Annotated in this window: 50 protein-coding genes (1 of these 50 running past the window's edge); 28 read left to right on the forward strand and 22 right to left on the reverse strand. The window is 67.8% G+C overall.

Annotated elements, in window-relative coordinates; all coding sequences use genetic code 11:
* Positions 1 to 186: 186 nt before the first annotated feature.
* Positions 187 to 804 carry an FMN-dependent NADH-azoreductase gene (locus ACFW16_RS21425; RefSeq protein WP_380308746.1) on the reverse strand — a complete coding sequence of 206 codons (618 nt, stop codon included), beginning with the start codon at positions 802 to 804 and terminating at the stop codon, positions 187 to 189.
* Positions 805 to 921: 117 nt separating this feature from the next.
* Here ACFW16_RS21425 and ACFW16_RS21430 point away from each other — a divergent pair, with 117 nt between their 5' ends.
* Positions 922 to 1821: a LysR family transcriptional regulator gene (locus tag ACFW16_RS21430; RefSeq protein ID WP_380308748.1), complete on the forward strand. Its 900-nt coding sequence runs from the start codon at positions 922 to 924 to the stop codon at positions 1819 to 1821.
* Between the two features lie 308 nt (positions 1822 to 2129).
* On the opposite strand, the gene ACFW16_RS21435 is transcribed toward ACFW16_RS21430, so the two are convergent.
* Positions 2130 to 3017 (reverse strand): NmrA/HSCARG family protein, encoded by an 888-nt coding sequence (locus ACFW16_RS21435; RefSeq protein ID WP_380308750.1) that lies wholly within the window; start codon positions 3015 to 3017, stop codon positions 2130 to 2132.
* A 98-nt stretch (positions 3018 to 3115) separates the two neighbouring features.
* On the opposite strand from ACFW16_RS21435, the gene ACFW16_RS21440 reads away from it, so the two are divergent.
* The 9 genes from ACFW16_RS21440 (at position 3116) to ACFW16_RS21480 (ending at position 12246) form a co-directional block, all read left to right on the forward strand.
* On the forward strand, positions 3116 to 3520 hold the full coding sequence (locus ACFW16_RS21440) for a winged helix-turn-helix transcriptional regulator (RefSeq protein ID WP_380308752.1): 405 nt from the start codon (positions 3116 to 3118) through the stop codon (positions 3518 to 3520).
* Between the two features lie 463 nt (positions 3521 to 3983).
* Positions 3984 to 4709, forward strand: coding sequence for a hypothetical protein (locus tag ACFW16_RS21445; protein ID WP_380308754.1), 726 nt, complete (start codon positions 3984 to 3986; stop codon positions 4707 to 4709).
* Positions 4710 to 4909: 200 nt separating this feature from the next.
* Positions 4910 to 5809: a dihydrodipicolinate synthase family protein gene (locus ACFW16_RS21450; RefSeq protein WP_380308756.1), complete on the forward strand. Its 900-nt coding sequence runs from the start codon at positions 4910 to 4912 to the stop codon at positions 5807 to 5809.
* Positions 5806 to 6462, forward strand: a complete 657-nt coding sequence (locus ACFW16_RS21455; protein WP_380308758.1) for a GntR family transcriptional regulator — start codon at positions 5806 to 5808, stop codon at positions 6460 to 6462. Before ACFW16_RS21450 ends, ACFW16_RS21455 begins: the two co-directional genes overlap by 4 nt.
* Positions 6463 to 6512: 50 nt before the next feature.
* Positions 6513 to 7844, forward strand: coding sequence for an ABC transporter substrate-binding protein (locus ACFW16_RS21460; RefSeq protein WP_380308760.1), 1332 nt, complete (start codon positions 6513 to 6515; stop codon positions 7842 to 7844).
* A gap of 1 nt (position 7845) precedes the next feature.
* Positions 7846 to 8775, forward strand: a complete 930-nt coding sequence (locus ACFW16_RS21465; RefSeq protein ID WP_380308762.1) for a carbohydrate ABC transporter permease — start codon at positions 7846 to 7848, stop codon at positions 8773 to 8775.
* Between the two features lie 14 nt (positions 8776 to 8789).
* Positions 8790 to 9620, forward strand: coding sequence for a carbohydrate ABC transporter permease (locus ACFW16_RS21470; protein ID WP_380308764.1), 831 nt, complete (start codon positions 8790 to 8792; stop codon positions 9618 to 9620).
* A gap of 123 nt (positions 9621 to 9743) precedes the next feature.
* A complete protein-coding gene (locus ACFW16_RS21475; RefSeq protein WP_380308766.1) occupies positions 9744 to 10157 on the forward strand; it encodes a hypothetical protein in 414 nt (137 codons plus the stop codon).
* Between the two features lie 106 nt (positions 10158 to 10263).
* Positions 10264 to 12246: a hydantoinase/oxoprolinase N-terminal domain-containing protein gene (locus tag ACFW16_RS21480; RefSeq protein WP_380308768.1), complete on the forward strand. Its 1983-nt coding sequence runs from the start codon at positions 10264 to 10266 to the stop codon at positions 12244 to 12246.
* A 6-nt stretch (positions 12247 to 12252) separates the two neighbouring features.
* Here ACFW16_RS21480 and ACFW16_RS21485 read toward each other — a convergent pair whose 3' ends face one another.
* The gene (locus tag ACFW16_RS21485; RefSeq protein WP_380308770.1) at positions 12253 to 13635 is read right to left on the reverse strand and encodes an NCS2 family permease; all 1383 of its coding nucleotides are present in this window, start codon (positions 13633 to 13635) and stop codon (positions 12253 to 12255) included.
* A gap of 54 nt (positions 13636 to 13689) precedes the next feature.
* Positions 13690 to 15558 (reverse strand): adenine deaminase, encoded by a 1869-nt coding sequence (locus ACFW16_RS21490; protein ID WP_380308772.1) that lies wholly within the window; start codon positions 15556 to 15558, stop codon positions 13690 to 13692.
* A gap of 386 nt (positions 15559 to 15944) precedes the next feature.
* Between ACFW16_RS21490 and ACFW16_RS21495 the strand changes: the two genes are divergently transcribed.
* A complete protein-coding gene (locus ACFW16_RS21495) occupies positions 15945 to 17510 on the forward strand; it encodes an alkaline phosphatase PhoX (protein ID WP_380308774.1) in 1566 nt (521 codons plus the stop codon).
* A gap of 94 nt (positions 17511 to 17604) precedes the next feature.
* On the opposite strand, the gene ACFW16_RS21500 is transcribed toward ACFW16_RS21495, so the two are convergent.
* The 5 genes from ACFW16_RS21500 to ACFW16_RS21520 form a co-directional block, all read right to left on the reverse strand.
* Positions 17605 to 18144 (reverse strand): GNAT family N-acetyltransferase, encoded by a 540-nt coding sequence (locus tag ACFW16_RS21500; RefSeq protein WP_380308776.1) that lies wholly within the window; start codon positions 18142 to 18144, stop codon positions 17605 to 17607.
* 8 nt (positions 18145 to 18152) lie between these two features.
* Positions 18153 to 18734 carry a helix-turn-helix domain-containing protein gene (locus ACFW16_RS21505; protein ID WP_380308778.1) on the reverse strand — a complete coding sequence of 194 codons (582 nt, stop codon included), beginning with the start codon at positions 18732 to 18734 and terminating at the stop codon, positions 18153 to 18155.
* Positions 18735 to 18774: 40 nt separating this feature from the next.
* Positions 18775 to 19635 carry a hypothetical protein gene (locus ACFW16_RS21510; RefSeq protein WP_380308780.1) on the reverse strand — a complete coding sequence of 287 codons (861 nt, stop codon included), beginning with the start codon at positions 19633 to 19635 and terminating at the stop codon, positions 18775 to 18777.
* Between the two features lie 293 nt (positions 19636 to 19928).
* A complete protein-coding gene (locus ACFW16_RS21515; RefSeq protein ID WP_380308782.1) occupies positions 19929 to 20336 on the reverse strand; it encodes a hypothetical protein in 408 nt (135 codons plus the stop codon).
* Between the two features lie 13 nt (positions 20337 to 20349).
* Positions 20350 to 21441: a hypothetical protein gene (locus ACFW16_RS21520; RefSeq protein ID WP_380308784.1), complete on the reverse strand. Its 1092-nt coding sequence runs from the start codon at positions 21439 to 21441 to the stop codon at positions 20350 to 20352.
* Positions 21442 to 21587: 146 nt separating this feature from the next.
* Between ACFW16_RS21520 and ACFW16_RS21525 the strand changes: the two genes are divergently transcribed.
* The gene (locus tag ACFW16_RS21525) at positions 21588 to 22427 is read left to right on the forward strand and encodes a hypothetical protein (protein ID WP_380308786.1); all 840 of its coding nucleotides are present in this window, start codon (positions 21588 to 21590) and stop codon (positions 22425 to 22427) included.
* A gap of 5 nt (positions 22428 to 22432) precedes the next feature.
* Here the strand turns inward: ACFW16_RS21525 and pseH are convergent, their stop codons facing one another.
* Positions 22433 to 22987, reverse strand: coding sequence for a UDP-4-amino-4,6-dideoxy-N-acetyl-beta-L-altrosamine N-acetyltransferase (gene pseH / locus ACFW16_RS21530; protein WP_380308788.1), 555 nt, complete (start codon positions 22985 to 22987; stop codon positions 22433 to 22435).
* Between the two features lie 98 nt (positions 22988 to 23085).
* On the reverse strand, positions 23086 to 25122 hold the full coding sequence (locus ACFW16_RS21535; RefSeq protein ID WP_380308790.1) for an elongation factor G: 2037 nt from the start codon (positions 25120 to 25122) through the stop codon (positions 23086 to 23088).
* Positions 25123 to 25303: 181 nt separating this feature from the next.
* Here ACFW16_RS21535 and ACFW16_RS21540 point away from each other — a divergent pair, with 181 nt between their 5' ends.
* The gene (locus tag ACFW16_RS21540) at positions 25304 to 25552 is read left to right on the forward strand and encodes a hypothetical protein (RefSeq protein ID WP_380308792.1); all 249 of its coding nucleotides are present in this window, start codon (positions 25304 to 25306) and stop codon (positions 25550 to 25552) included.
* Between the two features lie 19 nt (positions 25553 to 25571).
* On the opposite strand, the gene ACFW16_RS21545 is transcribed toward ACFW16_RS21540, so the two are convergent.
* On the reverse strand, positions 25572 to 26858 hold the full coding sequence (locus ACFW16_RS21545; RefSeq protein ID WP_380308794.1) for an amidohydrolase family protein: 1287 nt from the start codon (positions 26856 to 26858) through the stop codon (positions 25572 to 25574).
* 89 nt (positions 26859 to 26947) lie between these two features.
* On the opposite strand from ACFW16_RS21545, the gene ACFW16_RS21550 reads away from it, so the two are divergent.
* On the forward strand, positions 26948 to 27418 hold the full coding sequence (locus ACFW16_RS21550) for a GNAT family N-acetyltransferase (RefSeq protein WP_380308796.1): 471 nt from the start codon (positions 26948 to 26950) through the stop codon (positions 27416 to 27418).
* A gap of 18 nt (positions 27419 to 27436) precedes the next feature.
* Here the strand turns inward: ACFW16_RS21550 and ACFW16_RS21555 are convergent, their stop codons facing one another.
* Both ACFW16_RS21555 and ACFW16_RS21560 read right to left on the reverse strand, forming a co-directional pair.
* The gene (locus ACFW16_RS21555) at positions 27437 to 30046 is read right to left on the reverse strand and encodes a beta strand repeat-containing protein (protein WP_380308798.1); all 2610 of its coding nucleotides are present in this window, start codon (positions 30044 to 30046) and stop codon (positions 27437 to 27439) included.
* A gap of 120 nt (positions 30047 to 30166) precedes the next feature.
* Positions 30167 to 30982 carry a LuxR C-terminal-related transcriptional regulator gene (locus tag ACFW16_RS21560; RefSeq protein WP_380308800.1) on the reverse strand — a complete coding sequence of 272 codons (816 nt, stop codon included), beginning with the start codon at positions 30980 to 30982 and terminating at the stop codon, positions 30167 to 30169.
* Between the two features lie 322 nt (positions 30983 to 31304).
* Here ACFW16_RS21560 and ACFW16_RS21565 point away from each other — a divergent pair, with 322 nt between their 5' ends.
* The 5 genes from ACFW16_RS21565 to ACFW16_RS21585 all read left to right on the forward strand — a co-directional run bounded on the left by ACFW16_RS21565 (position 31305) and on the right by ACFW16_RS21585 (position 37536).
* Complete coding sequence (locus ACFW16_RS21565; protein ID WP_380308878.1) at positions 31305 to 31739, forward strand: GNAT family N-acetyltransferase; 435 nt, start codon at positions 31305 to 31307, stop codon at positions 31737 to 31739.
* 42 nt (positions 31740 to 31781) lie between these two features.
* A complete protein-coding gene (locus ACFW16_RS21570; RefSeq protein ID WP_380308802.1) occupies positions 31782 to 32216 on the forward strand; it encodes a bleomycin resistance protein in 435 nt (144 codons plus the stop codon).
* The gene (locus ACFW16_RS21575; RefSeq protein WP_380308804.1) at positions 32216 to 32818 is read left to right on the forward strand and encodes a hypothetical protein; all 603 of its coding nucleotides are present in this window, start codon (positions 32216 to 32218) and stop codon (positions 32816 to 32818) included. The genes ACFW16_RS21570 and ACFW16_RS21575 overlap by 1 nt, the downstream gene beginning before the upstream one ends.
* A 73-nt stretch (positions 32819 to 32891) precedes the next feature.
* Complete coding sequence (locus tag ACFW16_RS21580; protein WP_380308806.1) at positions 32892 to 33362, forward strand: GNAT family N-acetyltransferase; 471 nt, start codon at positions 32892 to 32894, stop codon at positions 33360 to 33362.
* A gap of 463 nt (positions 33363 to 33825) precedes the next feature.
* Positions 33826 to 37536 (forward strand): vitamin B12-dependent ribonucleotide reductase, encoded by a 3711-nt coding sequence (locus tag ACFW16_RS21585; protein WP_380308808.1) that lies wholly within the window; start codon positions 33826 to 33828, stop codon positions 37534 to 37536.
* A 240-nt stretch (positions 37537 to 37776) separates the two neighbouring features.
* Here ACFW16_RS21585 and ACFW16_RS21590 read toward each other — a convergent pair whose 3' ends face one another.
* The 3 genes from ACFW16_RS21590 to ACFW16_RS21600 all read right to left on the reverse strand — a co-directional run bounded on the left by ACFW16_RS21590 (position 37777) and on the right by ACFW16_RS21600 (position 40321).
* Positions 37777 to 38058: an LLM class flavin-dependent oxidoreductase gene (locus ACFW16_RS21590; protein WP_380308810.1), complete on the reverse strand. Its 282-nt coding sequence runs from the start codon at positions 38056 to 38058 to the stop codon at positions 37777 to 37779.
* A gap of 52 nt (positions 38059 to 38110) precedes the next feature.
* Positions 38111 to 39469: an alginate export family protein gene (locus ACFW16_RS21595; protein ID WP_380308812.1), complete on the reverse strand. Its 1359-nt coding sequence runs from the start codon at positions 39467 to 39469 to the stop codon at positions 38111 to 38113.
* Positions 39470 to 39670: 201 nt separating this feature from the next.
* Positions 39671 to 40321, reverse strand: coding sequence for a hydrolase (locus ACFW16_RS21600; RefSeq protein WP_380308815.1), 651 nt, complete (start codon positions 40319 to 40321; stop codon positions 39671 to 39673).
* A 316-nt stretch (positions 40322 to 40637) separates the two neighbouring features.
* On the opposite strand from ACFW16_RS21600, the gene ACFW16_RS21605 reads away from it, so the two are divergent.
* Positions 40638 to 41375: an SDR family NAD(P)-dependent oxidoreductase gene (locus tag ACFW16_RS21605; protein WP_380308817.1), complete on the forward strand. Its 738-nt coding sequence runs from the start codon at positions 40638 to 40640 to the stop codon at positions 41373 to 41375.
* Positions 41376 to 41525: 150 nt separating this feature from the next.
* On the opposite strand, the gene ACFW16_RS21610 is transcribed toward ACFW16_RS21605, so the two are convergent.
* From ACFW16_RS21610 to ACFW16_RS21620, 3 genes are all read right to left on the reverse strand, one after another.
* Positions 41526 to 41876: a hypothetical protein gene (locus tag ACFW16_RS21610; protein WP_380308819.1), complete on the reverse strand. Its 351-nt coding sequence runs from the start codon at positions 41874 to 41876 to the stop codon at positions 41526 to 41528.
* A gap of 45 nt (positions 41877 to 41921) precedes the next feature.
* Positions 41922 to 42857 carry a pirin family protein gene (locus ACFW16_RS21615; protein WP_380308821.1) on the reverse strand — a complete coding sequence of 312 codons (936 nt, stop codon included), beginning with the start codon at positions 42855 to 42857 and terminating at the stop codon, positions 41922 to 41924.
* A 211-nt stretch (positions 42858 to 43068) separates the two neighbouring features.
* Entirely contained in the window at positions 43069 to 43962 is an 894-nt protein-coding gene (locus tag ACFW16_RS21620) for a LysR family transcriptional regulator (RefSeq protein WP_380308823.1), read from the reverse strand.
* A gap of 165 nt (positions 43963 to 44127) precedes the next feature.
* Here ACFW16_RS21620 and ACFW16_RS21625 point away from each other — a divergent pair, with 165 nt between their 5' ends.
* From ACFW16_RS21625 to ACFW16_RS21660, 8 genes are all read left to right on the forward strand, one after another.
* Complete coding sequence (locus tag ACFW16_RS21625; protein ID WP_380308825.1) at positions 44128 to 45096, forward strand: zinc-binding alcohol dehydrogenase family protein; 969 nt, start codon at positions 44128 to 44130, stop codon at positions 45094 to 45096.
* 658 nt (positions 45097 to 45754) lie between these two features.
* A complete protein-coding gene (locus ACFW16_RS21630) occupies positions 45755 to 46912 on the forward strand; it encodes a PqqD family peptide modification chaperone (RefSeq protein ID WP_380308827.1) in 1158 nt (385 codons plus the stop codon).
* A 41-nt stretch (positions 46913 to 46953) separates the two neighbouring features.
* Entirely contained in the window at positions 46954 to 47955 is a 1002-nt protein-coding gene (locus ACFW16_RS21635; protein ID WP_380308880.1) for a nucleotidyltransferase family protein, read from the forward strand.
* A 263-nt stretch (positions 47956 to 48218) separates the two neighbouring features.
* Positions 48219 to 48986 carry a Crp/Fnr family transcriptional regulator gene (locus tag ACFW16_RS21640; RefSeq protein ID WP_380308829.1) on the forward strand — a complete coding sequence of 256 codons (768 nt, stop codon included), beginning with the start codon at positions 48219 to 48221 and terminating at the stop codon, positions 48984 to 48986.
* A 72-nt stretch (positions 48987 to 49058) separates the two neighbouring features.
* Positions 49059 to 50090 (forward strand): UDP-glucose 4-epimerase GalE, encoded by a 1032-nt coding sequence (galE, locus tag ACFW16_RS21645; RefSeq protein ID WP_380308831.1) that lies wholly within the window; start codon positions 49059 to 49061, stop codon positions 50088 to 50090.
* Between the two features lie 470 nt (positions 50091 to 50560).
* Positions 50561 to 51337, forward strand: a complete 777-nt coding sequence (locus tag ACFW16_RS21650) for a LuxR C-terminal-related transcriptional regulator (RefSeq protein WP_380308833.1) — start codon at positions 50561 to 50563, stop codon at positions 51335 to 51337.
* 119 nt (positions 51338 to 51456) lie between these two features.
* Positions 51457 to 53661, forward strand: coding sequence for a GumC family protein (locus tag ACFW16_RS21655; protein ID WP_380308835.1), 2205 nt, complete (start codon positions 51457 to 51459; stop codon positions 53659 to 53661).
* A gap of 83 nt (positions 53662 to 53744) precedes the next feature.
* On the forward strand, positions 53745 to 54956 hold the full coding sequence (locus ACFW16_RS21660) for a polysaccharide biosynthesis/export family protein (RefSeq protein ID WP_380308837.1): 1212 nt from the start codon (positions 53745 to 53747) through the stop codon (positions 54954 to 54956).
* 94 nt (positions 54957 to 55050) lie between these two features.
* Here ACFW16_RS21660 and ACFW16_RS21665 read toward each other — a convergent pair whose 3' ends face one another.
* Together ACFW16_RS21665 and gmd are read right to left on the reverse strand one after the other, a co-directional pair.
* Entirely contained in the window at positions 55051 to 56052 is a 1002-nt protein-coding gene (locus tag ACFW16_RS21665; RefSeq protein WP_380308839.1) for a GDP-L-fucose synthase family protein, read from the reverse strand.
* A protein-coding gene (gene gmd / locus ACFW16_RS21670) for a GDP-mannose 4,6-dehydratase (RefSeq protein ID WP_380308841.1) crosses the window boundary here: on the reverse strand, positions 56036 to 57074 show its 3' portion. It continues 32 nt past the right edge of the window; 1039 of the gene's 1071 nt are visible here — the last part of the coding sequence; its start codon lies off the right edge, out of view; its stop codon occupies positions 56036 to 56038. Before gmd ends, ACFW16_RS21665 begins: the two co-directional genes overlap by 17 nt.

Below are 57074 nucleotides of genomic sequence, written 5' to 3' on the forward strand. Positions count from 1 at the left end.
CTCCACTCCACCATGGTGTCCACCAACGCTGATGGTGGACACCATCCTGGAGCCTCCTCTCCTCCGACGGCAGGCGGCCTCCACATCACGCGTACAACAGTTGGGGTGGGCAGCGACGATCTTGCGGCACGCCTGAACTCGGTGGAAGCAAGCGGCTCCATCGGGGGGCCGCATACTCCCGATCAATCAGGCTGCCGCAGGGCTATTGAGTTTCGGAATGACGGCGTCGATGAACGTGTCCATCGTTGCCTCACCCATATCCACGGCCTTGGCACCTTCGCCATGGATAATCCTCACGTCGGTGATGCCGAGGACGTGGAGAATGGCCTTGAGGTATCGCGGGGCAAAATTGAGATGGTCGATGGGCGAGGCCTCGCCATAGATGCCGCCGGACGCCAGCACCACGGTGGCTTTCTTGCCTGTCAGCAGTCCCTTGCCGTCGAAGCCAAGCGTTACGCCCTTGCGCACGATGTGATCGATCCAGGCTTTGAGGCTGGCCGGGATATTATAGTTGTAGACCGGCGTGGCGATGACAAGCTCGTCGGCTGCCAGCAATTCGGCAACCAGCGCGTCCGAGAGGCGCAGTTGCTCGGCCGTGTCCGAGGTATGGGCATGCGGGGGCGTGAAATAGGCCGATAACCACGGCATGGTCACGTGCGGCAGCGCATCCACGGCCAGGTCGCGCCGCACGACCGCGCCATCCGGGTGCACCTCGAGCCAATTGGCGACAAGGCGTTTGGTCAGCTGACGGGAAATCGAAGCCTCGCCGCGCGCGCTGGTTTCGACAACGAGAAGGTTGGGCATGGCGTCCTCAAGGTTTTGGGCCAAACAGCCGGAACAGATGCGGACGATATAGGGCTTTCAATCTAGCGTCGGGAGCGATAATAAAGCGATCATCTCTATCGGTTAATATGATGGATCATGATCGGCAGTCTCAGCCTCGACCAGTTGCGCGTCCTGGTGACCATTGCTGATGCCGGCAGCTTTTCGGCGGCCGGGCGGCAATTGCGCCGCGCGCAATCGGCAATCAGCCAGTCGGTGGCGACATTGGAAGCCGCGCAGGGCGTCCAGCTCTTTGACCGCAGCACCCATCGCCCCCGCCTGACGGAAACGGGCCGGGTTCTGGTCGATCAGGCCCGGCTGGTGCTTTCGAGCGCGGCCCGCTTCGAAGCCGTCGCGACTGGCGCGCGAGGCGGGGTCGAGCCCGAGCTTGCCCTGGCCATAGATCCGCTGGTGCCCACCGCCCCGCTCATCGAAAGCCTGCGCGCGTTGCACCACGTCTATCCGCATCTTCCCGTCAGCTTCTCGACCGAGGGCCTGGGCGGGGCGCTGCGTCGTTTGCGCAGCGGCGACGTCGCACTGGCCTTCTGCCTGCTGCTGCCGGTGGTGCCCGAGGACGTCGTGGCTTCGCCGCTGCTGCGCGTGGCGCTGACGCCCGTGGTCAGCGCCGAGCACCCATTGGCAGCGCTTGGCCGTCCGGCAACCCGCGACGACCTGGAGCGCCATATCCAGCTCGTCCTGTCCGATCCGGTCGATCGGGAAGCGAACAATTACGGCCTGGCCAGCGCCACGCGGTGGCGCTTTGTCGACCTCGGCCGCAGACTGGATTTCCTACTGGCCGGCTTCGGCTGGTGCCGGATGCCGGAACATCTGATTGCCGATCATCTCGCAGCCAGCGATCTGGTTCGGCTCGAGCTGGCCGAAGATGCCCGTGACCCGGCAGACGCCCTGACCATCTACGCCGCCCGCATGGCGGACCATGAACCCGGCCCGGCCGGCCGGTGGCTCCTTGACGACCTGCAGGTCCGGCTGTCGCTCTGATCCGGTCAAACACTTGTCGTCAGTATCGCCTAATCCCTGAGAGAGACCGGAAGAGCCGCGATGAACGCGGTCAAAGTCGGCTCTTCGGTATTAGTCGCACTGCCGCCGACGTACGCAATCGGCGGCGAAATCGCCATAGGGGGCAATCAGCGGCTAATGGCGGGCCGAAGCCGACGAAGCCGAGAACTACGTCTACGCTATATCCTCCACAGCCCTCATAAATAGAACTGCAACCGAATGGCTCGAATGGGGTGGTTTCCTGCCAGTCCACTATGAAACGCTATTACCCTAGAGAGGACGAAGGCGGGTCAGTAGGATGATGCTCGCAAGGCTTCATCAAGCGACCTGCGCCCATTGCCAGTAAGCCAGGACGCGAAAGTCAGCAGGTCGGGATTGATTTCACGCATGAGTTTCAGATCGACCTGCTCGGCAAGCGGCCCGTCTTCCAGGCTCTTTGCCATATGCGCGAGATCAGCGTTTGCAGCGAGAACGTCGTCGGGAAAACGTTCATAGGTTATCGGGCAACCGGCTACTTCGCTGAAGGCTGCCTCAAGCTCGCGCCCGGTCAGGCGGTCGCTCGCGATCTTAAGCGTCCTGCCGCCGAAACGGGGCCTGTCGGCGAACACTGCAGCAACAAACCTGCCGATGTCTTCCACGGCGGTAAGCTGAATGGAATGCTCCGGTCGAATCAGGGACACCAACCGACCCTCATCCAGACCGAAGCCGGGTCGCACCAGCATTTCCATGAAAATCATCGGCCGGATTATGGTCGTAGTCATGGCCAGTTCCCGAACATGTGCTTCGATACGAGGCTTGGCGTCGAAACGCGGAACACCTGTCAGTTCATTCCCCACGCTGGCGCCCGACGAGTAGACAAAATGGTTGATGCCGGTTTCACCAGCGATATCTGCAATCGAAATGCCATGACGGACTTCGTCCTCGGCGGCCAGGTTGGCTGGCAGTACGCTAAAGACACCGTAAGCGTCTTTCATCGCTGTGCGGATTACATTGGTCTCTTCAAATGAACCCTGCACAAGCTCGACGCCTGCATTCCGCAATTGCAGCGATGCAGCTTTGGTGGAATCCAGAACGAGTGCGCGAACAGGCCATCCCGCCTTCAACAAGGCTTTGGCGACTGATCCTCCCTGCCTTCCGGTAGCGCCGAAAACCAGAATGGGGTGCTTGCTATTGGTCACTTGAAACCCTCGCGTTAAACAAGGGTCATCCATATATACGAATAATGCTCCGTCGGAAGACGGCACATTTTTCAGCATCAGGCACAAGGATGATACTCTTGGACAAAGAGATCGATGCCGGCACATTGCGCGGATCGGAGAACGACAGACACTTCAGACCCATCCCGTCAAACGGGGTCTGCAGCCTGCTGAGTGACAAATGGACTCTGCCGGTTCTTTGGCGTCTTTCGCTCGCGAAGGATCATCGGCTCCGATTTTCAGCTTTGAGAAAAGAGGTCGGCGAAGTCACCCAGCGGATGCTGACGCTCACGCTGCGCAATCTCGAGCGCGAAGGATTTGTCGTACGTCACTATTTCCCCGAAGTGCCGCCGCGTGTCGAGTACGAGCTGACAGAGATCGGCCACGGAGCTTTGCGCGCCCTTGAGGGATTTAATTTCTGGGTCCACGACAATCTGGACTCCATCAAGGCGCGCCGGCGCGCTTACGACCAGGCGGAGTTATAAATCCAAATCCCCCAAATTGGCTGAGAAGCTCAGATATCGGTCCAGGTTAGCAACGCTCGGCTACGCCCGCTTTCAGCATCGTCGATCGTTGCCCTGGACGGCCGACTTGGGGTCGACAGTTGCCGTTGTGGCCTCAAGATATATCGGGCTGTAGCGTAGAATCGGCGGTTCACCATGCCACTTGGTGGCGATGCGGGAACCGGCGGCGATATCGCGCCATAGAGGGCAATCGGCGGTGTTTGGCGGGCCGCGAGGGATTCGAACTGCTATGTCCAGGCAATTCCGCCGCATCAACTTCCGCTGACGACCATTCCGGACCATCGGCGCTCTGCCAAAGCCCGCGCCCGGCTATATTCCACTGATGACTCGAACCGGTCCGGATTGATGCCGCTGACGATCGTCTCGCGTGGCGGACAGAATGTTCCGGTTGCATTGGTTTGCGATTTTGTTCATGATATGTTCCATGAGCATGGCGCAGACCGATCGCGACGCGAACGAGGCCCGGCCGGCCGATCCCGACCTGAACTGGACGGGATGGGCGCTGGAGAAGCTGCGCGATGTGGTCGACATCGACATCCGGTCCAAGCGGATGACCCTGCAGCAGCAGTCGGTGATGCCGGCGGGGCGGGAGGCGGCGCCGGATTTCGCGCTGATGCAGTCGCGCCTGTCCCGCTCGATCCGCCTGTCGATCGCCATGGCCGAGCGGGTCCGCGGCAAACACCTGCACCGCCGGGCCGAAGCCGAGAAGTCGGGAGCGCTGGAGCGCCGCCGCCGGCGGCGGGAGCAGGCGGTGCAGGCGGTGGTCGAGGCAGTCACGGCCGCCGAGGCGGCGGACCTCGCCGGGGTCGGCGGGACCGTCGATCCCGAGGCGACCGAACGCCTGCGGGCCGATGTGTGGGAGAGGCTGACCGAGGACGAGGTCCTGGACGTCCGCATCGACACGCTGCCGCCCGACGAATTCGTGCGCGAGATCTGCCGCTGGCTCGGCCGCCGGCTGGACCCGAGCCGGCTGCCGCAGGGCTGGGACGATGTCCTCGAGGCCGATGACGATGCCTCCGGCAGCCCGCCCGATGCGGGCACCGACGTCACTGCTGTGAATCCCGACACCGGAGACGACTGGCCTGAACAGCCGGACGAGTTCGACGACGGCCGCCCGCCATCCGTGCCTGCGAAGCCGGACAGCAGCTGAGCGCCGCTTCCGGCGTTCCCTCCTGGTCATGAGCCGGATTGTCCTGCCTTTCCCGCGTGGCGGAAGAGGTGATTTGCCCTGCCCTCTTCGATCTTTTGTTCGACATGTTGACGCCTGCGGACAGGCGCGCTACGACTGACATGTCAGATTGACATCACTGGCCGCATGCAACCGACGCGGCAGACGACAGGGAGATGGACGTGCCCCAGCCAGGCGAGCGTTTCGGCCTTTCCGCGGCATTGACCGTCCCCTTCCGGCCCGACGGCGGCGTCGATTTCCCGCGCTTCGTCGCGCATGTGCGCTGGTGCCTGGCGCAGGGCTGCCGCACCGTCACCGCCTTCGGCACCACCGGCGAAGGCGCCGCCTTCTCCCTGTCCGAGCGCGAGCAGGTGCTGGGCGCCTTGGCCGGCGCCGGCATCGAGGGGCGCCAGCTGGTCGGCGGCATCGCCGCCTCCGCGGCCGAGGACGCCGTGGCGCAGGCACGCATGGCGCTCGACTTCGGGGCCGACGCGCTGCTGCTGCCGCCGCCCTTCTACTTCAAGGGCGTCGGCGACGACGGGCTGTTCGCTTGGTTCGCCCGGGTGTTCGAGCAGCTCGGCGCCGCCGCCCGCGGCGTGATCCTCTATCACATCCCCAGCGTCACCCAGGTGCCGCTGTCGGTCGAGCTGATCGGCCGGCTGCGCGCCGCCTTCCCCGAGGTGGTCCGCGGCGTCAAGGACTCCTCCGGCAGCTGGGACTATGCCCAGGCCCTGCTGGCCCAGCATCGCGACCTGGCGATCCTGATCGGCGACGAGCGCTGTCTCGCCGCCGCGGTCCGGCTCGGCGGCCAGGGCGCCATTTCCGGCATCGCCAACATCTACCCGGAGGCGATGCTGCCGCTGGTGCAGGAGGGGCGTGAGGACGACCGCATCCACCGCCTGGTCGCGGCGCTGCTGGACTATCCGGTGATCCCGGCGGTCAAGGCGCTGGTGGCCCACCGGACGGGCGACCGCACCTGGCTCGCCACCCGGGCGCCGCTGCAGCCGCTGTCGCCGGCCGAGGCGGCCCGGCTCGGCGCCGCGGCGGACGGCCTGTTCACGGCGATGGCGGCGACCGGATGAGCGACGGCGAGCCGCTGAAGCTGCGCGAGAAGGCGTACGACAGCTTCACCCAGCACCTCCTGGCCAACAACCTGCACGCCGGGCAGTTCATCTCCCAGCGCGAGCTGGTGGCGCTGACCCAGATGCCGCTCGGCGCCATCCGCGAGCTGGTGCCGCGGCTGGAGGCCGAGGGGCTGATCAAGACCGTGCCGCAGCGCGGCATGCAGATCATGCACATCGACCTGACCATGATCCGCGACGCCTACCAGTTCCGGCTGTTCCTGGAGAAGGAGGCGACCGCCGCCTTCGCCCGCTCGGTGACCGACGGCGGCCTGGCGGTGCTGCGGGCGCAGCACGAGGAGATCATCGCCCGGGTCGAGCGCGAGGGTCCCACGCCGCAGGTGGTCGACGACGCCCAGGCCACCGACTGGGGCCTGCACGACATCATCATCGACGCGCTGGGCAACGAGATCATCTCCAAGGCCTATCGCGTCAACTCGATCAAGATCCGGCTGATCCGGCGCGAGCTGACCGGCATCGCCGGCCTCGTCGTGCCGGTGATGCAGGAGCATCTCGGCATCATCGACGCGATCGCGAGCCGGGACCCGGTCCGCGCCGCCGAGGCGATGACGGCGCATATCGCCAACGCCCGCAACCGCGCCCTCGGGCTATAACGCAAGCCGGCCGGGCCAAGCCCGGCTCAACCAATCAAGGGAGGAACATCATGGCATCCATACTGACTCTGAGCCGCCGGTCGCTGCTGGCCGGCACCGCGGCGGCGGCCGCGGCCGGCGCCCTGCCCCGGATCCGTCCGGCCTGGGCCGCGCCGGACTGGAAGAAATATGCCGGCACCCATATCGAGGTGAACCTGGTCAAGAGCCCGCGCAGCGAGACCATCGCCCGGAACCTGAAGGAATTCACCGACCTGACCGGCATCGATGTCGGGCTGGAGCAGACGCCGGAGCAGCAGCAGCGGCAGAAGGCGGTGGTCGAGTTCAACAGCGGCGCGCCGAGCTTCGACGTCATCCATCTCAGCTATCACGTGCAGAAGCGGATGTTCGAGAAGGGCGGCTGGCTGGCCGACCTGCGGCCGTTCCTGGCCGACCCCGCCCTCGCCGACCCGGCGGTCAGCCTGAACGACTTCTCCGGCGCCGGCCTGGCCTATGCCACCGCGGCCGACGGCGCGATCGGCAGCCTGCCGCTCAGCGTCGACTACTGGATCGTCTACTGGAACAAGGAGCTGTTCGCGGCCAAGGGGCTGAAATACCCGACCAGCTTCGAGGAGCTGGTGTCCGCCGCCGAGGCGCTGACCGACCCGGCCGCCGGTACCTACGGCTTCGTCGCCCGCGGCATGAAGAACGCCAACGTCCCGGTCTGGACCTCCTTCATGCTCGGCAACGGCGTCGCTCCGCTGGCCGACGATCGCAGCCTGGCCACCACCTCCGACGGCGCGGTCGAGGCGGCGAAGCTGTACCAGCGCCTGCTGACCAAGGCCGCCCCTCCGGGCGTCGCCGGCTTCAACTGGAACGAATGCCAGTCGGCCTTCCTGCAGGGCAAGATCGGCATGTGGCTGGACGGTGTCGGCTTCGCCAAGCCGCTGGAGGATCCGAAGCTGTCCCGCGTGGTCGGCAAGACCGGCTACGGCGTCATGCCGAAGGGCCCGAAGGCCCAGGCCTCCGCCACCTTCGGCGACGGCATCGGCGTGGCCGAGGGCAGCGAGAACAAGGAGGCCGCCTTCCTGTTCTGCCAATGGGCGGTGTCGCGCACGGTACAGGCCGACCTGCTGCAGAGCGGCTCGGGCGTGCCGTTCCGCAGCTCGATCCTGGAGGATGCCGAGGTGCGCAAGGGCGTGACCCTGCCGGCCGACTGGATCGACGCCGTCGTCGGCTCGTCCAAGGTCAGCAAGCTCGGCCTGCCGGTGATCGTGCCGGTGACCGAGTTCCGCGACATCTTCGGCATCGCCCTGACCAACATCGCCGGCGGGGCCGACCCGGCGGCCGAGCTGGCCAAGGCGACCGAGCAGTTCAAGCCGATCCTGGACAAGAGCGAGGCCTGAGGTGATCGAAGCCGCGGACGCCGGGGCAAGACGACGGGTGCGGGCGCGGCGGCCGAATGCCGTCGCGCCGAGCCTGCGCACCTACCTGCCCTTCATCCTGCCGGCGGTGCTGGTGGTCGGGGCGGTGATCGTCTTCCCCTGGGCCTTCACCGGCTGGGTCAGCCTGCACGACTGGCAGGCCACCGGCGCCGGCGGCTTCATCGGCCTCGACAACTACGTCCGGCTGTTCGCCGACGCCCGCTTCGGCGAGGCGGTGTGGCACACGCTGGTCTACACCGTCCTCTCCGTGCTGCTGCCGCTGGTCCTCGGCCTGGCGGCGGCGCTGGTGTTCAACGAACGCTTCCCGCTGCGCGGCCTGGCCCGCGGCATCGTGATCATGCCGATGATGGCGACCCCGGTCGCCATCGCCCTGGTCTGGACCATGATGTTCCACCCGCAGCTCGGCGTGCTGAACTACCTGCTCAGCCTGGTCGGGCTGCCGCCCTCGCTCTGGGTGTTCGACCAGGGCACGGTGATCCCGTCGCTGGTGCTGGTCGAGACTTGGCAGTGGACGCCGCTGGTCATGCTGATCGTGCTCGGCGGCCTGTCCGCCCTGCCGGCCGAGCCCTATGAGAGCGCCCAGATCGACGGCGCCAGCTGGCTGCAGCAGTTCCGCTACCTGACCCTGCCGATGATCTCGCCCTTCCTGATGGTGGCGGTGATCATCCGCTCGATCGACGCGCTGAAGAGCTTCGACATCATCTACGCCATCACCCAGGGCGGCCCGGGCACGGCGTCGGAGACGATCAACATCTACCTCTACACCCAGGCCTTCACCTTCTACGACATCGGCTACGGCTCGGCGATCGCGGTGGTGTTCTTCGGCATCGTCGTCGCCATGTCCCTGGCGCTCTTGTGGCTGCGCCAGCGCGCCAAGCTCGCGGCCACCTGAGGAGGCTCCAGATCATGTCCCGCCCCCTCTCGAAAATTCTGCGCCGCGCCGCGCTGTATTTCGCCGTGCTGGTGATCGTGTCGCCGGCGCTGCTGTTCTTCCTGTGGATGCTGTCGCTGTCGCTGAAGCCCGAGGTCGACAACATCAGCTACCCGCCGGTCCTGATCCCGACCACCCTGGCCTGGAGCAACTACGCCCAGGTCTTCGCCGAGAACTCCTTCGGCCGTTACTTCATCAACAGCCTGATCGTCACCGGCGCCGCCACGCTGATCGGCCTGGTGATCGGTGCGCCGGCCGCCTATGGCATCGCCCGGGCCAGGGCGACCAAGCTGTCCGTGGTCGTCATGATCGCGCGGATGACGCCGGGCCTCAGCTACCTGATCCCGCTGTTCCTGATGTTCCGCTGGCTCGGGCTGATGGGCACGCTGTGGCCGCAGATCATCACCCATCTGGTGATCACCCTGCCGATCGTGATCTGGGTCCTGATCTCCTACTTCGAGGCCCTGCCGATCGAGCTGGAGGAGGCCGGGCGGATCGACGGCGCCAACCGTTGGCAGGTGTTCCGCCACGTCGTGCTGCCGCTGACCCGACCCGGCATCACCGTGGCGCTGCTGCTGTCCTTCATCTTCTCCTGGAACAACTTCGTGTTCGGCATCGTGCTGGCCGGGCGCACCACCCGCACCCTGCCGGTCGCGGTCTACAACTCGCTGACCTTCGAGCAGGTCAGCTGGGGGCCGCTCTCGGCCGCGGCGCTGGTGGTGGTGGTGCCGGTGCTGGTGCTGACCGTGGTCGCCCAGAAGCAGATCGTGGCGGGCCTGACCTCGGGTGCGGTCAAGGGCGGCTGACCGACCGCCCTCGCGCGATCGGCGGACCACCCCAATTGGATCACTTGCAAATTAGATAAAATGCCGTAATTTGTAGGTATATAGTCATGCTCATTTGAAGCCAATGGCTCGGGGGATGGTGTCATGTCCGTCATTCAGATCGCCGACGATCGGGCCCTGCCGGCAACGGCGCCCGCGGCCTCCATCCGGACCGCCCTGGCCAGCCGCCAGGACGAGATCCTGTCCCTGCGGCAGAACGCGTCCGAGATCCTGTACCGGCTGCGGGCTGTCCGCGAGACCTGGTCCGACACCGACCTGCCGCCGGCCCAGGAACGCTGGGTGCTGCAGCAGGTCATCGAGTGCCTGACGGTCAGCTGCGAGCCGCCGACCGGGGACGAGTTCGACCGGATCGCGGTGGCCGGCCAGGCGTTGGCCATGCTGTTCGACATGTCGGATGAGGACTTCGAAGCCGCCGCTCTGGACGGCGACACCTACGACCTGGTCGATTTCGACGCCGATCTCGACGATGCGGAGGATCTGGCGGCCGCGAACGCGTAGGACCGGCGTCGGCCGCTGCCGGGCCTGTCCCCGTCGCATGCCGAAAAGCTTTGCCGCGCGAGAGGCCTTGTCCTAATCCGAGAAAACACTTTCGGTGCGGTCCATCTTGTCCCTCTCCCTCGGCATCGACACCGGCGGCACCTTCACCGACGCGGTCCTGTTCGACCCGGACCACGGCGTCGTCGCCGCCGCCAAGCGGCTGACCACCAAGCACGACCTGGCGCTGGGCATCGGCGCCGCGATCGACGCGGTGCTGGAGCAGCACCCGGCCGAGATCGCCTTCGTCGGCCTGTCCACCACCCTCGCCACCAACGCCGTGGTCGAGGGCCAGGGCAACCCGGCCTGCCTGATCCTGATCGGCTACCCTGAGGCCGCGCTGGACCGCGCCGGGCTGCGCGCGGCGATCGGCGGCGACCCGGTGGCGGCCGTGGCCGGAGGGCACCGGTCGACCGGCGAGGAGCAGGCGCCGCTCGACCTCGAGGCCGTCCGCGCCGCCATCCTGCAGCACGCCCCGGCGGTCACCGCCTTCGCCGTCGCCGGCTATTTCGCCGTGCGCAACCCGGCGCATGAGCTGGCGGTGCGCGACCTGGTGCGCGACCTGACCGGCAGGCCGGTGACCTGCGGCCACGAGCTGACCTCCGGCCTCGACGCGCCGCGGCGGGCCCTGACCGCCCTGCTGAACGCCCGGCTGATCCCGCTGACCGCCTCGCTGATCCGGGCCGTGCGCGGCCGGCTGGACGCCCGCGGCATCGCGGCGCCGCTGATGGTGGTGAAGGGCGACGGGTCGCTGATCGCCGACCGCTTCGCCCTGGCCCGGCCGGTCGAGACCGTGCTGTCCGGCCCGGCCGCCAGCGTGGTCGGCGCGCGCTGGCTGACCGGCCGCGACGACTGCTTCGTCTCGGATATCGGCGGCACCACCACCGACATCGCCATCCTGAAGGACGGCCGCCCCCTCCTGAACCGCGAGGGCGCCCAGGTCGGCGGCTGGCGCACCATGGTCGAGGCGGTGGAGATCCGCACCTTCGGCCTCGGCGGCGACAGCGAGGTGCGGATCGAGCCCGGCATCGGCCTCGCCGTCGGCCCGCGCCGGTCGGTGCCGCTGAGCCTGCTGGCGCACCAGCATCCGGAGATGCTGGCGGCGCTGCGCCGCCAGGCCGAGCGGCCCGAGGGCCTAAGCCTGGATGGCCGCTTCGCCCTGCGCCTGCGCGCGTTCGACGCCGAGACGCTGTCGCCGCAGGAGCAGCGGATCTGGCAGGTGCTGGCCGACGGGCCGCAGCCGCTGGAGACGGTGCTGACCAGCCATCTGCTGGACCGGCCGCTGGAGCGGCTGGTGGCGCGCGGGCTGGTGATCCTGTCCGGCTTCACCCCGACCGACGCCGCCCATGTGCTGGGTCTGCACGGCGGCTGGTCGCGCGACGCGGCGCTGCTGGGCGCAACCCTGTGGGCCCGCCGTCCGGCCGAGCCGGGCTGGACTCCGCCGGCAGACGCCGAAGCCTTCGCCCGGTCGGTGCTGGAACGGCTGACCGCCGACAGCGCGCTCGCCCTGGTCGAGGCCGCGCTGGCCCGCGACGGGGTGGCCGACCCGGCCCGGGAGGCGCGCGGCCTGCTGCCGCGCCGGGCCGTGGCGGGCGACGCCCCGGCCCCTGCCCTGCTGCGCCCTGCCCTGACCCTCGGCCTGCCGCTGGTCGGCATCGGCGCCTCGGCCGCGACCTACTATCCGGAGATCGCCCGGCGCCTGGGCACCGAGAGCGTGGTGCCGCAGCATGCCGGCGTCACCAACGCCATCGGCGCGGTGGCCAGCGGCGTGCTGCAGCGCGCCGTCGTCACCATTACCGCGCCGGAGGAAGGCCGCTTCCGCGTCCACGCCCCGGCCGGCATCCGCACCTTCGGCAGCCTGGAAGAAGCTGCGGCTTACGCCGAGGCGGAGGCGCACGGCCGGGCCGAGGCCCTGGCGCGCGAGGCCGGCGGGCAGGAGGTGGCGGTCACCGTCACCCGCGCCGACCGCGTGGTGTCGATGGCCGGCGGCCTCGACCTGTTCGTCGAGAGCACCGTGACCGCCACCGCTGCAGGCCGGCCGCGGATGGGGTGAGCCGGCCTACATCAGTCGGCTCGTCACGACGAAGAACAGCACGAAGATCACGCCCAAGCCCCAGACCACCGGGGTGACGCCGGAGCGGCGGCCGAGGGCCAGGCACAGCAGGATGTAGGCGAAGGTGCCGATCGCCATGCCGTTGATCAGGTTGTTGCTGAGCACCGTCACCAGCAGCATCAGCACCACCGGCACGGCGTTGGCGAGGTCCGACATGTCGACTCGCGCCAGCCCCTGCAGCATGAAGATGCCGACCACCACCAGCGCCGGCGCTGTGGCCTGGGGCGGGATGATGACGAAGACCGGCCAGATGAACAGCGCCAGCACGAAGCCGATCGCGACCACCACCGAGGTCAGCCCGGTGCGGCCGCCGGCCTGGACGCCGGCGACGGATTCGATGAAGGCCGTCACCACCGAGGTGCCGAGCAGCGGCCCGACGATGGTCGCGGTGGCGTCGGTCGAGAAGGCGGCGGTGGCGTTCGGGATCGACCCGTCCGGCTTGCGCAGATTGGCCGCGCCGGTGACGCCGATCAGCGTCGCCAGGGTGCTGAAGAACTCACCGCACAGGAAGTAGAACATCAGCGGCAGGGCCACCACGAAGTGCGAGACCAGGTAGCTGAAGTCGAGCGCCAGGAAGGTGCTCTCCGGCCATTTCGGCAGGGCGAAGACCGCGGCCGGCAGCGACGTCACCATGGTGCCGTCGTCCTTCAGCGGCACGAAGAAGCCGATCACGGTGAGGGCGGCGATCGACAGGATCAGCGCCCCCGGCACGCCGCGGGCGACCAGCACGGGCGTGACCAGGATGCCGGCCAGCGTCAGCAGCACCGGCGGGCTGGCCAGCGACCCCATCGCCACATAGGTGTTCGGGTTGGCGACGATGAAGCCGGCGCCGCGCAGGCCGATGAACACGATCAGCGTGCCGACCGCGGCCTGGATGCCGATCTTCAGCGCGTCCGGCACCTCCTTCGCCACCTTCTCGCGCAGCTTCGACAGGCTGAGGCCCAGGAAGATCACGCCGGTGACGGCGACCATGGCCAGCGCCCCCTGCCAGGGGATGCCCATCTGCTTCACCATCACATAGGCGAAGACGATGTTGGACCCCATCGCCGGGGCCACGGCCAGCGGCAGGTTGGCGGTCAGCCCCATCATCAGGCTGCCGAAGATCGCGGCGAGCGCCGTGGCGATCACCAGGTCGCCGCGGTCCATGCCGGCGGCGGACATGATCGCCGGGTTGACGGCGACAATATAGGCCATCGCCGCGAAGGTGGTGATGCCGGCGATCACCTCCTGCGGCAGCGAGCTGCCGCGCTCGGACAGCTTGAAGCGGCGGTCGAGCCAGCCCCCCGTGCCCCCCTCCGTAGACGACGCCCGCACATTGGAAACGGTCATGAGCCCCCCTCGCCCGGGTCTGCGCCGGGTCGGATCGATCGGAACGGCGTCCCCCTACCAGACGACGGGGTGGGTCTCCCCGCTCTGCACATTGACGAAGCCCTGCGGTGCCTGCTCGCAGGGCGCCACCAGGACCCAGCGCCAGGGCGCGCAGGTCAGGGTGGCGAAGATCAGCCGCTCCGGGAATCCCGGGAACCAGCGCGGATGGAAGGTCGGCTCGTACATCCAGTCGATGCCCTCGGCCGCGGCGTAGAGCGCCTGCATCTCGGCGTCGAGCTCCTCCGGCGGCCGGCAGCTCATCAGCCCACCGATCTCGTAGCGCACCGTCGCCAGCACCTCGCCATCGCGCACCAGGGCCCAGCCGCCCTGCTGCGCGGTCAGCATGTTGACCGCCAGCGCCATGGCAGCGTCGGAGGAGCCGACGGCCCAGATGTTGTGCTTGTCATGCGCGACCGAGCAGGCCAGCGCCGTCTCCGCCGTGCGCGGGCCGCAGCCGAGCCAGAACATCTTCGCCACCCGCCCGTCGCCGGAGAAGCGGTCGACGATGGCGAATTTCGTGATGTTCCGCTCGGGATCGCGCTGCACCGCGCCGTCGCGCACCGGCAGCTCGGCGATGATGAAGCCGTCGTCCCAGTGGAACGGCCGCAGCAGCGCCGCCTGCATCGTGTCGCGCCCCGGCACGGCCGGCAGGGCGAAATCCGCCGCCGTCAGGGATCGCTTGATGTTGACGGTCTGCCGCGCCCAGCCCGGCCAGTCGATCGCCGGCACCGGGCCGGTGTAGCGCTTGCCCTCCGACACCGGCTGACCGTCCGACCAGACCTCGGCGATCTCCAGGCTCGCCACATCCGACAGCAGCACCACATCGGCGTAGCGCCCCGGCGCCAGGCTGCCGACCCAGGGAGTCAGCCGCATATGCCGCGCCGGATTCAGGGTGACGCACTGGATCGCGGTCTCCGGCGCCAGCCCGTGCCGGATCGCCAGCCGGGCGTTGTGGTCGGTGGCGCCGAGCTTGAAGGTGTCGGAGACGCTGCGGTCGTCGGTGGTGAAGGCGACCTGCGACCAGTCGGCCAGGCCCCTCTCGATCAGCCAGGGGATCACCTCCGGCATCGAATAGGGCCGCAGCTCGACGAAGATGCCGTGGGCCAGCTTCTCCCACACCTCCTCCGGCGTCCACGCCTCGTGGTCGGAGGCCAGGCCGGCGGCGGCGAAGGCGCTGATCGCGGTGGTGTCGCGCAGGCCCGCGCCGTGGCCCTCGACCACGCCGCGCTGCTCGAAGGTGGCCCGGATCATGCCCCAGAGCCGCGGATAGGACGGGTTCTCCGGGTTCCAGACCGCCGGCCAGTCCATCACCTCGTCCAGCCCGGCGACCATCAGGCTGTCCTTCAGGAAGCCCTTCTGCTCGTCATAGCCGTACCAGCCGCCGCCCCATTCATAGGCGGTCGGCGGCACCGCCGAGCCGGGCAGCGGGAAGATCTTCAAGGGCGAGCCGCGGCGCCGGGCCTCGAACCAGAAGGCCAGGTTGTTCGGGCCGTCGACATTGGAGAATTCGTGGCTGGCCTCGCAGGTCCAGGTGTTGCCGCGCGGCAGCACCAGCGCCGCCTCCCATTCCGGTGTCAGATGCGTGCTCTCGATGTGCTTGTGCACCTCGCCGAAGCCGGGCACAGCCGCCAGCCCCGGCTTCTCCACCCGCCGCATCGCGGTGCCGGGATAGCTCCCGGCCGGGCCGGTCCAGGCGATGCGCCGGCCCTTGATCGCGATCTCCTGGTCGTCGCGCCAGCTGCGGGTGTGGACATCGAGCAGCCGGCCCACCCGCAGCAGCGTGTCGGCCGGTCGCTTGCCCAGCGCGGTCAGCACCAGGTCCTGGCGAATCGCCACCTCGTCCTCGGCGCCGATCAACAGGTCGTCGGGCAAGGAGGTCGCCATGGCCGGTCTCCGAAATGCGTATGTCCGACCTTTACCCCTCCCCGGGAAGGCTCGCCAGTCCCTTTTCCGCGGATCGCTGGTGAAATTCCCGGGACCGGCACCGGCCAAGGGATGGCTGGGCCCCTTTGCCTTTGCGCCCCAGGGCCAGCTCGAAATCAAGGAGGGCGGGACAATCCGAGATTCGAAATGCAGTAAAAAAGAAACAAATATGAAACACAATCCCGACTTTGACTTTATTTGCTCTGCAAAATCAAGTCACCTTAACAAAAGTTTATCGAACCTCGGATATAGCTCGCCTGTCAGTGATTCCCTTGACTTGAGGCAGCCGTCTTTCGCCGCAGGCGTTCGCAGGGCCCAGGTCGACGGACAGCCAGCAGGAGACGATCATGTCCATCCCCACCTCCCGACGCCTCGTCCTCCAGGGCGGCGGCGCCGCCCTCGCCCTGGGCGCGATCGGCAGCCTGGGCGCGCTGTCGCAGCGCCAGGCGCAGGCCGCCGCTACCGGCGAGAACTGGACCGCCCCGGTCCGCAGCCCCTACGGCCCCCTCGCCCCGGCCGCCGACGAGAGCACCGGCCTGCCGCTGCTGCTGCTGCCGCCGGGCTTCCGCTACAGCTCCTTCTCCTGGACCGGCGACCGGCTGGCCGACGGCCAGCCGGTGCCGCGGGCGCATGACGGCATGGCAGTGATGCACGGCAAGGGCGGCCGCTGGTTCGATTTCGGCTTCGGCCACGGCCATGGGCATGGCCGCGAGGACGAGCTGATCCTGGTCCGCAACCACGAGATCAGCGCCGCCCCCACCTCGATGACCGCGCCGGGCACCTACGACACCGGCACGATCGACACCAGCGGCTCGCGCGCCGGCGGCGGCACCACCACGCTGCGCTTCCGCAACGGCCGCTGGGTGTCGGCGGAAGCCAGCCTGGCCGGCACCACGCAGAACTGCGCCGGCGGCCGCACGCCCTGGGGCACCTGGCTCAGCTGCGAGGAGGTCAAGACCAACGCCAAATCGACCGCCGGCCGCCGCCACGGCTATGTGTTCGAGGTGCATCCGGAGGCCGAGCGCACCACCGGCCGCCCGCTGACGGCGATGGGCCGCTTCAGCCATGAGGCGGTGGCGATCGATCCGCGCACCGGCATCATCTATCTGACCGAGGACGACCGCAACAAGTCGGGCCTCTACCGCTTCATCCCCAATGACCGGTCGGGCCGGTACGGCGCGCTGGAGCATGGCGGCCGGCTGCAGGCGGCGCGCGTCCGCCGCAAGCCCAACGCCGATCTGGTGGTCGCCCATGTCGGCGACGACTACCAGCTGGAGTGGATCGACATCGAGCAGCCGGACATGGACGCGGTCACCGCGCCGATCGGCTTTCCCGACATCGGCACCGGCGAGACGCTGAGCGGCCCGTTCGCCCAGAGCTGGGCCGAGGGCGGCCTGCGGATGAGCCGCGGCGAGGGCATCTTCTACGCCGACGGCCGCATGTTCATCGTCGACACCAGCACGGGCAAGGAGCCGAGCGGCCGGCTCGGGCGCGGCTACGGCGCGGTCTGGGTGCTGGACCTGTTCACCCAGCGGCTGCGGGCGCTGTTCGTCAGCGACAGCCAGATCGCGGCGCACAACCCGGACAACGTCACGGTCAGCCCGCGCGGCGGCGTGGTGCTGTGCGAGGACCCGGACGCGGCGCCGGCCGGCAGCCCGGACAATTATGGCCCGGGTACGCGGCTGGTCGCGCTGACTCGCCAGGGCGCGCCGTTCTACCTTCTGAAGAACAATGTCGAGCTGACCGCCGGCCAGATCGCCGATGCCGGCAAGACCATCGCCGAGGGCGACTACCGCAGCAGCGAGTTCGCCGGCGCATGCTGGAGCCCGGAGGGCCGGACCCTGTTCGTCAACATCCAGACGCCGGGCATCACCTTCGCCATCACCGGCCCGTGGGAGCGCGGCCCGCTCTGATCCGTCACGTCGGGCGACGTAGGTTGGGTTCGCGTCGGCGAACCCAACATTTCAACGCCGGCGCACCAGTTGGGTTCGCTCACGCGAACCCAACCTACGTCAGCTGTTTCAACATGTAGCTGGTGTCCTCCAGCACGCCGGCGGGCGAGCAGGCGTGGCCGGGGACGATGCCGAAGAGGCGGAAGCCGAGGCTCTCATACAGCGCCTCGGCGCTGTCGCCGCGCCGGGTATCGAGCAGCAGCAGGGTGCGCCCATGCCGGCGCGCCAGGTCCTCGGCCGCCAGCATCAGCCTGCGGGCGATGCCGCGGCGTCGGGCAGATGGATGCACCAGCAGCTTCGCGATCTCGGCCCTGTGGCAGCCGTTGGCCGGCATGCCGAGCACCAGCTGCACCGTGCCGACCGTGCGCCCGTCCAGCCGCGCCACGATCAGCCGCCGGGCGCCGCTGCGGAAGGCCGGCTCCAGCCCCAGCCAGAACTCCCGCGCCGCTTCGACCGCGAAGGGCAGCACGAAGCCGACGCTGGCGCCGTCCAGCACGCAGTCCTGCAGCACCCGGGCGAGGTCGTCGAGATGCGCGGCGAGGCCGTCGGGCGCGACCTCCGCCAGGGTGACCGGGGACAGGGCGGTGTCGGGCATGGCGGCGCTCACGGCTTGCACAGGGCGATGACGTAACGGGCCGGCTGCGGGCCGGGGCAGTGGAAGCGGGTCGGGCCGAACAGGCGATAGCGCAGGCAGTCGCCCGGGCCGAGCCGGTGGACCACGCCGTCGACCAGCAGCTCCAGCTCCCCCTCCAGCATCCAGACATGCTGCTCGATGCCGTGGATCGGCGGCGTGTCGTAGCTGACCATCGCGCCGGCCGGCAGCATGCCCTCGACCAGCTCGCCGCGGAAGCCGGCGGCGGGCGGCGAGACGCTGCGGCGGCGGAAGCCGGTCTCGGGATCGGTCCAGCCCGGCTGCTCGGCCCGGCGCAGCAGCTGCGGCGGATCGGTCTCGACCTCGGCGATCAGGCCGGACATGGTGCGGCCATAGACGGTGCAGAGCCGGCCGAGCAGCGAGGCGGTCGGGCTGGTCTCCCCGCGCTCCAGCCGCGACAGCGTCGCCCGGCTGATGCCGCTGCGCTCGGCCAGCACGTCCAGCGACCAGCCCTGCTCCGCCCGCAACGCCGCGAGGCGCGCGGCCAGGCGGGCGTCCACCGGCTCCAGCTCGTTGGCGAGATCGTTTCTCATGATCGGGAAGTTATCCCGATGATGAGAATTGAGCAAGCGATTACGGCGTCGGCGGCGGCGCGAAACGCGGGTCGCGCGGCGCATCGGCCGGGAACGGCCGGGGCGAGACGGCGACGACCTCGTTGGCCGGGTCGTCGAGCGTGAACAGCGCGACGCCGATGACGCCGATGTTGCGCGGGTCGCCCTGTGGCGTGTTGGCGGCGTAGGCCTGGTCCGGCGCGGAGAAGCGGAACGCCGCCACCTCGTCCTCGCTCTTGCGGAAGCCCTCGATCACCAGCCGCTCGCCCGGGCTGACCACATAGCCGCGATTGGCGATGGTGCCGGGCCGGCCGTTGAGCACGTCGAGCCCGTCCACCGTCGCCACGATCTCCACCGTCCGCCGGCCCTGGTTGGTGAAGGCCAGCCGGTAGAGATCGCCGGACCGGCCCTGGAGGCGCAGGTCTCCGCCGCTCGTGGGCGTGAGTTGCATCGGCCTGCCCCCGGCGCCGAGCACCGAGAACTCGACGATACCGTCCGCGACCGCAAGCCGGCGGACGGTGCTGACTGGCCCCATCGCCGCGCTGCGCCGGCCGTCATATCGGATCGTCACCCGGACCTCCGGCCGGTCCGGCCGGAGGCGTGCGAGGCTGACGAAGCGGATCGGCGACCGGATCTCCTCGCCCCAGCGCGTGCCCAGCCACTCCTGCTCCACGACCTCGGGCCGGACGGGTTCGCCCGGCCGGTGCGGAGGGACCGTCGCGGAGGGTTGCGGCACGAGCCCGTCGGCGGCATCCGGCGAGAGGGCATAGGCAGGCGTCAACTCCTGATGCCGCGTCACCTCCTGCACCGCCGGCGGCGACGAGACACAGGCAGCCAGGGCCAGCAGCAGCCCGGCCGCCAGGAACTTCGACAAAACGCGCATGATCTCTCCCCCGAGACATCCAGCGCCGCATCATCGGTCCCGATCTGCGGCGAAGCCGTGGCCGGGCGGCGGTGAATCGAAGGCCGGGCAATCCCCGGTGCAGCGGCACGCCCGGCTCCGGCGACATCAACGGCGACGCGTCTCCGATTTCCATGTCAGCCTCACCGGCAGCGTGACCTCTCCAAGCCGAATTCCAGCGCCAGGCCGCCTATGCCCTGCGCCACGGCATCACCCTGATCAGGCCACCCGCCCCGGCACGGCGCCGGGGGGTGCCCGGGCGCGCGGCCGCGGAGTCAGGGAGATGCCTGCGAGCGGTAGAAGGCGGCCGCCTCGGCCGTGAAGGTGCTGCGGGAAGAGGCGTCGAAATAGAACATGTGCCCGCCCTTGTAGAGCCGGAGCCGCACCCGCCCCTCGCGCCCCAGCGGCGGCAGGTGGTCGATCAGGTAGCGGCTGACCGAATAGGGCGTGACGATGTCGCTGCGCCCATGGGCCATCAGCACGTCGAGATCGGGGTTGAGCGCCAGCAGCTCCCGCAGGTCCCGCTCGATGCTGGCCTGGCCGATGCCGCGCGCCTCCCACTTCCATTGCCGCGCGACCTCGCGGTTGAGCAGGTTGAAGGTCAGCACGGTCCGAAAGCCGAGGGCGTCGCGCGCATGGCCGACGAACAGCCCGCCGAGGGCCTGGGTATAGCCGTCGAGCACCGGGTCGAGGCCGTCATCCGCCGGAGAGTCCGGGAAACGGGTCGGACGAGAGGAAGGCGGCGTCGTAGGCGCTGGCGATCTCGGTTCCGTCCTCGCCGGCCCGGTCGAGATAGGCGTCGCCGATGAAGCCGCGCGAACGGGCGACGGTCTCGGGCGACACTCCGGTGAGACCGGCCACGCGGGTATGGAAGGCGTCGGCCGCATCGCCCTCGGGCGGCCGCCCGGCCAGGGTCGTCAGGTAGTCGGTCAGGGCGAAGCGCTCGGCCGCGGCCAGCGCGTCCGGCGTGAAGGCGTCGCGGCGGTCGAGCTCGGCGGCGGCGAGCGAGGGCAGCCGCAGCGCGGCCACCAGCGCGAAGCGGTCGGCGCCGAATGTCAGGCGGCCTTCCGTGAAGGGCGAGACCATGACGATGCCGTTGACCAGGATTCCCTGCTCCCGCTGCAGGGCCCGCGCCACCTTCACGCTGCGGTAGCCGCCATAGCTTTCCCCCAGGATGAACTTCGGCGAGGCGCCGCGGCCGTTCTGCGCCAGATACAGCGCGATCACCTTCGCCAGCGATTGGGCGTCGGCGCGCTCGCTCCAGAAATCCGCCGCCTTGTCGGGCTTGGCGGCCCGGCTCCAGCCGGCGCCGACCGGGTCGATGAAGACCAGGTCGGTGAAGGCCAGCCAGGTGTCGGGGTTGTCCTGCAGCCGCGCCCGGGCCGGGTCCCGCGCGAAATCGGGCCCGACCGCCCGCGGCCCGGCCAGGCCGAGCTGCAGATAGGCCGAGGCGGCGCCGGGCCCGCCGTTGAACACGAAGGTGACCGGGCGGGTCGCGGCGGGCGCGTCGTCCAGGACATAGGCGGTGGTGAAGATCGCGGCCGAGCGATCGCCGCCCTGGTCGTACAGGGGCATGGTCCCGGCGGTGGCGGTGTAGGCCAGCGTCCGGCCGTCGATCGCCAGCGTGTGGCGGGTGACCGCATCCGCCGACAGCAGCGCCAGCACGCCGCCGGCCTGGGCGGCGCGGCCCGCATCACCGCCGTCCGGCTGCTGCGCCGGGGCGGCGACGGCCATCACCAGAACCAGCAGCCCGGCGAGGCACGATCGAAGCGGAATCCGGCGCAGCATGGTCACCCGCCGGGCTGAACTTTCGTCCTGCTTTACCACCCCCAATATCCCGCTGAAATTCCACATGATCGATGTTATAAAGGATCAAGCGGAACAAAGATAATCGGACGCTTCTAGTTCTCTGCCATTGCGATTGTGCAGATCCGATGTCCGCGCGTTTCCTGCTTGCCGCCGCCCTGTCGCTCCTGATCGCGGGATGCGATCGGGCGCCGTCCCCCAGTTCAGCGATGCCCGGAACGGCGACCGCCGGCCCGTCCGCCGATATCGGCGGCGAGGTCACCCGTCTGCAGGCCGCACTGGCGCGGGACGTGCCCGGCCGGATCACCGACGCGCCCGACGGCGAGCGGCGATGGGCGGCCCTGGCGCAGGCGGAGATCACAGCCGGCGGCCGCGCCATCCGCCGGCCGCAGCTGATGGTGGTGGTGGACCGGAACCCCGCCGTGCAGGAGATGCGCATCCTGCTGGCCCAACCCTCCGGCGGCTGGCAGAGCCTCGGCGGCACCAAGGTCTCGACCGGGCAGGAAGGCCGGAACGGCTATTTCATCACGCCGACCGGCGTGTTCCTGCACACCGACGAGATCCTCGACTGGCGCGCCGAGGGCACCTTCAACGCGAACGGCATCCGCGGCCTCGGCCTCGCGGGCATGCGGGTGTGGGATTTCGGCTGGCAGACCGCCGAGCGGGGCTGGGAGGCGGAGGGTCGCGAGTCGACCATTCGCCTACTGCTGCATGCCACCGATCCTGAGTATCTCGAGCAGCGCCTCGGCCGGCCGGCCTCGAAGGGATGCATCCGCGTGCCGGGCCCGATGAACGTCTTCATCGACCGCAACGGCATCCTCGACGTCGACTACGAGGCGGCGGCGAAGGCCGATCCCCGCTACGACGCGGTGCTGCGCCCCGACCGCACCCCGTCGCCGCTGGCCGGGAACATGCTGGTGATCGTGGATTCCGCCGAAAGCCCTGCGGCCACGGCGCAGGCCCGATAGGCGGCCTACTCGGTCTGCACCCCGCGCTCGCGCAGCATCGTCACCAGGGCGTCGCGCTGCGCCAGGTACTCGTCGCGCAGCAGACCCAGCACATGGGCGTCGAGGAACCGGCCTCCCTTGTGCACATGCTGGCGCAGCAGCCCCTCCTCCTGGAAGCCGAAGCGCTTGTGCATCCGCACCACGCCCGGATTGCTGGTCAGCACCTCGCAGCACAGCTTGTTCAGCTTCAGCTCGAGGAAGACATGATCCAGCACCTTGAGCTCGACCCAGCTGCCAATCCCCTTGCCGCGCAGCTCGCCGGCGCCGAGATAGAAGGCCCAGGAGCACTTGCTGTTCTGCTGGTCGATGTCGACCAGGTTGGCGAGGCCGATCGGCTCGCCGCCGTCCTGTATGATCCAGTAGACCCGGCGCGGGTCGGCCAGGGCGCGGCTGAACCAGGCATCGTGCTCCGGCCGCGTGATGACATGGTCGGTGTATTGGTGGACCGCGACATGCGGCAGGTTCCGCCAGGTGAACAGCCGGTCGGAATCCCCCGGCTCCACCCGCCTCAGGCTCAGCATTCCCGCGACCCCCCGATCATCGTCATCCGTGCTGTGATAGGACGGGCCGCCCGCCGCTGCCAAGGGCCGCGGCGGGCGATCGGGCGGATCCTGTCGGCCTATGCCGCCAGGGCGCGCCGGCGCTCCTCCACCACCTGCTCGGCGATCCGGCCCATCAGCTCCTGCAGATGGTCGAAGCGGGCGGTGAAGCTGCCGACGCCGAGCGTGACCGAGCGCAGCTCGACCGCGAGGCCATGCATCTCCGCCTCCGGCAGCTGGCAATCGATCAGATCCCAGCCGGTCCAGCCCTCGCGCGCGGTCATACCCAGGATCTGGCCGCGCCGGCTGGAGACGATGGCGTGCACCTTGGCGGTGTATTCCGCCGGCACCGCGATCGTGACCGCCTGGATCGGCTCCAGCAGCACCGGGTCGCAATTCGCCAGCCCCTCGGCCATCGCCATCTGCGCCACCGTGCGGAAGGCTTGGTCCGAGCTGTCGACCGAATGGTGCTGGCCGTCGGTCAGCGCCACCGCGATGTCGACCACCGGAAAGCCCAGCGGGCCGCGGCTCATCGCCTCGCGCGACCCCGCCTCCACCGCCGGGATGTAGTTCTTCGGCACGGCGCCGCCGACCACCTTGTTCTCGAACGCGAAGCCGCTGCCGCGCGGCATCGGCCGGATCTCGACCTGGATGTCGGCGAACTGGCCGTGGCCGCCGGTCTGGCGCTTGAAGCGGGAATGCTGCCTGGTCGGCCGCCGGATCGTCTCGCGATAGGCGGTGCGGGTCGGCACCGTGGTCACGGCGACGTTGAACCGGCTTTTCAGCCGCTCGACCGCGATCTGCAGCTGGATGTCGCCCTGCCCGGCCAGGGTCAGCTCGCCGGTCGCCTCGACATGATGGACCGACAGGGCCGTGTCCTCCTCGCACAGCTTGGCCAGCGAGGTGGTCAGCTTGACGTCGTCCTTGCGGTCGGACAGCGACAGGGCCACGGCGTGCACCGGCTCCGCCGGCTTCGGCCAGTTCCAGGTCGCCTCGGCCATGCCGTCGGCGCGCAGCGTCTGGCCGGTGGCGAGGTCGTCCAGCCGGGCGATGCCGACGATCTCGCCGGGGCCGGCCTCGGCCAGCTTCTGGTTCTCGCCGCCCTTCAGCCGGTACAGGCCGGAGATGCGGCGGCTGCCGAGATTGCTGTTGTCGGCCAGCCGGCCGCTCCACAGCCGCGCCAGGCTCAGCTTGCCGGTGTGCGGCTGGTGCTGGGTCTTGAACACGGTGGCGGCGAAGCCGCCCTGGGCGTCGTAGCCCAACCGCATCGCCGCCGCCTCATGCGACGGCGCCTCGTGGCGCAACGCCTTCCACAGCCGGATGACGCCGTTGCCGTGCTCGGCCGAGCCGAAGAACACCGGCACGATCAGGTCCTGCTGCAGGTCGCGGGTCAGCTGGGTGTAGATCTCCTTGGGCGCCGGGATCTTGTCCTCCAGCAGCTGCTCCAGCAGCGCGTCGTCGAAATCGGCCAGGGATTCGAGCAGGGTCTGGCGCGCCTCGTCCTGGCGCGGCTTGATGTCGCCGGGCGCCTCGATCAGGTCGGAGGACTGGTTCTCGCGCCATTTGTAGGCGCGGCCGCTGACCAGGTCGACATAGCCGGAAACGCTGTCGCCGTCGCGGATCGGAACTTCACGGAGCAGCAATGGTCGGGTCGAGACCTGCTGCAGGGCGGCCAGCAGGTCGCGCATGCGGATGCCGGACCGGTCCATCTTGTTGATGAACAGGATGTGCGGGATCTCGTGCTCGTCGAGAAAGCGCAGCAGCGGCGCCAGGATCACGGCGCGGTCCGGATCGGCCTCGGCCACCACCACGGCGATGTCGGTGACCATCAGCGCGGCCAGCGCGTCCTGCGCCAGCTCGACCGAGCCGGAGCAGTCGATCAGGGTCCAGTCCTCGTCGAGATAGCGGCAGGAGGCCAGATTCGGCTCGATCGTCATCTGCCGGGCGCGGGATTCGGGCGAGGCGTCGCCCACGGTGTTGCCCTGGGCCACGCTGCCCTTGCGCGGGATCGCGCCGGCGCTGTGCAGCAGCGCCTCCATCAGTGTGGTCTTGCCGCTCGAATACGGCCCGACCAGGGCCGCACTGCGATATCTGGGGGCAGGGCGTTCCTGCGGCATGCGCATCCTCCCTTCTGCACGGGCCCGCCGTGCCGACCGGGCGATGGCCCGATCACGCGGGCGCCTTTGGAGGGCCAGGATGTCACTTTCGCGACGATCGGCACAGCCCCGATCTGACGAACGGTTGGAGGATCGGCCGGCGTGGAATAGCCTCGTTCCACACCACGGATGCGGAGCCCGCATGAAGCACGCCGGCCCTGCGGCTCTCGAGGCCCTCGGCGACCTCGTCACCGCCCTTCGCGCCCTGCCCGGCCTCAAGGAGCCCCGGCCCGGCGTCTTTTACCGCAAGGGCAAGGCCTGGCTGCATTTCCACGAGGATGCGGCCGGCCTGTTCGCCGACCTCCGCGCCGGCCCGGACTGGGAGCGCAGCCGCGTGTCGGAGCCGGACGAGCGCACGCGGTTTCTGGCCCGCGTCAGGGACAGCCTGTGATTCTCGTCCGCGGATCCCGCTACGAGATCGACCCGGGCGTGAAGGTCGGGACGACGGTGGCCGGGCGGCCCGGCAGGTCCAGCGCCGTCGCCCGCTCCGGCGTCCGGGCCACCACGCGGCCGGCGCGCAGCACCAGCAGGCGGGTCGCCTTCAGACGCACCGCCTCGAACGGGTCGGCCGCCTGCAGCACCACCATATCGGCCCGGCAGCCGGGCGCCAGGCCGTAGCCGTCCAGCCCGAGGATCTTCGCCGCTTCGGTCGTCACCGCGGCGAAGCAGCGGCCGATGGCATCGAGCGCGGTCATCTGCCCGACATGGACCGCCATATGCGCCACCTCCAGCATGTCGGCCGAGCCCATCGCGTACCAGGGGTCCATGACGCAGTCCTGGCCGAGGGCGACGGTGATGCCGGCTGCCATCAGCTCCGGCACCCGGGTCATGCCGCGGCGCTTCGGATAGCTGTCGTGCCGACCCTGCAGGGTGATGTTGATCAGCGGGTTGGCGATCGCCGCCACCCCGGCCTCGCGCATCAGCGGGATCAGCTTCGAGACATAGTAATTGTCCATCGAATGCATCGAGGTCAGGTGCGACCCCGTCACCCGTCCGCCGAGGCCGAGGCGGTGGGTCTCCGCCGCCAGCGTCTCGATGTGGCGGGACAGCGGGTCGTCGCTCTCGTCGCAATGCAGGTCGACCGGCAGCCCCCGCTCCGCCGCGATCTCGCACAGCCGGCGCACCGAGGCCGCGCCGTCGGCCATGGTCCGCTCGAAATGCGGGATGCCGCCGACCACGTCGGCGCCGAGGTCGAGCGCGCGCAGCAGGTTTCGCTCGGCGGTGGCGGAGCGGAACAGCCCGTCCTGCGGGAAGGCGACGAGCTGCAGGTCGAGATAGGGGGCGACCCGGCGCTTGACCTCGAGCAGCGCCTCGACCGCGAGCAGCCGGTCGTCGCAGACATCGACATGGCTGCGGATCGCCAGGAGGCCCTGCGCCACCGCCAGGTCGCAATAGGTCAGCGCCCGGGCGATCACCGCCTCCTGCGTCAGCCGCGGCTTCAGCTCACCCCACAGGGCGATGCCTTCCAGCAGCGTGCCGGATCGGTTCAGCCGCGGCAGGCCGAGCGACAGCGTGGCATCGAGATGGAAATGGGAGTCGACGAAGGGCGGCGCCGCCAGCCGGCCGGTGACGTCGATCTCCTGCCCCGCCTCCGCCGCCAGCCGCGGCTCGACCGCAACGATGCGGCCACCTTCGATGCCGATATCGATGCCGGTGCGGCCGTCGGGCAGGTTGGCGTGGCGCAGGATCAGATCCATGGCGGGGCTGGCTTTCGGGAATTTCACTGAGCGAACGGCGCCGCCGACGATAGCATGCGGCCGATGAAGCGAAAGACGGGAGAGCGCCCATGATCAGCATGGCATGGGGCGAGATCCGCCGGGCCCGGCCCGACGAGGCGGAGGCGATCCGGACCCTGGTCCGCCGCGCCTATGCGAAATGGATCATCAGCGTCGGCATCGAGCCGAAGCCGATGCGGGCCGACTATGTCCGCGCCCTGGCCGAGCACGAGATCTGGGCGATCGACGGCATGCGGGGCTGCATCGCGCTGATCGAGCTGAAGGTCGAGCCCGACCATCTGCTGATCGTCAACGTCGCCGTCGATCCCGACCATCAGGGCCACGGCCTTGGCCGCCGCCTGCTGGATTTCGCGGAGCGCGAGGCGCGGCGCCTCGGCCTGGACGAGATCCGGCTCTACACCAACATCCGGATGTCGGAGAACCGCGCCCTCTACACCGCCCGCGGCTATCGCGAGACGCATCAGGAGCAGCGGGGCGAGTACCTCATCGTGCACATGGCGAAAGCCATCCCCGCCGCCTGATATCGCGGAGCGCCGCCGCTACAGCACGAAGTCGCCGGCCACGAGGGCGATGCTGCCGGTCAGGGTGACGTGGAAGTCGGTGACCTTGTCGCCATCGACGTCGCCGCCGATGGTGGTGACGCCGTCCCTCACGACGTAGCGCAGCTGCCCGGCGATGCCGGTATAGGCGCCGGTGCCGATGAAGCTGAAGGCCTGGTCGCCGGCGACACCGGTGTTGGCGTCGATCAGGTGCAGGTCGATCTTGTCCGCCTGGGCGTGGCTGAAATCGGTGATCCGGTCGGCATTGGCCCCGACCACGCTGTCGCCGAGGGCGGCGTAGGTGAACCGGTCGGCGCCGGCGCCGCCGGTGAGCGTGTCCTTGCCGGCCCCGCCGACGAGGACATCATTGCCGTTCCAGCCTTGCAGCGTGTTGGCCCCGGCGTTCCCGGTCAGGCTGTCGCCGCCCTGGCTGCCCGAGAGATTCTCGATGCCGATCAGGGTGTCGCCCTCGGCGATGCCGCCGCTGCCTTTGCCGGTGGCGAGGCTGACCGAGACCCCGACCGAACTCTCGTAGTAGCTGGCGGTATCGATGCCGGCGCCGCCGTCGAGCGTGTCGGCCCCTGCCCCGCCGCGGAGCATGTCGTTGCCGTTCCAGCCTTGCAGCAGATTGGCCCCGGCATTCCCGGTCAGGTCGTCATTGCCTTGGCTGCCGGAGAGATTCTCGATTCCGGTCAGCGTGTCGCCCTGGGCATTGCCGCCGCTGCCCTTGCCGGTGGCGAGGCTGACCACGACCCCGATCGAACCCTCATAGTAGCTGGCGGCGTCGACGCCGGCGCCGCCGTCGAGCACGTCGGCCCCCGCCCCGCCGCGGAGCGTGTCGTTGCCGGCACCGCCGTGGAGCGTGTCGTTGCCGGCCATGCCGTCGAGCGTATCGGCACCGCCATAGCCGGACAGCACGTTGGCGGCCGCGGAGCCCGTCAGGACATCGCCGAACCCGTCCGTGCCCTGGATGTTCTCGATATCGCGGCCGATCGTGTCGCCCTGGGCGTCGCCGCCCGACGCCGTCAGGGTCGTCAGGTTGACCCGCACCGCCGCGGAACCGTCGTAGTTGATCGTGTCGATGCCGGCACCGCCGGTCAGGACATCCGCGCCGGCACCGCCGGTGAGGAAGTCGTCCCCGTCGCCGCCGTTGAGCGCGTCGTTCCCGGCGAGGCCGGACAGCACGTCGGCACCGGCGAGGCCGGACAGCGCATTGGCGGCGGCAGAGCCGGTCAGGCTGTCGTCGAAGCCGGTGCCGCGGATGTTCTCGATATCGTTGCCGATGGTGTCGCCCTCGGCATCGCCGCCGAAGGCCGTGAGCGTGGTCAGGTCGATCGTGATCCCGGCCGCCCCGCCATAGACGATCGTGTCGCTGCCCGCGCCGCCGATCAGCGCATCCGCCCCGGCGCCGCCATCGAGAACATCGTTGCCGGCCCCGCCGTCGAGCGTGTCGTTGCCGGCCAGCCCGCTGAGCCTGTCATTGCCGCCACTGCCCGACAGCACATTGCCGAAGGCCGAGCCGGTCAGGACGTCGTTGAACCCGTCCGTGCCCTGGATGTTCTCGATGTCGCTGCCGATGGTGTCGCCCTGAGCGTCGCCGCCGACGCCGGCGCCGCCGATGGTCACCGTCACCCCGGCCGAGCCGTTGTAGACGATGGTGTCGACGCCGGCGCCGCCGTTCAGCACATCGGCCCCGGCGCCGCCCTCGAGGGTGTCGTTGCCGCTGCTGCCGTTGAGGCTGCTGATCCCGCCATGGAGCACGTCGTTCCCGGCGCCGCCGCGCAGCACGTCGTCCCCGGCGCCGCCATCGAGCGAATCGTCGCCGCCCAGGCCGTCGAGCACGTCGTTGCCGCCCTGGCCCAGCAGGACGTTGGCCGCGGCCGACCCGGTCAGGGTGTCGGCGAAGCCGTTCGAGCCCTCGATGTTCTCGATATCGGCGCCGATTGTGTCGCCCTGGGCGTCGCCGCCGGATGCGGTCAGCGCCGTCAGGTTGACCGCCACGGCGGCGGTGCTGGAGAAGTAGGTGATCCGGTCGATGCCGGCCCCGCCGCTCAAGGTATCGGCGCCGGCGCCGCCCTGGAGGATGTCGTCGCCGTCGCTGCCGCGCAGGATGTCGGTGCCGGCGCCGGCATTGAGCGTGTCGTTGCCGGCGCCGCCGTCGAGCAGGTCGTTGCCCGAGCCCGAAGCGTCCCCGGCGACCAGGGTGTCGTCGCCGCCGAGCCCGTAGAGGGTATTGTTGCCGGCCCCGCCGACCAGGCGGTTGGCTGCGGCCGAGCCGGTCAGGGCGTCGTCGAAGGCCGACCCCTCGATGTTCTCGATATCGGCGCCGACTGCGTCGCCCTGGGCATCGCCGCCGCTGCCGGTGCCGCCGATGGTGACGGTCACGCCCGCGGCGCTGGCGCCGTAGTCGGCGGTGTCGGTCCCGGCGCCGCCGTTCAGCGTGTCCGCCCCGAGACCGCCGCGAAGCGTGTCGTTGCCGTCGCCGCCGTTCAGCGTGTCCTGGCCGGCCAGCCCGGAGAGGATGTCGTTGCCGCCGAGGCCGTTGATCGTGTCGTTGCTCGCCGTGCCGTCGAGAATATCGGCGCCCGCATCGCCGTTGATGACCGCCATGGTGAAATCCCTGATCGGAAAACGAGAAATTTGCCGAGGGATCCTGCCGGAAAAAGACACTAATGACGGTTCGTTTTGCAGTTATTTTATTGCGCGCGATCCGCCGCCGGATCGCTGAGGCTAGCCGCCGATCGCGCCGCTGAGCAGCGCCATGGCAACGGCCTCGGCGCGGCTGCCCGCCCCCAGCTTGCGCATGGCCGAGGCGAGGTATTCGTTGACCGTGTAGACCGACAGGGACAGCCGGCGCGCCGCCTCCTTGCTGGAGGCGCCGCGGGCGACCCAGGTCAGGCAGTCGCATTCGCGCGGAGTCAGCGGCGACTGCCGCCGAGGCGCGGCGGTGGCGGGGGCTTGCAGCGCGGCCAGCCCGCGCTCGATCCGCAGCGCCCGGCCGAGATGCGGCCCGATCGCGCGCAGCATCCGGACCTGCGCCTCGTCCCAGTCGGGCCGGCGCCGCGGTCGCCACACCGACAGCATCGCCGAGAGGCCCCCCTGGCCGAAATCGACCCAATACAGGCCATGGTCCTTGCCCTGCGGCCGCATGAAGTCGTTGTAGAACTCGGTGCGCCGGTACTCCGCGTTCGGCATCAGCGCCGAATGGGCGAAGGCGGCGTTCGGCTGCAGTCGCGGCAGCAGCGGCAGGAGCGGCAGCAGCCTGGAATAATGCGCGTGATACCGCTCGACATAATCCGGATCGGTCTCCGTCGCCATGGTCGCCGGGCCCGGCGTGGCCGGGCCGATCCGGCGCAGCACCACGGACTCGCCGCCCAGCGCCTCGCCCAGCCGGCGCAGCACCGCGAGCCAGTCCTCGTTGCCGATGCCGGCGTCGTAGATCTGATCGATCAGCCCGAGAATCGGCGGTTCGTCCGCCTGGGCGACGGAAGACGGCTCATCGACCGCCGGCGGAAGCGCCGGCCCGCCGATGGAACGGCCTTGCATGGTATCCCCTCTCTCTCCTCGCACGCCGGGCGGGCCCCGGCGCTGCACATGCCGTGCATAAGAGAATACTGGATCGGACCCGGTCCTGTCGCGGTGACGGCGCGCACATCCCGGGATCGCGTCCCGTCCTAGCCTGGGACGGCGGTCCGGCCCGCCGGCGGAAGACGCATCAGGACAGCCCCTCAAAACACGGCCCTCGCCCGGGCATATGATTCGTGACATCGAAGCTCGATCGCCATGGCGGCGCTCGCAATGGGCCCGGCTGCCGCGATAAGCCGTTACGGCGAGAGACGAAATTCCGGAGCGGATGATGGACGTGACGATGCGCACCGCCGAAGAGGCCGACCTGCCGGCGATCCTGCGCCTGCTGGCGGACGATCCCCTGGGCAAGAACCGCGAGGCCGCGGTCGAGGCGCCCTACCGGGCCGCCTTCGCCGCGATCGCCGCCGACCCGAACCAGGAGATGGTGGTGGCGGAGCTGGGTGGCCGGGTGGTCGGCTGCTTCCAGCTCGGTTTCATCCCCGGCCTGTCGCGCCGCGGCGCCTGGCGGGCGCAGATCGAATCCGTGCGCATCGTTTCGGCGCTGCGCGGCCGCGGCGCGGGGCGGGCGATGATGGAGTGGGCGATCGCCCGGGCGCGGGCGCGCGGCTGTGCCCTGGTGCAACTGACCACCGACAAGCGCCGGCCCGACGCCCACCGCTTCTACGCCCGGCTCGGCTTCGTCGCCAGCCACGAGGGCATGAAGCTGGAGCTGTGACGGCGGCGGGCATCGGCTACGGTGTCTCCGGGAGGAAGCACCATGTCATCGCCCAAGCTCGTGCCCGAGCTCTATGTCTCGGACATCGGCCGCAGCCTGCGCTTCTACACCGGGCTGCTCGGTTTCGCCGTGCTGTACGACCGGCCTGAGGAGCGCTTCGCCTATCTCGACCGGGACGGCGCCGCGCTGATGCTGGACCAGCCCGCCGATCCCGGGCGCCTCTGGCTGGCCGGACCGCTGGAGCCGCCCTATGGCCGCGGCATCAATCTTCAGATCGAAGTTTTGGACGTCGCCTCCCTGAACGCCGCCGTTCTGGCAGACGGGGCCCCGATCGAACGGCCGCTGGAGGAGCGGTGGTACCGCCGCCGCGACGAGCTGCTCGGCCAGCGCCAGTTCGTGGTCCAGGATCCCGACGGCTATCTGCTGCGCTTCTGCCAGCCTCTCGGGTCGCGGCCGGCGCCGCGGGACGGCGGCTGATGCTGTTCAAGCGCCCGGTCCTGGACCGCATCGCCGCCGGAACGGTCACCCTCGCCTTCCGCCGCTGGCGCCGGCCGACGGTGCGGGACGGCGGGACCTTGACCACGCTGGCCGGCGTGTTGGCGATCGAGGCGGTCGACATCGTCGCCGCCGGCCGGATCACCGAGGCGGAGGCCCGCCTGGCCGGCTTCGCCGGGCGCGACGATCTGCTCGCCAGCCTGGGGCCCGCGAAGGGCGAGCTGTACCGTATCGCCTTCCGGCTGCAGGGCGAGGACCCGCGCGCGGCGCTGCGACGGCAGCACGACCTCACGGACGAGGACGTCGCGGCGCTGCGCGAGAGGCTGGACCGGCTCGACCGTTCGGCGCGGCGCGGCGCCTGGACCCGGGCGGTGCTGCGGCTGATCGGCGAGCGGCCCGGCATGAGGGCGCCGGAGCTCGCCGCCCGTTTCGGCCGCGAGACCGCGCCGTTCAAGGCCGATGTGCGGAAGCTGAAGGCGCTGGGTCTGACCGAGAGCCTGGAGGTCGGCTACCGCCTGTCGCCGCGCGGCCGCGCCCTGCTGGACCGGATCGGCAGGGATATCGAGCCGGCCCCTCGGCCTTGACGCCTGAGCCTTGACGCCCCGAAGCGCCGCCCGCATGGTCGCGGCAGCTTCGGACGGAATCGGCGGAACCGCCTTGGACGACGCCAGCCCAAGCACGAACGAAACGGCCGGGCTGACGCTGCGCCCGGCCACGGATGCCGATGCCGGCACCCTGGCGGCGATCCACCGCCGGGCCCGCGAGTCGGCAGCGATCCCGAACCTGCACAGCCGCACCTCGGTCCGCCGTTTCCTGCTGCGCACCATCCAGCAGTCGCAGGTCATGATCGCCTGCCGCGACGGCACGCCGGTGGGCTATGCCGCCCTCCACAACGGCTGGCTCGACCAGCTCTACATCCATCCCGACCACCACCGCCGCGGCATCGGCACGGCGCTGTTGGCCTGGGCCCGGCGCGACAGCCCCGGGCTGCGCCTCTACTGCTTCGCCCACAACGCCCGCGCTCTCGCCTTCTACCGCTCGCATGGCGGCGTGATTCTCAGCGAGGGCGACGGCTCCGACAACGAGGAAGGGCTGCCCGACCTGCTCCTGGGTTTCCCTGAAACCTAAGGATTCTCCCGCAACTCCGTGATTCCCATGCTGAATCCGCATGCGGAACGACCCGGACTCTGCGATTCCGCGCTTGCGCCAGCCATGAAACTGACACAATATCTGGGGCCTTGGCACGGGAAACCACCCACGGGTAGGGTCAGCCACAAGAATCGGATCTGTGGCGATTCTCTCGCGGGCGGAGCCGGGTCGGGTCCGGAAAGCCGCAGGCTTCTGCGGCTCACGGAAAATAATAACCGGTTCTTCACTGGGTATTCACCGGTCTATCCACTGGTTTATCCACAGAGAGAGCAAATTTCCCAATTTCAATACTTGTTTTTGACTTATGATGAAGGTTCCTTGACTGGTCTGTGGCGGCTTGCTGACGCGAGTCGCCGATCGAGTTCGGCGCGGGGATCGCGGTCCCCGATGGGCATCAGGCGGGGGTCGCGGGCACGCGACGGATGAAGGAGGATCGGGGACCATGCGGATCGAACGGCGCTTCACGGCCGATGGGCACGACGCCTATGAGGGGATCGAGTTCCGGTCGGCGACCAGCGAGATCCGCAACCCGGACGGCTCGGTGGTGTTCCGCCAGACCGACATCGAGGTGCCGGCCGAATGGAGCCAGGTCGCGGCCGACATCCTGGCGCAGAAGTACTTCCGCAAGGCCGGCATCCCGGCCCGGCTGAAGCGCGTCCGCGAGAAGGGCGTGCCCGAGTTCCTGTGGCGCAGCGTGCCCGACGAGAAGGCCTTGGCCGAGCTGCCCGAAGCCGAGCGGGTCGGTGCCGAGCGCAGCGCGACCCAGGTCTTCGACCGGCTGGCCGGCACCTGGGCCTATTGGGGCTGGAAGGGCGGGCTGTTCGATTCGGCCGCCGACGCCCGCGCCTATTTCGACGAGATGCGCTACATGCTGGCGCAGCAGATGGCCGCGCCGAACAGCCCGCAATGGTTCAACACCGGCCTGCACTGGGCCTACGGCATCGACGGCCCGGCCCAAGGCCACTGGTATGTCGACGAGAAGACCGGCGAGCCGCGCCTGTCCGACAGCGCCTATGAGCGGCCGCAGCCGCATGCCTGCTTCATTCAGTCCGTCGCCGACGACCTGGTGAACGAGGGCGGCATCATGGACCTTTGGGTCCGCGAGGCCCGGCTGTTCAAATACGGCTCCGGCACCGGCTCCAACTTCTCGAAGCTGCGCGGCGAGGGCGAGCGCCTGTCGGGCGGCGGCCGCTCCTCCGGCCTGATGAGCTTCCTCAAGATCGGCGACCGCGCCGCCGGTGCGATCAAGTCGGGCGGCACCACCCGCCGCGCCGCCAAGATGGTGACGGTCGACATCGACCACCCGGACATCGAGACCTATATCGATTGGAAGGTGGTCGAGGAGCAGAAGGTCGCGGCCCTGGTCGCCGGCTCGAAGCTCGCCCGCAAGCACCTGAACGAGGTGATGGAGGCGTGCCACGGCACCTCCGACGCCGAGACCGGCGACCGCTTCGACCCGAAGCAGAACAAGGCGCTGAAGCGCGCCATCATCGGCGCCCGCAAGGCGATGCTGCCGGAGAACTACGTCCAGCGCGTCATCCACTTCGCGCGCCAGGGCTACACCGGCATCGAGTTCCGGGTCTACGACACCGACTGGGATTCCGACGCCTACCTCACCGTCTCCGGCCAGAACTCGAACAACTCCGTCCGCCTGACCAACACCTTCCTCGAGGCCGTGCAGCAGGACGGCGAGTGGCAGCTGATCCGCCGCATCGACGGCAAGGTCGCGAAGACGCTCAAGGCCCGCGACCTGTGGGAGAAGATCGGCCACGCCGCCTGGGCCTCGGCCGACCCGGGGCTGCAGTTCGACACCACCATCAACGAGTGGCACACCTGCCCGGAATCGGGGCGGATCAACGCCTCGAACCCGTGCTCGGAATACATGTTCCTGGACGACACGGCCTGCAACCTGGCGTCCCTGAACCTGATGACCTTCCGCCGGGCGGACGGCTCCTTCGACGTGCCGGCCTTCGAGCATGGCTGCCGGCTGTGGACCATCACGCTGGAGATCGCGGTGATGATGGCGCAGTTCCCGAGCCGGGAGATCGCGCGCCTGTCCTACGAGTTCCGCACCCTCGGCCTGGGCTACGCCAATATCGGCGGCCTCTTGATGGCGTCCGGCATCCCCTATGACAGCGTCGACGGCCGCGAGATCTGCGGCGCCATCACCGCGCTGATGACCGGCGTCGCCTACGCCACCTCGGCCGAGATGGCCAAGGCCGTGGGCCCCTTCCCCGGCTACGCCAAGAACGCGGCCGCCATGCTGCGCGTGATCCGCAATCACCGCCGCGCCGCCTATGGCGAGGCCGACGGCTATGAGGGCCTGTCGATCAATCCGGTGCCGCTGGAGGCCGATGCCTGCCCGGACCAGGAACTGGTCGCCGCCGCCCGCCGCGCCTGGGACCGCGCGCTCGGCCTCGGCGAGGCGCATGGCTACCGCAACGCCCAGGCGACGGTGATCGCGCCGACCGGCACGATCGGCCTGGTGATGGATTGCGACACCACCGGCATCGAGCCCGACTTCGCCCTGGTGAAGTTCAAGAAGCTGGCCGGCGGCGGCTACTTCAAGATCATCAACCGGGTGGTGCCGGAGGCGCTGCGCGTCCTCGGTTACGGCGACGACCAGATCGAGGCGATCATCCGCTACGCCGTCGGCCACGGCACGCTGGAGCATTCCCCGGCGATCGGCTGGGCCGCGCTGAAGGCCAAGGGCTTCACCCAGGCCACGATCGACGCGGTCGAACTCGGGCTGAAATCGGCCTTCGACATCAAGTTCGTGTTCAACCGCTACACCCTCGGCGACGATTTCCTGACGGGGACGCTGAAGGTGCCGGCGGCGGCGCTCGACGACGTCACCTTCGACCTCCTCGCCTTCCTCGGCTTCTCCAGGGCCGAGATCGAGGCCGCGAACACCTGGTGCTGCGGCGCCATGACCCTCGAGGGCGCGCCGGAGCTGAAGGACGAGCACCTGCCGGTGTTCGACTGCGCCAACCCCTGCGGCCGCATCGGCAAGCGCTTCCTGTCGGTCGAGAGCCACATCCGGATGATGGCGGCGGCACAGCCCTTCATCTCAGGCGCGATCTCCAAGACCATCAACATGCCGAACGCGGCGACGGTGGAGGACTGCAAGGACGCCTATCTCCTGTCCTGGCAGCTCTGCCTCAAGGCCAACGCGCTCTACCGCGACGGCTCGAAGTTGAGCCAGCCGCTCAACGCCTCGCTGCTCGACGACGACGACATCGAGGAGGAGGAGAGCTTCGCCGAGCGCCTCATCGAGGCGCCGGCCGGCGCCCGCGCGCCGATGGTGGCGGAGCGGATCGTCGAGCGGGTGATCGAGCGGATCGTCGACAAGACCGGCATCCGCGGAAAGCTGCCGCACCGCCGCAAGGGCTACACCCAGAAGGCGATCGTCGGCGGCCACAAGGTCTATCTCCGCACCGGCGAGTACGATGACGGGCGGCTGGGCGAGATCTTCATCGACATGCACAAGGAAGGCGCCGCCTTCCGCAGCCTGATGAACAACTTCGCCATCGCCGTCTCGATCGGCCTGCAATACGGCGTGCCGCTGGAGGAGTTCGTCGAGGCCTTCACCTTCACCCGGTTCGAGCCCTCGGGCCCGGTCCAGGGCAACGACGCCATCAAGATGGCGACCTCGATCATCGACTACATCTTCCGCGAGCTGGCGGTGTCCTATCTCGACCGCAGCGACCTGGCCCATGCCACGCCGGACGACCTGACGCCCGACACGGTCGGCAAGGGCGTGACCTCGGACGACGGCAAGACCCCGGCGGTGGCCTCGGCACCGATCCGCAAGGTGGCGTCCACCGGCTTCGTCCGCGGCAACTTCCGGGTGTTCGAGGGCGGCAACCTCCGCACCGTCGCCCGGGTGGGCGAGGTGCAGGATCTGGTGAGCGAGGCGGCGACGGCGCTGCACACCGAGGGCGCCACCGCCCTGGCGCCGGCGCCGGAGCCGATCCAGCTGCGCAGCGCGGCCTTGAACGGCACGGCGGATGTCCGCCTGGCCAAGATCCGCGAGGCGCGGGCCAAGGGCTATGAGGGCGACCCCTGCCCCGAATGCCAGAACATGACCCTGGTGCGGAACGGCACCTGCCTGAAATGCGATACCTGCGGCGGGACCACCGGCTGCAGCTGAGGCCCGGAGGGCGATAGGAAGCGGGAAGAAAGAGGTGCCCGGGCGAGTGTCGAATCTCACAAAAAGATGGCACTCGTCTCACAAACACCGGCACCGGATCCCGGCGGGCTTCACGAAAGTGGTGCTCGCCGGGATCTTATTGCTCGACGAGACGCCAGCACATCCGGACGCGATGCCGGCCCCCCGGAAGGCGGACGTTTGCTGACGTCGATGCCAGGCGGTCATGTGCTCGATGCAGGTTCAAATCGGGGAGACGCAACGAGCTACGCTCGTCAGCCGGATCTGGCTGGTGCGGGCCGCGGCCGCGGCCAGGATGATCGCCGGCGCGGAATCGAGAAACTCGGCGCGATGATGCTCGCCGATGCCGAAGACATCGAGCCCGACACGGTCGGCGACCTCGACCTCGTCGAGGAGATCGGCCATGCGATCGGTCGCAGAAGAGGGCCTGCCGGTCGCCGGATCGGGGAAGATGGCGGCGAAGCTGTCGATACCGATTTGCATTGACGGTCCTTGCAAACTCATTTGGCGGCATGGTGTGGGGTCATGGGTTCGGGAGCCGCGAACGATCGCATCGTCAGAACCGGTAGTTCGCCATGAAGCTGACGAGTTTGATGACCTGCGCCGGCCCCGTCTCTCGAATGAACGTTCCCGGATCGAAGACGCCGACCGAGGCCGACAGGTTGAGCTCCGGCGTTGCCTGCCAGGCTGCGGCGACTTCGGCTTGCGTCCCGATGAAGCGCGCATCGCTGTCCCTGCCGCTGCGCACGAGGGCGCCCGAGATCGCATAGATGCCGTCGTCGGTGCTCTGTCGCCAATAGGCCGAACCCGACAGCGACAGCTCGACGCCCTCGTGTGGGCGGATCGTGACGGAAGGTCGGATATGGATGAGGTTGCGTGGTCCGATCGGCGACTGAGACGCAAAGTACTTGCCCCTGGGAAAGAGGGGATTGAGCGTTCCCAGCTCTGGATCATCCGGGTTGTCGTCGCCCGAGATCACATCGGCGGTGAGCCTGAGGTCGGGCTGCAGCGGCGCTTGCTGAAAGCGATGACCGATCTCGCCACCGATCCCCCAGGCCGCCCTGCGGTGGTTCGCGAAGGTTCCGTGCTGAACGGCGGCCTCAAGGTTCCAGTATGAGGCACCGGTGTCTCCGAATATGCGGGTGCCGAAGGTGTGGACCAGCTCTTTCCCGGCGCCTTGGTCGTAGACCGCGTTGCGATCTCGCAGACCGAGATAGAAGATGTCGAAGCCGTTGGTCCGATCTTCGCCCAGCCATCGCGTCGCATAGACGCCCCAGAGTGCCTTCTGGGTCGATGTCCGATCGTCGAAATCGTCCAGCCTGTTGTCGACCGGACGAAAATAGAGTGCCGTTACCTGCCAGGCCTTGCCCGTCAAAGACATGTCGAAGCCATCGAAGGCCTGAGGGATGTTGGGGCCATAGCGCGTATCGACGAAGCGCCCAGCGCCCAGCGATATGAGCTTGCGCCCCGCCGACATCCGCAGCGAAGTGTGGGCTGCGATATCCGCCTCGACCTCGACGAACGCCTGAAGCATGTCGGCGCCTGTCGTATCGACCGGCCGCTTGGCGCGGCGAACGCCCGAAATCCCGGAGAGCATGGGTTGTGCGAACAGGCGCAGCTTGCCCGCATGGAAATCGACATAGGGCATGAAGCGATGCCAGGCATAGCCATCGTCCGGCGCCGCCCCCCAATTGACGTTGGCATAGCCCTCGTAGCGCGATCGGAACTCGAGGCCCGTCGTGAGATAGGTTGATCCGTCGGCGCTCAGAGGGATGAACTTGAACTGTTCGGTCCATCGCCCCGTCTGCTTCGCAGGGTCTGCAAGATGGGTCCAATTCTCCGGATAGCGCTCGATCGTGAGGGTCGGGGCGCGTCCGATATCGGTCCCGACCTGCGCTTCGGCCGCGACCGGCATGGCCGCTATGGCCGTTATGTAGAGAAGGCACCACGAACTCCGCACCCCGCTCGATAGACGTCGGGGATGGCGGCGAACATGGCGGCTCAGCCTTGTATGCGGGGGACGGTTCCGCGCAACATGGCGAAGGAGGGTGACGGGGGCCAACACCCGATCTGCTTCGCAGCAGTCCATTGCGCAGACACCCGTCATCCGCCTGGATCACTCGGCCGCGCCGACCGGCGTGTTGAGCAGCTGCTGCTCCCAAAGATACGCGATGCCGCTGCCGCCGAAGTGCTGGATGAGAATCTCGGTCAGCTCCTCGACATGCTCGGTGCGCGCCCAATCGCGTTGCCATTCGCCAGCGAGCGCCATCACGGTCATCACGTTCGCGCCGGCCGCGATCATTCGCTGGATGGCAACTTCGTGAGACTCCTTCGAAATCCCGCCCGACGCGTCGGTGATCACGGTCACGTCCCAGCCTTCGCCGGCGGCCTGGATCACAGGCATTGCGACGCAGACCTCGGTCCACAGGCCGGCGATGATCAGCTGCTTGCGGCCGGTCGCCTTGACGACGTTCACCACATTCTCGTCCTGCCAGGTGTTCACCCAGGTGCGATCGATGACTTCCTGGTCCGGAAATACGTCGGTGATCTGCTTAAAGAGAAGTCCACCGCGCGCCGCGATCACGCTGGTGAGAATGGTCGGAACATTGAAGGCTTTTGCTAGCTTCGCCAGCGCGGTCGTGTAGTTGACCACCATGTGCGGGTCATGACTGTTCAGATTGGCCAGCTGATAGGGCTGGTGGTCGATCAGGACGAGGACCGAGTCCTCCGGACGAAGAAGCGAGTCGAGGCCGTTGCGGAAGGTCATGACTATCTCTTTCTGACGTCTTCGATGGATGGCGATGTCTGCCGGGCAATCTTGCGCCCCCCGGGGCAGCGCTGCCTCGTATTGCCGTTCTCGAACGCATTACGGTAGTGCCGGAATTTGCCACGCTGTGTCGCAGAATTAGGGACACCAACCGCCGCCGACTGCACAGCTGCCCGGCGTTCCCCCTTTCGCGACACAGCACGACGCGTTTCAGGGCTACCGACGAAAGGCGCTGCTCCCACTTCCAGGCATGATGAGCCCGCAAGCTCGCGAAGGCGCGCAATCCGTCGCGCGGCAGATCGAACACGAGGACCACATGACGACCAGACTGGAAGGCAAGACCGCGGTGATCACCGGCGGCGCGACCGGCATCGGATTTGCCGCAGCCAAACGCTTCATTGAAGAAGGTGCATTCGTGTACATCTTCGGTCGCACCGCGTCGGCACTTGATGCTGCGGTGGCGAAACTTGGGCCCGACGCGCGCGGCGTCACCGGATCGATCAACGGGACGGAAGATCTCGATCGTCTCTTTGAAGTCGTGAAAAAAGAGCGCGGCAGCATCGACATTCTGTTGGCAAACGCCGGCATTTCAGAGCCAACGCCGCTCGGGCAGACCACGACCGAACAGTTCGATCGGGTCTTCGGCACCAATGTCAAAGGCCTCCTGTTCACCGTCCAAGGCGCGTTGCCCTTGATGGGGAAAGGAGGGTCGATCATCCTGACCGGATCGAGCGCCACGGTGAAAGGCTTCTCCAACTTCAGCCTGTATGCCGCAACCAAGGCGGCAGTCCGCAGCTTCGCGCGCAGTTGGACGTTGGAACTCGCTGACAGGGGGATCCGGGTGAACGTCCTGTCGCCGGGATTGACAGAGACCGAGAAGGTGCTGGAGCTCATGGGCAAGGACGGCATCGAGGCGGTCCGAGGTATCACGCCGATCGGGCGCATCGCCGACCCGGACGAGATTGGCGCCGTCGCCGCCTTCCTCGCTTCGAGCGACAGCGGCTTCATGGCCGGTGCGGAAGTGTTTGCCGACGGCGGTATCGCCCAAGTGTGACGTCCCTCGTTCGGCGCGGGACATGTCGCATGTTGACAAGCAACGACAGCCCGGGCCGTACGCCCCGGCTCTCCTGCGCCGACCTCTTGGGTCAGGATTTGCGGACAGTGATCTGCGTGGGCGCCGAGCCTGCGGCGTCACCCGGAGGACTTACTCCCGTGCCTCCTGCCAGTGGGGATAGGTGACATAGGCGGTGACCGCGCCTTGCTCGTGCGAGTGGATCGTCACCTTCTGCCCTTTGGGCATATGGACGATCTCGCCCGGCCCCGCAGTGACGCTGTCTGAGTTGGCGGACACCGTCAGTCGCCCCTCAAGGACGACCATCACATCGTCGACGGCCATTGTCTCCTTGAGCGTCTGGTTCGGCCCATAGCGCCCGTAGCCGATGGTGATCGGGGAGCCATGGCGCTGGTCGACCAGGTTGCCCACAAACACCTCTCCGTCCTGTCCCGGGGAACGCTCCAGCTCTGCGTCGGTGATGGCGAACTTGCTGATCTTCATGGGAATTGCTCCTGCCAGCTGGCGTGGTTGCGTCACCTGGGCCGGTCAGTCCGGAAGTGGAATGTGCTCATCCCGGTCATCGACCGGGAGATCGAAGCGCCCCTTGCCCCAGTTCTGCGCCCGCCATTCGGCTTTGGCCTCCTCGATGCGCTCCTGCGAAGACGCAACGAAATTCCACCAGATGTAGCGGGGACCCGAAAGGGTCGCGCCACCGAGGATCATCAGGCGCGCGCCTCTGTCGCCGGCCGCAACCGTGACCCTGTCGCCGGGGCGGAAAACCATCATCCGACCCGCTTCGAAATCCTGGCCGGCGATCGAGATCGAGCCTTCGACGATGTAGATGCCCCGGTCCTCGTGATCGTGCGGTATCGGCAACCGCCCTTGCGCATCGAGCGCCACGTCGGCGTAGAACGTCTCCGAATACATTGTCGCGGGAGCCTTCTCACCATAAGCATCCCCGAGGACGAGCCGGACCGAGACGCCACGATCCTCGATCACCGGCAGCGCTTCCCTCCCGTGATGCTCGAACATCGGCGCCATATCCTCGTGACGCTCGGGCAGCGCCAGCCAGGTCTGAATGCCGAACAGGCTGTTCGGACCGCTTCGGGCCGCCGCGGAGGTGCGCTCGGAATGGGTCACGCCGCGCCCGGCGACCATCCAGTTCAGCTCGCCCGGACGGATCGTCTGATCGGCCCCGGTGCTGTCCCGGTGATGGAAGTCGCCGCGAAAGAGATAGGTAACGGTGCCGAGACCGATATGCGGGTGCGGCCGAACGTCGACGCCCTGTCCGGTCAGGAACTCGGCCGGTCCGGCCTGATCGAAGAAGATGAACGGTCCGACCATCTGCCGCTTCGGCGCCGGCAGGGCGCGCCGAACCTCGAAGCCGCCGAGATCGCGAGAGCGTGGAACGATGAGAGTTTCGATCGCGTCGAGGCCGACCTCATCGGGGCAGCCCGGTTCGATTGCCGGATTCCAGCTCATGCGCCTCATTCTCTCTTGGGCTTCCGGGAGGCCTCGCCCTCGCCGATGCGAATGCCCAGACTGGCGAGCGACGGTCTGCCCGACTAGCCCTGTGCCACGTCGAGCTGTGTCGCAGTAAGTGGAACGTGCGGGCGATGTCGTCGAGCTCAGCGGCCCCGCAGTGGAGCGACCGCCGACGCAGTTTTCGATAAGGCCTCGCTCCGTTCGTGTTTTAGCGGTCGAGACCCCAAACGTCCGGATTTCGTGCGAAGTACTCGATCAGCATCTCCGTCAGCACCCGCACTTTCCGCGTGGGATGCTGACCCGGCGGGCGGACGACATATGCGGCCCCCGGAGGGACCGGATAGCGTGTCATGATCGGGACCAACGCGCCGGAGGCGAGATATTCATATGTGATGCAATCGGGGAGCCAGGCGACGCCGAGACCTGCCGCCGCCGCCGCGGCAAGCGCCGTGGCGCTGTCGGCCTTGAACCTGCCCTGCGGCTGGACCGTGACGATCTTGCTGCCATCCATGAACTGCCAGGTTTCCGTTCCCTGCATGAGGGCCTGATGGCTGGCGAGTTCGGCCGGGGTTTCGGGTGACCCGTGCGCTTCGACATAATCCGGGCTTGCGACAAGCTTTCCATGGATCGGCCCGACGCGCCTCGCGATCAGGTTGGAATCCTGAAGGTAGCCGCCCCGGATCGCGCAATCGAAACCCTCTGCGATGAGATCGACGAAGCGATCACTGTAGGAGGTATGGACGTGGAGCTGCGGATGCCGGCGCGCCATTTCCGCGATGACGGGGGCGAAATGCGTCGGGCCGAAAGTAAGCGGCATCGCAACCCTCAGGACGCCGCGCAGCTCGCCGGTGGGGAGGATCGTTTCCCTGGCGGTATCGATCTCGGCGCTGGCTCGGGCCGCATGGTCTCTGAACGTGATCCCCGCCTCAGTGAGCGCGGCGCCGCGGGTCGTTCGCGCAAGAAGCTGGACGCCGAGCTCCGCCTCGATCCGCAAAAGCCGCCGACTGACGATCGATTTGGAGACCCCGAGCCGGCGCGCGGCGGCCGACACGCCTCCAGCATCGGCCACGGCGACGAATGTCCGGAGATCCTCGATGTCCAATTTGGCGTTCCTTGTTCCGCGACACAGCCTGTCTGACTATGGCACTACCGCATCACCGAAAGGAACGGCAAGTTCTGACCGGGCGACGTGGCCCGCCGCCGCATGCGTCCGTTGAACCCATTGCCATTCATAGCGGCTTTCCGCGGGGCGCGCAGTGAGAGAACCATGAAGGCAGCCATCTATGATCACCCCGGCCCGCCGGATGTCCTCCGTTATGCGGATGTGCCCGATCCGGTTTGTCCAAGCGATGGCGTCCTGATCCGCGTCGAGACTGCCGCTATCGAGGGCGGCGACCTGATCAATCGCGCGTCCACGCCTCCACCCCACCCAGCCTTCGTCGTCGGCTATGCGGCCGCTGGCGAAATCATCGCGGTCGGAGAGAAGGTGTCGAATCGCAAGGTCGGCCAGAAGGTGACGAGCTTCGATCTCGCCGGGTCGCACGCGCAGTTGCGTGCGGTTGCCGCCAGCCGGACGTGGCCTGTGCCGGAAGGACTCGACATGGCCGCTGCCGCAGCTCTGCCGATCGCATTCGGGACCGCTCATCACTGCCTTTTCGCACGGGGTGGTTTGAGGCGTGGCGAAACTGTCCTTATCCAGGCCGGCGCCGGCGGCGTCGGGCTCGCCGCCATCCAGCTCGCGCATCGGGCAGGCGCGACCGTGCTTGCAACGGTCTCCGGGGTTGAAAGGGCCGAACGTCTTGTCCGGCTTGGCCTCGATCATGCGATCGATCATAGCTCGGCCGAGGTCGTCGACACGGTCATGCGTCTGACAGAAGGTCGTGGCGTGGATCTCGTCGTGGACCCGGTGGGAACCACCTTGCAAGGTTCCCTGGCGGCGCTACGCCCCGAGGGGCGCCTGGTCTTCGTCGGCAACGCCGGCGGTTCGCAGCTCGGTATCGATCTGTGGCCCGCGCTGCAGGCGAACCAATCGCTTTTCGGCGTCTTCATGGGAACGCAATTGGAAAAGCCTGATGTCTACCTCACGGTTTCCCGAATGCTGGAGCTGGCGGCGACCGGGGATCTTCGGGTGATCGTGGACAGGACGTTTCCACTCGCGGCCGCTGCTGAGGCCCACGCCCATGCCGAAGGCAATTCCGTCCTCGGGCGCGTCGTAATCGTCCCGGCCACGCAATGAGCATCGTGGACCCAGTGACTTCCGCTAAATCCACTGAAGGGGCCATCAGACGTCTGGGGGAAAGGTCGTGTCCCGAGGAGTGGAGCAGCAAGGCGTAACGCCAGCATAAGGGCGTGAGGGGGTCATCTGCGATCCTCCGCCCGCGCCCAGCCTCCGACCAAGGTGGTAGCTCGCGATGCCCGGGCTCAGCATTGCGGCGCCCCCCGCCATACCACCTCCGCTCGCCAGCTCCCCTCCATGAATGACAGTCGGCGCATGCAGCACGTCGAATGTCCAATTGTGGGAAGACCGCGCCGTCAATAGCGTTTCCGCTGCATACGAACGGAAGGTGCAGCATGACGGCCCCTCCTGAACCCCCTCCGCAGATCGACACGGCAGATCAGGTCGACACGGCAGATCGTCGAGCGTTCCTGGCCAAGTGCGGCCGGTTTGCGGTCGTGACCCCTCCCGCGGTCACCATGCTCCTGTCGACCAGCCTGAGCTCACAGGCGATCGCACAGTCGGGCGGCCGGGGTGGTCCGCCGGGCCACAATCCGGGCCACGGCGGCACACCCCCGGGCCATGGCGGCACACCTCCGGGGCATGCCGACGGGCATCCCGGTCAGCACGGTGGCCTGTTGGGCTGGATCCTGGATCGGCTGTTCTAGGCGTCGCGAGGATGACGCCATCGGCCGAAGAGACCGGCGGAACCGAGGCTCCCCCGGGGGAAGGCGCCGCCGCAGGAACAGCCTTCGCGGTGATGAACGGCCGCAAGCTGGCGTTCAGCGAGCCGCGGCAGGAGATCTACGAGCTGAACGACACGGCGGCCTATATCTGGTACCGCCTGGCCGATGGCGACGCGCCGGCGGCCATCATCGACGGCTTGGCCGAACTCGGGATCTCGCCGGAGACCGCGGACGCCTATGTCCGCGACGCGCTGGCCGTCTGGGCCCGGCTCGCCGGCACCGGTGGGGCCGGCTTCGGCACGGCCGCCAAGGGCGACGTGCAGCCGCAGGTCATTCGCGTCGCCGGGCTGGCCGTCCGGATTGGATACGGCCGCCCGTCCCTGGCGCGGATCGTCGCGCCCGCCTTCGCCCATCTCGCAGCGAAATCCCCCACCACGCACGCCCCGGCGGATGTGTCGTTCGAGATTCTCGCCGAAGGAACCCGGTTTCGATTGCGGGCGGATGGAGCGGCCCTCGAGACATTGAGCCCGGACGAGATCCTTCCGGCCCTGAAGGCACAGCTCACCGCCGCTGTTCTGGCCCACGGCCGGTATGCGCTGGCGATCCACGCGGCGGCGCTGGCGCATCACGATCGCATGCTGCTGCTCGGCGGGGAGGCCGGGGCGGGCAAGACGACCCTTGCGCTGGCCCTGGCGCATGCCGGCTTCGGCTATGCCGGCGACGACATCGCCCTGCTGACGCCGACCGGCCGGGTGGCCGGTGTGCCGTTCGCCGCGGCGGTCAAGTCCGGTGCCTGGGGGCTGGTCTCGTGGTTCCGGCCGGAATTGGAGACGGTCCGAACCTGTCTGAGATCGGATGGGCAGCATGTCCGCTATCTGCCGCCGTCCGCCCCTCCGGTGACCGAGCCCTTGCCGCTCGGTTGGGTGGTGTTGCTGCGCCGGCAGCCACACCGTGCCACGGCGTCCCTGGCGCCCTTGGACAAGGTCGACGCGATGCGGATGATCCTGGCTGAGGCAACCGCCCCCGGAGAACAGCTGCGGACAGCCGCGTTCGGGCAGCTGGTCCAGGCCATGGCAGGCGCGCAGTGCCATGTGCTGCACTATGCCCGGCTCGAAGACGCCGTGCGGGAACTGCAGCGCGGATGCGCCTGAAAATGCCGGCATTGAGGGCCCTGATCAGGGCCCTTGACGGCATGCCGCCCGCCCCCGCGGACTGGCTTGCCGTGATCGAGATCGCCAATCACTCCTGGCTGACGCCGGCAGTGTTCCTCGCGCTGGAACGCAGCGGCGCCCTGCCTGGACAGCCAAGCGAGATCCGCGACTATCTCAGCTTCATTCACGGCCGCAACCGACAGCGAAACCTTCGCCTCCGGGCTCAGCTGATCGAAGCGATCGGAGGGCTGAACCGGGCGGGCGTCAGGCCGATGGTCCTGAAGGGGGCAGGCATCCTGCTCCTGGCGCCCGATGCCGATATCGGCGCCCGGATGATGAGCGATCTCGACCTTCTGATCGCAGACAAGGAGAAACCCGCCGCGGACGCCGCTCTCGGGGCGCTCGGCTATCAGGCGTCGCAGGGGCTGCATGGCCTGTGGCGTTCCGCGGACGCCGGCGTCCTGGAACTGCATTGCCTCAACGATGCGCTGGAGGCCTACGGCGCGGCCATCATCGCAACGGCGCGATGCTCCTCCGTCGAGCGTGACCGGATCCAGGCCTGGCTGCCGTCACCGACCTTCCGCGCCGCCCATCTGATCATGCATGACCAGGTCAAGGAAGGTGACTACTGGCGCGGCAGCATCGACCTGCGCCATCTCCGCGATCTCGCCGCGCTGGCGGGGGAGATCGACTGGCACATGCTCGAGGCGAGCCTGTCGGCGGCCGGTTGGTGGACCGCAGCCGAGACCCAGCTTCTGACCCTGCACGGCCTGTTCGGGGTCCAGGTGCCGGCGGATCTGACTGGCCGCCTGGCTCCCCGGCTGCAGCACTGGCGGCGGATGGTTCAGATCCGGCATCCGATCCTCGCGGCGCCGCTGCGCCTGGCCGGCGCGATGGCGTGGCTGGCCCGGCGCATCCGGCTGGGAGACGGGCCTTCATTCACCTTGGCCGATTTCGCGCCACGGATCGCACGCAAGCTGCTGCAGGGACGCCGGAGAACCATCGAGGCACTGATGGGAGTCCATCTCGGCCCCAAGCTCTAAGCCCTTGGACTCCGGCGACAAGACGGGCCGGCAAAATGGTCATCCCCCTTTGAGGGAAGGATACCTCCAAATTTCGAAAGATACTCCGAAAAACCCCAGCACCTCCGACCAAGGTGTGAACGGCGGTGCCGTTTGTTCAGGTTCCAGCCATCTCCTCGCCTAGTATACGAGTTTATGCAGACAAATGTATATTTGGAGATGACGCCGCCCGCGGAAAAAGGATGACAACCACACAATCCCGGTGCGCAAGTCTGAAAGACAATATGATGAGAGGACTCCCACTAGAAAGTCGCCTGAACAATTTTATTTCACTATCAGAAGAAGAGCTTAGAGTTCTAAGAGACCTTCACACACAACGGACAATTCATAATAACACCGAACACTCGTACGAGGACGATAACAATAGATCGATTCACATCATCCTCAGAGGTTGGGGATACACGTATAAAGACCTTCCGAACGGCAAGCGGCAGCTGATCGATATCCTGATCCCCGGCGATGTGGCCGGGCTCCGCACCAGCCTTTTCGGCCCTCAGCATCAGGGATTTCGGGCGATCGGTGAGCTCGAAGCCGCCGAGATAAACGGTCGATCGATCGTTCGGCTGTTCCACGATTGGCCGCGCATCGCCCTGGCCTTGTTCTGGATCGCCAACCAGGACGCCATTCTCATCGCCGAACGCCTCGTCGATATCGGACGCCGTTCCGCCGTCATCAGGGTATCGCGTTTCCTGCTGGAGCTCGGCGCCAGGCTCGAGACCGTCGGCCTTGCGACACGAGACGGATTCCACTGCCCGTTGACGCAGAACGACATCGCAGATGCCCTGGGCCTTTCGGCCATCCATGTCAACCGGGTGCTTCGTCAGCTGCGGGAACAGGGCCTGCTGGCGTTCCGCAACGCGGTGGTCGAGTTCCTCGCCCCCGAGCGGCTGATCGCGCTGGCGCAATTCGAAGCTGCGGATCCTCCCGCTTTCACCACGATCGACCAGCCTCCCCGACGAACCCGCCCCACCAGAGATCCGGATCAAGTGTGAGAGAGATCCACCCGGCGCCCCGCGCCGATGTCAGCCGCATCAGCCGGTCACGACCGGCCAAGGAGAGCAGTGATGATGGAGATCACCCGCACCGGCCCGCTGCCGAATGAACGCATTCTCGTGGCCGGCGGCGCCGGCTATGTCGGAAGCCATGTCGCCTGGCTGCTGTGCCGCCTCGGCTTCCACGTCACCGTCCTTGACGACCTGTCGACAGGACATCGGGGCGCCGTTCCCGATCAGGCCGAGTTCATACGCGGGGACGCGCGCGACCGTGCCGCCGTGTCGCGGATCTTCGCGGAGCAGAAGCCCACTGCCGTCATCAACTTCGCGGCGCTCAGCCTTGTCGGCGAATCCTATCGGGATCCGCTCGGCTACATCGCGCACAATCTCGCGATCACCCTCAACCTGGCAAAGGCATCCGTCGAGTCGGGCGTGTCGAGCTTCCTGCTCTCGTCGACCGCCAGCATATTCGGACCCGACGCGGCCGGGCCGATCGCCGAGGATGCGCCGATACGGCCCGGCAATCCCTACGGGGAGTCGAAGGTGATGTGCGAGCGGGTGCTGCACTGGCTGGAAGTCGCATCCGGCATCCGGACCGCCGCCCTGCGCTACTTCAATGCTTCGGGAGCCCTGCTTTCCGGCAGTCTCGGGGAGGCTCACCTCCCCGAGACTCACCTGATCCCGATCGTCATCCAGGCCGCCATGGGCTTGCGCGACCACGTCGACATCTTCGGCAACGATCATCCGACGCCGGATGGGACATGCGTCCGCGATTACATCCATATCCTCGACTTGGCCGATGCGCATGTCAGATCGCTGGTCGCCCTGAGGACCGCGGGCGGTCTGCGCTACAATCTCGGCAGCGGCCGGGGATACAGCGTCCGTGAGATCGTCCAGGCGGTGGAGGAGCTGACCGGACGCCGCATCGCGACCCGGCTTCAGCCGCGCCGTCAGGGTGATCCCCCAAGCCTGGTCGCATGCACGGATCGGGTTCGGCAGGATCTCGGCTGGCGTCCCGTGCACAGCACCCTTCCAACGATCATCGGATCGGCCTGGAAGTGGCATGCCGATCACCCATACGGCTACGGCGCTCGGGCGGCGTGACCGCCGGATGTCGGACGTCATCCTTTCAATGCGGGGCTAGGCGAACAGTTCGATGCGGTCCGCCGTTCTGCGGAGAACCATCGCCTTTTCATTCGATGTTGAGAACCGTCATCGGCTGTATCGATTTGCGCAAGCCATGCCTTTTCCCAAGCGCCCCGTCCTCACATGGGGTAAAAATTTCCCCCAAAGAGGTATATTCAGATTAACCTGAGTTAGAGACATTCCACATATACTACGATAATATCCTGAGCGTCGTTGATCTTACTGCCTCATTCTGAGGGAAATCCAAGTATTTATTGGGAGTATCGACCTAAAGACTAGAACACTCCCGATCTATCACAGAACACTCACGCACTGTCGATGAACAATTTCGTGGAAGTGGAACAAAAAAACATAAAATTCGACAGATCCAACCGCCGTGCAATTTTTGGATGCTGGGGGATCAGATTATGTCTTATCAAATGGAAACGATGAGCAGGCCGCCGGAGGCGAATGTCTCGAACATAGGCGTCATTCGCAATGACTGCGATTTTGCCGATGCCGGCTCGTCCACGGAAAACCGGGTACGGATGCACACCAGTTGCATCATCATCGTCGATTCCCGGGCACTGGACAGAGAATGCCTGGCCAAGGGCCTGATGGCGAATGACGCCAGCATCAAGGTATTCTCCTTCGGGACGATCGAGGAGTGGCAGCAGGCCGTCGATCTCCATGACCGGGCATCAGCCATTCTGCTCAGCTTGGGGTCGCGCACCGGCGGCGATGCCAGCGTCGAGGCCGAGATCGGCGGCCTTGCCGCGACGTTCAAGGAGATCCCGATCATCGCCATCGGCGATCTCGACAATCTGAGCCATATCATGAAGGTCCTCGAATATGGCGCCCGCAGCTACATTCCGACGAGTGTCGGGCTGGATGTCGCGATCGAAGCCATCCGTCTCGCCCGGGCCGGCGGCACCTTCGTGCCGGCCAGCAGCCTCGTGGCCATCCACAAGCGCATCGCCGCGGAAACCACGGCGCCGGCGCCGACGCTGAACACGCTGTTCACCGCCCGCCAGGCAGCCGTGGTGGACGCGCTGCGGCGGGGCAAGGCCAACAAGATCATCGCCTATGAGCTGAATCTCTGCGAAAGCACCGTGAAGGTGCACATCCGCAACATCATGAAGAAGCTCAAGGCAAAAAACCGGACGGAAGTCGCCTTCAAGATCAACGACCTTTTTCCGCACGGCGTGATCGGCACCTACCCTTAGGCGTGCCGAAGAGGCCTTCGCTCATGACCATGGCCGACGAGGCCGCCGGACGGACCAGCCTGTGACGGCCCTGTCCCAGGATCTCATCGCCTCGTCGGGCCGGCACAAGGATCAGACCCGTGATCGTGTCGAAGCAGGCCGCTGTGCGGCAGACATCGAGGGTGCGCGAGTATCTCCGGTTCCTCAGGCGCCGGAAGTATTCGGTCGCGCTCCCCGCCCTGATCTTCCTCGCGATCGGGCTGACCCTCTATTCCGTGATGCCCCGCCGCTACGTGGCCGAGGCGGTCGTTGCGCTTGACCCGCGGCGCATCCAGATCCTGTCGACCGAGGCGGTGCTGTCGCCCTTGCCGCAGGAAAGCCCCGTGCTGCGGACGGAACTGGACATCATCAACTCCCGGCTGATGGCCGAGCGCGTGCTGGACCGGCTGGAGCGGATGGGGCTGGAGATGCCGTCGCCGGCCACGTCCCTGACGGGCGCCGCTCTGCAGCTGGTCTCCGGTCGAACGAGGCCCCAGGCGGAGGCCGCGGCACCGGTGGACCGGCGAACGCAGATCGATCGGCTGCTCGGCAATCTGACGGTCAGCAACGACGGCCGCTCCTACACGATCTTCATCATGTTCGCGGCAACCGATCCGGTCTATGCCGCCGCCGCCGCCAACGCGTTCGGCGAGGCCTATCTCGACTACCAGGCCGACATGCAGGCCGCCGCCACGCGGCACGCCACCGAGTGGCTCGCCTCCAAGCTGATCGATCTCCGCAAGCAGCTGGAGGCATCGGAAAGCGCAGTCGAGGCCTTCCGGCGCAATGCGGGCATGGTCGTCTCGGAAGGCACCAGCCTGCAGGCGCAGCAGCTCAGCGCGCTGAACACCACCCTGACCCAGGCCCGGTCCGAGCGCGCCGCCGCGGAAGCCCGCTATCAGACCGCGACGACGCTGGCCCGGAACGATAACGGCCTCGACTCCTTCGGCGCGGTGCTGGGCTCTCCCATCGTCCAGGCGCTGCGTACGGAACAGGCCAAGGTCGACCGTCAGCTCTCCGAATACGAGGACACCGGCGTGACCAAGAGCACGGAGCTGCCGGTGCTTCGATCCCAGCAGGCCTCGCTCCGGCAGCAGATCAGGCAGGAGGTCGACCGGGTGGTCGCCAGCCTGGCGAACGAGGTCGAGGTCGAGCGACGGAAGGAGAGCGGCCTCGAGACGACGCTCCAGGCGGCCGAGGCGGCGCAGTCGACCGTCAACGCCGCACAGCTTCAGCTGAACCAGCTCGAACGCGAGGCGAGCGCCAACCGCACGGTCTATGAGAGTTATCTGACGCGCTACAAACAGACGATCGAGCAGGACGGTCTCGCCCTGCCCGAAGCGCGGTTGATCTCGCAGGCCGAGCCGCCCGGCCTTCCGGCGGCGCCGAAGCTGATACCGTTCGTCGTGCTCAGCCTGCTGGCCGGGTCCGGCCTCGGCCTTGGCGTCGCCACGCTGCGGGAAGGCTTCGACACCCGGGTACGATCGCGCCGCGACCTGGAGGAGATCACCCCCCTCCCCGTTCTCGATCTGGTGCCCTATCTGCGGGCGCCGCGCACCTTGCCGGTCCATGCCGCGGTGGTCGAGATCCCCGGATCCGCCTTCGGCGAGGCGGTGCGTCGGCTGCGATCCACCCTGCTCCTCGCCCCGATGCTGAGACGGGCCAAGGTCCTGGCGCTGACATCTCCGGAACGCGGCGACGGCAAGACGACGCTGTGCCTCACCCTTGCCCGCTCCATGGCGCTGACCGGGCAGAAGGTCATCCTGATCGACGCCGATCTGCGCAATCCGATGGTGGCATCGATGACCGGCGTCGAACCATCGGTCAGGCTTCTCGACGTGGTCCGCGACGGCCGTCATCCGAACGAGGCCATCACGGCCGACAGGATCTCGCCGCTGCATCTGATCGCCGCGCACCCGGATCGGCTCGCGGCCGAGCGACTCCTCGACGAAGCCGGGTTCGCCGCATTGCTGTCCCAGCTTCGCCAGCGCTATGACCGCATCATCATCGACATCGGGTCGGTCGAAGCGTCGACAAGCACGACCCAGCTCGGCTCGCTTGTCGACGGCATGGCGCTCGTCACCCGATGGGAGAAGACGACCCGCAGCATCGCGGCATCGTCGATCCGGCACCTGGCCTTCCGCGGGGCGCCCATCTCGAGCGTCATCCTCAATGGCGTTCGCGGCCACCGCCCTGACCGTGACGAGGCCGACCATCCGGCCGTCCCGACGCTGCTCGACGGCACGGCTCTGCTCGCCAAGCCTTACAAGGCCGGGGACGACCTGGCTGTTGCGCACGACGCCTGAAGCCACCTTCAACGACCATGAGGTCACGCAGCATGCCACGCAGCCCCTCTTCCGCGCCGCGCCGGCGCCCGACCCGGGCCCACTTGGCCCTGCTGCTCCTCGCCGGCTTGGCGTCGGCCCACCCGGTCGCCGCCGCCGCCCAGGATGCGCGAGCCTACCAGGTGGGTCCGGGCGATACGCTGGCGATCACCGTCGCAGGCCAGGAGGCTTTCTCCGGCAAATTTTCGATCGGGCCGGACGGCAGCATCAACTATCCGCCGTTGGGCGATCTCCGGGTGGCGAAGCTGACCCCGGGCGAGATCGCCGACCGTATCGGCCAGGGCCTCAGCCAATATCTTCAGGCCGGCAGCGGCGTTCGGGTCGCGATCGAGGAATACGCCCCGGTGTTCGTCATCGGCGACGTCGACCGGCCGGGACAATACCAATATCGTCCGGGCATGATCGCGCTGGAGCTCGTGGCCGTCGGCGGTGGGATGCGACGCGCCCAGTTCACCAGCGAGACCGGCACCCTGCAGATGATCCAGACGGAACAGGACTATGCCGATCTGAAGCTGCAACAATTCTCGCTGCAGGTCCGGAAGGCCCGGATCGCGGCGGAAATGGCCGACACCGAGTTCAGCTATGCCGTTCCGGATCATGACGGCCTTCTCGACCGTCCGGCGATGCAGCGGGCCGTCGATGCCGAGACCACCCTGTTCCGCACCCGCCGGGATGTTCTGCACAGCCAGGAAAAGGCGTTGACGGATCAACGCGCCAGCTACGATTCCGAGATCGCGGCCCTCGAGCAGAGCATCAAGCTCTATGACGAGGAGATGGCGCTGATCGCCGAGGACGTCGCCGCGACCAGGACGCTCGCCAACCAGAAGCTGATCGTCCAGTCCCGACTGCGGGAAGTGCAGCGCAGCTATTCCGCGGCCCAGCGGGACGAGCTGGAGCACCGGTCCTTCCTGGCGCGAGCGCGCCAGAGCCAGCTCGACATCACCCAGCGCCTCGTCGAGCTGCACAATCGGCGGGCCGACGAGAATGCGAGCGCGCTGCGCGATATCGACCTCGACCTGTCTCGAAACGAACAGAAGCTGGCGTCCCTGCTCTCCACCCTGACCGAGCTGAAGCGGCAGGCCGACAATTCGGCTGCCGCGGTGACGACCGTCACGGCGTCCTACACCATCACGCGCGTCGTCAACGGTCAGCATCAGCAGATCGTTGCCGACGAGCAGGCAGCGATCGAGCCGGGCGATATTCTTCGCATCGACCAGAAGCTGACCGTCAGCGGCACCCGGGTGAGCCTGAACTGACAGCCGGTTCCGCCCGGGCGACGATCATCCTGCCCCGGAAGCGCCGTCGAGCTCGATGGCGCTTCCGGGGCAGGCCGGCAAGGACAGGTACCGGCTATGCCAGCCTGCATCGTCCGCCGCGGAGATCCCGGCTGTCCCCCGCGCGATCGACCCAGTGGCGGTAGGTCTCCTCGATCCCTCGGCGCAGGTCGATGCTTGGCTGCCAGCCCAGCGCTCGTATCCGGCGGACATCCAGCAGCTTACGCGGGGTGCCGTCGGGCCGGGTGAGGTCGAAGGCCATGCGGCCGCGATAGCCGACAACCTCCGCCACGAGCGCCGCCAGGCCGGCGATCGAGATCTCGTCGTCGGCGCCGATATTGATCGGCATCGACCCATCGTAGCGGCGCATCACCAGCACGCAGGCGTCCGCCAGGTCGTCGACATGCAGGAATTCCCGCCGTGGCCGGCCGGAGCCCCAGATCGTGACGGTTGGCCGCTCCTCTGTCTTGGCCTCGTGGAACTTGCGGATCAGGGCCGGCAGGACATGGGAGGTTTCGGGATCAAAATTGTCGTTCGGACCGTAGAGATTGCAGGGCAGTGCGGAGACGAAGCGGCAGCCGTGCTGGCGGGCGTAGCTCTCCGCCAGCTTCAACCCGGCGATCTTGGCCACCGCATAGGCCTCGTTGGTGGCCTCCAGGGCTCCGGTCAGCAGTTGCTCCTCCCGGATCGGCTGCGCAGTGTCTCGCGGATAGATGCAGCTGGATCCGAGATGAAGCAGCTTTTCGACGCCGACGCGGTAGGCGGCATGGATGATGTTCGCGGCGATCATCAGGTTGTCGTAGAGGAAGTCGGCCGGACTGGACGCGTTGGCGACGATGCCGCCGACTCGCGCCGCGGCGATGAAGACGATGTCGGGCCGCGTCTGCTCCATCCAGGCGGTGGTGGCGGCCTGATCCCGCAGGTCGAGCGCGGAGTGCTCGGCCAGGATCAGGTGGCATTGCTCACGACCGAGCCTGCGGCACAGCGCCGATCCGACCATGCCGCGGTGCCCGGCGACCCAGACGCGCCTGCCGGCGAGCTCGATCGGCTCGCGGACGGATTCAGTTGAAGCGGTCATTGCGTCCGGTTTCCCACATGACGGTCTGCAAATCCGACTGCACCATCTCCGCCACCAGCGCCTCGAACGGCACGGTATGCCGCCAGCCCAGCCTGTCGCGGGCCTTCGCCGGGTCGCCGATCAGGAGGTCGACCTCGGTCGGCCGGAAGTAGCGGGGGTCGATCTCGATCAGGGATGAGCCGGTCCGTGCGTCGAGGCCCTTCTCCTCGACCCCCTGCCCCACCCATTCGATGTCCCTGCCCACCGTCCTGAAGGCGAGTTCGACGAATTCTCGCACCGTATGGGTCTCGCCCGTCGCCAGGACATAGTCGTCCGGCTCATCCTGCTGCAGGATGCGCCACATGCCGTCGACGTAGTCGCGAGCATGGCCCCAGTCCCGCTTGGCGTCGAGATTACCCAGGAACAGGCTGCGCTGCAGCCCGTGCTCGATCGCGGCAACCGCCCGCGTGATCTTCCTTGTGACGAAGGTCTCGCCCCGGATCGGACTCTCGTGATTGAACAGGATGCCGTTGGAGGCATGCATCCCGTAGGCCTCACGGTAGTTTACCGTGATCCAGTAGCCGTAGAGCTTGGCCACGGCATACGGGCTGCGGGGGTAGAATGGCGTCGCTTCATCCTGCGGGATGCGTTGCACCCGCCCGAACAGCTCGGATGTGGACGCCTGGTAGAAGCGGCAGCGGTCGCCGAACCTCAGAACGCGCAGAGCCTCCAGCAGGCGCATCACCCCCAGCGCGTCCGCGTTGGCGGTATATTCCGGCGTCTCGAAACTGACCTGAACATGGCTCTGGGCGCCGAGGTTGTAGATCTCGTCTGGCGCCACCTCCTGGATGATGCGGCAGAGATTCGTCCCGTCGGTCAGGTCGCCATAGTGCAGATGAAAGCGAGGGGTCGCGCCGTGCGGATCCTCATACAGATGATCGATCCTCTGGGTGTTGAATGACGACGATCGCCGCTTCACGCCGTGGACCCGATAGCCTTTTGACAACAGAAATTCGGCAAGATAAGCGCCATCTTGCCCCGTG

It is taken from the genome of Inquilinus sp. NPDC058860 (assembly GCF_042743185.1).
Taxonomy (GTDB): Bacteria; Pseudomonadota; Alphaproteobacteria; order DSM-16000; family Inquilinaceae; genus Inquilinus.

What these genes read in the sequence shown, in the direction of transcription:
- ACFW16_RS21425 (WP_380308746.1), bottom strand. Translation starts at nt 804, where the DNA reads ATGCCCAACCTTCTCGTTGTCGAAACCAGCGCGCGCGGCGAGGCTTCG.
- ACFW16_RS21430 (WP_380308748.1), top strand. Translation starts at nt 922, where the DNA reads ATGATCGGCAGTCTCAGCCTCGACCAGTTGCGCGTCCTGGTGACCATT.
- ACFW16_RS21445 (WP_380308754.1), top strand. Translation starts at nt 3,984, where the DNA reads ATGAGCATGGCGCAGACCGATCGCGACGCGAACGAGGCCCGGCCGGCC.
- ACFW16_RS21455 (WP_380308758.1), top strand. Translation starts at nt 5,806, where the DNA reads ATGAGCGACGGCGAGCCGCTGAAGCTGCGCGAGAAGGCGTACGACAGC.
- ACFW16_RS21460 (WP_380308760.1), top strand. Translation starts at nt 6,513, where the DNA reads ATGGCATCCATACTGACTCTGAGCCGCCGGTCGCTGCTGGCCGGCACC.
- ACFW16_RS21470 (WP_380308764.1), top strand. Translation starts at nt 8,790, where the DNA reads ATGTCCCGCCCCCTCTCGAAAATTCTGCGCCGCGCCGCGCTGTATTTC.
- ACFW16_RS21475 (WP_380308766.1), top strand. Translation starts at nt 9,744, where the DNA reads ATGTCCGTCATTCAGATCGCCGACGATCGGGCCCTGCCGGCAACGGCG.
- ACFW16_RS21485 (WP_380308770.1), bottom strand. Translation starts at nt 13,635, where the DNA reads ATGACCGTTTCCAATGTGCGGGCGTCGTCTACGGAGGGGGGCACGGGG.
- ACFW16_RS21490 (WP_380308772.1), bottom strand. Translation starts at nt 15,558, where the DNA reads ATGGCGACCTCCTTGCCCGACGACCTGTTGATCGGCGCCGAGGACGAG.
- ACFW16_RS21495 (WP_380308774.1), top strand. Translation starts at nt 15,945, where the DNA reads ATGTCCATCCCCACCTCCCGACGCCTCGTCCTCCAGGGCGGCGGCGCC.
- ACFW16_RS21500 (WP_380308776.1), bottom strand. Translation starts at nt 18,144, where the DNA reads ATGCCCGACACCGCCCTGTCCCCGGTCACCCTGGCGGAGGTCGCGCCC.
- ACFW16_RS21505 (WP_380308778.1), bottom strand. Translation starts at nt 18,734, where the DNA reads ATGAGAAACGATCTCGCCAACGAGCTGGAGCCGGTGGACGCCCGCCTG.
- ACFW16_RS21510 (WP_380308780.1), bottom strand. Translation starts at nt 19,635, where the DNA reads ATGCGCGTTTTGTCGAAGTTCCTGGCGGCCGGGCTGCTGCTGGCCCTG.
- ACFW16_RS21520 (WP_380308784.1), bottom strand. Translation starts at nt 21,441, where the DNA reads ATGCTGCGCCGGATTCCGCTTCGATCGTGCCTCGCCGGGCTGCTGGTT.
- ACFW16_RS21525 (WP_380308786.1), top strand. Translation starts at nt 21,588, where the DNA reads ATGTCCGCGCGTTTCCTGCTTGCCGCCGCCCTGTCGCTCCTGATCGCG.
- pseH (WP_380308788.1), bottom strand. Translation starts at nt 22,987, where the DNA reads ATGCTGAGCCTGAGGCGGGTGGAGCCGGGGGATTCCGACCGGCTGTTC.
- ACFW16_RS21535 (WP_380308790.1), bottom strand. Translation starts at nt 25,122, where the DNA reads ATGCCGCAGGAACGCCCTGCCCCCAGATATCGCAGTGCGGCCCTGGTC.
- ACFW16_RS21540 (WP_380308792.1), top strand. Translation starts at nt 25,304, where the DNA reads ATGAAGCACGCCGGCCCTGCGGCTCTCGAGGCCCTCGGCGACCTCGTC.
- ACFW16_RS21545 (WP_380308794.1), bottom strand. Translation starts at nt 26,858, where the DNA reads ATGGATCTGATCCTGCGCCACGCCAACCTGCCCGACGGCCGCACCGGC.
- ACFW16_RS21550 (WP_380308796.1), top strand. Translation starts at nt 26,948, where the DNA reads ATGATCAGCATGGCATGGGGCGAGATCCGCCGGGCCCGGCCCGACGAG.
- ACFW16_RS21555 (WP_380308798.1), bottom strand. Translation starts at nt 30,046, where the DNA reads ATGGCGGTCATCAACGGCGATGCGGGCGCCGATATTCTCGACGGCACG.
- ACFW16_RS21560 (WP_380308800.1), bottom strand. Translation starts at nt 30,982, where the DNA reads ATGCAAGGCCGTTCCATCGGCGGGCCGGCGCTTCCGCCGGCGGTCGAT.
- ACFW16_RS21565 (WP_380308878.1), top strand. Translation starts at nt 31,305, where the DNA reads ATGCGCACCGCCGAAGAGGCCGACCTGCCGGCGATCCTGCGCCTGCTG.
- ACFW16_RS21570 (WP_380308802.1), top strand. Translation starts at nt 31,782, where the DNA reads ATGTCATCGCCCAAGCTCGTGCCCGAGCTCTATGTCTCGGACATCGGC.
- ACFW16_RS21575 (WP_380308804.1), top strand. Translation starts at nt 32,216, where the DNA reads ATGCTGTTCAAGCGCCCGGTCCTGGACCGCATCGCCGCCGGAACGGTC.
- ACFW16_RS21585 (WP_380308808.1), top strand. Translation starts at nt 33,826, where the DNA reads ATGCGGATCGAACGGCGCTTCACGGCCGATGGGCACGACGCCTATGAG.
- ACFW16_RS21590 (WP_380308810.1), bottom strand. Translation starts at nt 38,058, where the DNA reads ATGAGTTTGCAAGGACCGTCAATGCAAATCGGTATCGACAGCTTCGCC.
- ACFW16_RS21595 (WP_380308812.1), bottom strand. Translation starts at nt 39,469, where the DNA reads ATGCCGGTCGCGGCCGAAGCGCAGGTCGGGACCGATATCGGACGCGCC.
- ACFW16_RS21600 (WP_380308815.1), bottom strand. Translation starts at nt 40,321, where the DNA reads ATGACCTTCCGCAACGGCCTCGACTCGCTTCTTCGTCCGGAGGACTCG.
- ACFW16_RS21605 (WP_380308817.1), top strand. Translation starts at nt 40,638, where the DNA reads ATGACGACCAGACTGGAAGGCAAGACCGCGGTGATCACCGGCGGCGCG.
- ACFW16_RS21610 (WP_380308819.1), bottom strand. Translation starts at nt 41,876, where the DNA reads ATGAAGATCAGCAAGTTCGCCATCACCGACGCAGAGCTGGAGCGTTCC.
- ACFW16_RS21615 (WP_380308821.1), bottom strand. Translation starts at nt 42,857, where the DNA reads ATGAGCTGGAATCCGGCAATCGAACCGGGCTGCCCCGATGAGGTCGGC.
- ACFW16_RS21625 (WP_380308825.1), top strand. Translation starts at nt 44,128, where the DNA reads ATGAAGGCAGCCATCTATGATCACCCCGGCCCGCCGGATGTCCTCCGT.
- ACFW16_RS21630 (WP_380308827.1), top strand. Translation starts at nt 45,755, where the DNA reads ATGACGCCATCGGCCGAAGAGACCGGCGGAACCGAGGCTCCCCCGGGG.
- ACFW16_RS21635 (WP_380308880.1), top strand. Translation starts at nt 46,954, where the DNA reads ATGCCGCCCGCCCCCGCGGACTGGCTTGCCGTGATCGAGATCGCCAAT.
- ACFW16_RS21640 (WP_380308829.1), top strand. Translation starts at nt 48,219, where the DNA reads ATGATGAGAGGACTCCCACTAGAAAGTCGCCTGAACAATTTTATTTCA.
- galE (WP_380308831.1), top strand. Translation starts at nt 49,059, where the DNA reads ATGATGGAGATCACCCGCACCGGCCCGCTGCCGAATGAACGCATTCTC.
- ACFW16_RS21650 (WP_380308833.1), top strand. Translation starts at nt 50,561, where the DNA reads ATGAGCAGGCCGCCGGAGGCGAATGTCTCGAACATAGGCGTCATTCGC.
- ACFW16_RS21665 (WP_380308839.1), bottom strand. Translation starts at nt 56,052, where the DNA reads ATGACCGCTTCAACTGAATCCGTCCGCGAGCCGATCGAGCTCGCCGGC.